Origin of the sequence: Hominilimicola fabiformis, from assembly GCF_020687385.1 — a bacterium.
Taxonomy (GTDB): domain Bacteria; phylum Bacillota; class Clostridia; order UBA1381; family UBA1381; genus Hominilimicola; species Hominilimicola fabiformis.
In genome coordinates, this window is record NZ_JAJEQM010000001.1 from 115,343 (window position 1) to 171,529 (window position 56,187).

The 56,187-nt window shown below is 42.6% G+C and carries 62 protein-coding genes and 3 pseudogenes (2 of these 65 only partly in view); 9 read left to right on the plus strand and 56 right to left on the minus strand.

Features of this window, described 5'->3' with window-relative positions; translation table 11 throughout:
- The 5 genes from LKE05_RS00530 to LKE05_RS00550 all read right to left on the minus strand — a co-directional run.
- Positions 1–741 carry the 5' portion of a helix-turn-helix transcriptional regulator gene (locus tag LKE05_RS00530; RefSeq protein ID WP_161209626.1) on the minus strand. The gene continues 243 nt to the left of window position 1, outside the view, so the window shows 741 of its 984 coding nt (coding positions 1–741); its start codon is at positions 739–741; the stop codon falls past the left edge of the window.
- A 60-nt stretch (positions 742–801) separates the two neighbouring features.
- Positions 802–1,920, minus strand: a complete 1,119-nt coding sequence (locus LKE05_RS00535; protein ID WP_161209628.1) for a DUF3800 domain-containing protein — start codon at positions 1,918–1,920, stop codon at positions 802–804.
- A 142-nt stretch (positions 1,921–2,062) separates the two neighbouring features.
- Complete coding sequence (locus LKE05_RS00540; protein WP_226799429.1) at positions 2,063–2,494, minus strand: type I restriction endonuclease; 432 nt, start codon at positions 2,492–2,494, stop codon at positions 2,063–2,065.
- A gap of 17 nt (positions 2,495–2,511) precedes the next feature.
- Complete coding sequence (locus LKE05_RS00545) at positions 2,512–2,718, minus strand: helix-turn-helix domain-containing protein (RefSeq protein ID WP_008789334.1); 207 nt, start codon at positions 2,716–2,718, stop codon at positions 2,512–2,514.
- 187 nt (positions 2,719–2,905) lie between these two features.
- Entirely contained in the window at positions 2,906–3,031 is a 126-nt protein-coding gene (locus LKE05_RS00550; RefSeq protein ID WP_308455658.1) for a hypothetical protein, read from the minus strand.
- Positions 3,032–3,577: 546 nt separating this feature from the next.
- On the opposite strand from LKE05_RS00550, the gene LKE05_RS00555 reads away from it, so the two are divergent.
- Both LKE05_RS00555 and LKE05_RS00560 read left to right on the plus strand, forming a co-directional pair.
- On the plus strand, positions 3,578–4,654 hold the full coding sequence (locus tag LKE05_RS00555; RefSeq protein ID WP_161209633.1) for a M28 family metallopeptidase: 1,077 nt from the start codon (positions 3,578–3,580) through the stop codon (positions 4,652–4,654).
- Positions 4,655–5,097: 443 nt separating this feature from the next.
- Positions 5,098–5,280 carry a helix-turn-helix transcriptional regulator gene (locus tag LKE05_RS00560; RefSeq protein ID WP_373367860.1) on the plus strand — a complete coding sequence of 61 codons (183 nt, stop codon included), beginning with the start codon at positions 5,098–5,100 and terminating at the stop codon, positions 5,278–5,280.
- Positions 5,281–5,800: 520 nt separating this feature from the next.
- On the opposite strand, the gene LKE05_RS00570 is transcribed toward LKE05_RS00560, so the two are convergent.
- From LKE05_RS00570 to LKE05_RS00625, 12 genes are all read right to left on the minus strand, one after another.
- On the minus strand, positions 5,801–6,994 hold the full coding sequence (locus tag LKE05_RS00570) for a site-specific integrase (RefSeq protein ID WP_044477098.1): 1,194 nt from the start codon (positions 6,992–6,994) through the stop codon (positions 5,801–5,803).
- A 79-nt stretch (positions 6,995–7,073) separates the two neighbouring features.
- On the minus strand, positions 7,074–7,277 hold the full coding sequence (locus tag LKE05_RS00575) for an excisionase (protein ID WP_009905235.1): 204 nt from the start codon (positions 7,275–7,277) through the stop codon (positions 7,074–7,076).
- 420 nt (positions 7,278–7,697) lie between these two features.
- Positions 7,698–7,955, minus strand: a complete 258-nt coding sequence (locus LKE05_RS00580; RefSeq protein WP_009905237.1) for a helix-turn-helix domain-containing protein — start codon at positions 7,953–7,955, stop codon at positions 7,698–7,700.
- Entirely contained in the window at positions 7,936–8,376 is a 441-nt protein-coding gene (locus LKE05_RS00585) for an RNA polymerase sigma factor (protein WP_018112814.1), read from the minus strand. The genes LKE05_RS00580 and LKE05_RS00585 overlap by 20 nt, the downstream gene beginning before the upstream one ends.
- A gap of 542 nt (positions 8,377–8,918) precedes the next feature.
- Positions 8,919–9,176 (minus strand): hypothetical protein, encoded by a 258-nt coding sequence (locus LKE05_RS00590; protein ID WP_022621582.1) that lies wholly within the window; start codon positions 9,174–9,176, stop codon positions 8,919–8,921.
- A gap of 58 nt (positions 9,177–9,234) precedes the next feature.
- Positions 9,235–9,411 carry a hypothetical protein gene (locus LKE05_RS00595; RefSeq protein WP_166460160.1) on the minus strand — a complete coding sequence of 59 codons (177 nt, stop codon included), beginning with the start codon at positions 9,409–9,411 and terminating at the stop codon, positions 9,235–9,237.
- 61 nt (positions 9,412–9,472) lie between these two features.
- Positions 9,473–10,264, minus strand: coding sequence for an ABC transporter permease (locus LKE05_RS00600; protein WP_231303324.1), 792 nt, complete (start codon positions 10,262–10,264; stop codon positions 9,473–9,475).
- The gene (locus tag LKE05_RS00605; RefSeq protein ID WP_069432110.1) at positions 10,252–11,061 is read right to left on the minus strand and encodes an ABC transporter permease; all 810 of its coding nucleotides are present in this window, start codon (positions 11,059–11,061) and stop codon (positions 10,252–10,254) included. Before LKE05_RS00605 ends, LKE05_RS00600 begins: the two co-directional genes overlap by 13 nt.
- A complete protein-coding gene (locus LKE05_RS00610) occupies positions 11,054–11,980 on the minus strand; it encodes an ABC transporter ATP-binding protein (protein WP_016728878.1) in 927 nt (308 codons plus the stop codon). The genes LKE05_RS00605 and LKE05_RS00610 overlap by 8 nt, the downstream gene beginning before the upstream one ends.
- 136 nt (positions 11,981–12,116) lie before the next feature.
- Positions 12,117–13,034 carry a sensor histidine kinase gene (locus LKE05_RS00615; protein ID WP_069432109.1) on the minus strand — a complete coding sequence of 306 codons (918 nt, stop codon included), beginning with the start codon at positions 13,032–13,034 and terminating at the stop codon, positions 12,117–12,119.
- A gap of 6 nt (positions 13,035–13,040) precedes the next feature.
- Positions 13,041–13,733 carry a response regulator transcription factor gene (locus LKE05_RS00620; RefSeq protein WP_021360404.1) on the minus strand — a complete coding sequence of 231 codons (693 nt, stop codon included), beginning with the start codon at positions 13,731–13,733 and terminating at the stop codon, positions 13,041–13,043.
- Positions 13,726–13,914, minus strand: a complete 189-nt coding sequence (locus tag LKE05_RS00625) for a helix-turn-helix domain-containing protein (protein ID WP_009905249.1) — start codon at positions 13,912–13,914, stop codon at positions 13,726–13,728. Before LKE05_RS00625 ends, LKE05_RS00620 begins: the two co-directional genes overlap by 8 nt.
- A gap of 161 nt (positions 13,915–14,075) precedes the next feature.
- On the opposite strand from LKE05_RS00625, the gene LKE05_RS00630 reads away from it, so the two are divergent.
- The 6 genes and pseudogenes from LKE05_RS00630 to LKE05_RS00655 all read left to right on the plus strand — a co-directional run bounded on the left by LKE05_RS00630 (position 14,076) and on the right by LKE05_RS00655 (position 17,443).
- A complete protein-coding gene (locus tag LKE05_RS00630) occupies positions 14,076–14,429 on the plus strand; it encodes a helix-turn-helix domain-containing protein (RefSeq protein WP_016728880.1) in 354 nt (117 codons plus the stop codon).
- Positions 14,430–14,677: 248 nt separating this feature from the next.
- The gene (locus LKE05_RS00635) at positions 14,678–15,007 is read left to right on the plus strand and encodes a plasmid mobilization protein (RefSeq protein ID WP_009905253.1); all 330 of its coding nucleotides are present in this window, start codon (positions 14,678–14,680) and stop codon (positions 15,005–15,007) included.
- The gene (locus LKE05_RS00640) at positions 14,968–16,317 is read left to right on the plus strand and encodes a relaxase/mobilization nuclease domain-containing protein (protein ID WP_069432108.1); all 1,350 of its coding nucleotides are present in this window, start codon (positions 14,968–14,970) and stop codon (positions 16,315–16,317) included. Before LKE05_RS00635 ends, LKE05_RS00640 begins: the two co-directional genes overlap by 40 nt.
- 92 nt (positions 16,318–16,409) lie before the next feature.
- Positions 16,410–16,640 carry a helix-turn-helix domain-containing protein gene (locus LKE05_RS00645; protein WP_011861102.1) on the plus strand — a complete coding sequence of 77 codons (231 nt, stop codon included), beginning with the start codon at positions 16,410–16,412 and terminating at the stop codon, positions 16,638–16,640.
- A 4-nt stretch (positions 16,641–16,644) separates the two neighbouring features.
- A pseudogene (locus LKE05_RS00650) lies at positions 16,645–17,031 on the plus strand (DUF6050 family protein).
- On the plus strand, positions 17,024–17,443 hold the full coding sequence (locus tag LKE05_RS00655; protein ID WP_011861104.1) for a nuclear transport factor 2 family protein: 420 nt from the start codon (positions 17,024–17,026) through the stop codon (positions 17,441–17,443). Before LKE05_RS00650 ends, LKE05_RS00655 begins: the two are co-directional and overlap by 8 nt.
- Positions 17,444–17,620: 177 nt before the next feature.
- On the opposite strand, the gene LKE05_RS14130 is transcribed toward LKE05_RS00655, so the two are convergent.
- From LKE05_RS14130 to LKE05_RS00780, 24 genes are all read right to left on the minus strand, one after another.
- On the minus strand, positions 17,621–17,986 hold the full coding sequence (locus LKE05_RS14130; protein WP_069432107.1) for a cysteine-rich VLP domain-containing protein: 366 nt from the start codon (positions 17,984–17,986) through the stop codon (positions 17,621–17,623).
- Positions 17,983–18,189, minus strand: a complete 207-nt coding sequence (locus LKE05_RS00665; RefSeq protein WP_069432106.1) for a transposon-transfer assisting family protein — start codon at positions 18,187–18,189, stop codon at positions 17,983–17,985. Before LKE05_RS00665 ends, LKE05_RS14130 begins: the two co-directional genes overlap by 4 nt.
- Positions 18,190–18,191: 2 nt before the next feature.
- Entirely contained in the window at positions 18,192–22,205 is a 4,014-nt protein-coding gene (locus LKE05_RS00670; protein ID WP_069432105.1) for an antirestriction protein ArdA, read from the minus strand.
- 130 nt (positions 22,206–22,335) lie between these two features.
- Positions 22,336–24,426: a DNA topoisomerase 3 gene (locus LKE05_RS00675; protein ID WP_069432104.1), complete on the minus strand. Its 2,091-nt coding sequence runs from the start codon at positions 24,424–24,426 to the stop codon at positions 22,336–22,338.
- A gap of 117 nt (positions 24,427–24,543) precedes the next feature.
- On the minus strand, positions 24,544–25,248 hold the full coding sequence (locus tag LKE05_RS00680) for a VanZ family protein (RefSeq protein WP_308451236.1): 705 nt from the start codon (positions 25,246–25,248) through the stop codon (positions 24,544–24,546).
- 17 nt (positions 25,249–25,265) lie between these two features.
- Positions 25,266–25,448, minus strand: coding sequence for a hypothetical protein (locus LKE05_RS00685; RefSeq protein ID WP_005933783.1), 183 nt, complete (start codon positions 25,446–25,448; stop codon positions 25,266–25,268).
- A complete protein-coding gene (locus tag LKE05_RS00690; RefSeq protein ID WP_035394374.1) occupies positions 25,445–26,173 on the minus strand; it encodes a DUF4366 domain-containing protein in 729 nt (242 codons plus the stop codon). Before LKE05_RS00690 ends, LKE05_RS00685 begins: the two co-directional genes overlap by 4 nt.
- On the minus strand, positions 26,163–26,432 hold the full coding sequence (locus LKE05_RS00695) for a DUF4315 family protein (RefSeq protein WP_069432103.1): 270 nt from the start codon (positions 26,430–26,432) through the stop codon (positions 26,163–26,165). The genes LKE05_RS00690 and LKE05_RS00695 overlap by 11 nt, the downstream gene beginning before the upstream one ends.
- A 31-nt stretch (positions 26,433–26,463) precedes the next feature.
- Positions 26,464–28,368 carry a CHAP domain-containing protein gene (locus LKE05_RS00700; protein WP_069432102.1) on the minus strand — a complete coding sequence of 635 codons (1,905 nt, stop codon included), beginning with the start codon at positions 28,366–28,368 and terminating at the stop codon, positions 26,464–26,466.
- Positions 28,369–28,394: 26 nt separating this feature from the next.
- Complete coding sequence (locus tag LKE05_RS00705) at positions 28,395–29,354, minus strand: DNA-methyltransferase (RefSeq protein ID WP_015529209.1); 960 nt, start codon at positions 29,352–29,354, stop codon at positions 28,395–28,397.
- Positions 29,351–31,780 carry a VirB4-like conjugal transfer ATPase, CD1110 family gene (locus LKE05_RS00710; RefSeq protein WP_069432101.1) on the minus strand — a complete coding sequence of 810 codons (2,430 nt, stop codon included), beginning with the start codon at positions 31,778–31,780 and terminating at the stop codon, positions 29,351–29,353. The genes LKE05_RS00705 and LKE05_RS00710 overlap by 4 nt, the downstream gene beginning before the upstream one ends.
- Positions 31,728–32,132, minus strand: a complete 405-nt coding sequence (locus LKE05_RS00715; protein WP_044477104.1) for a PrgI family protein — start codon at positions 32,130–32,132, stop codon at positions 31,728–31,730. The genes LKE05_RS00710 and LKE05_RS00715 overlap by 53 nt, the downstream gene beginning before the upstream one ends.
- A 21-nt stretch (positions 32,133–32,153) precedes the next feature.
- Positions 32,154–33,023, minus strand: a complete 870-nt coding sequence (locus LKE05_RS00720; protein ID WP_032513415.1) for a VirB6/TrbL-like conjugal transfer protein, CD1112 family — start codon at positions 33,021–33,023, stop codon at positions 32,154–32,156.
- An 18-nt stretch (positions 33,024–33,041) separates the two neighbouring features.
- Positions 33,042–33,257 carry a Maff2 family mobile element protein gene (locus LKE05_RS00725; protein WP_308451646.1) on the minus strand — a complete coding sequence of 72 codons (216 nt, stop codon included), beginning with the start codon at positions 33,255–33,257 and terminating at the stop codon, positions 33,042–33,044.
- A 241-nt stretch (positions 33,258–33,498) separates the two neighbouring features.
- On the minus strand, positions 33,499–33,666 hold the full coding sequence (locus tag LKE05_RS00730) for a hypothetical protein (RefSeq protein WP_162858247.1): 168 nt from the start codon (positions 33,664–33,666) through the stop codon (positions 33,499–33,501).
- A gap of 19 nt (positions 33,667–33,685) precedes the next feature.
- Complete coding sequence (locus tag LKE05_RS00735; protein WP_018112834.1) at positions 33,686–33,853, minus strand: hypothetical protein; 168 nt, start codon at positions 33,851–33,853, stop codon at positions 33,686–33,688.
- Positions 33,846–35,633 (minus strand): VirD4-like conjugal transfer protein, CD1115 family, encoded by a 1,788-nt coding sequence (locus LKE05_RS00740; protein WP_072848542.1) that lies wholly within the window; start codon positions 35,631–35,633, stop codon positions 33,846–33,848. The genes LKE05_RS00735 and LKE05_RS00740 overlap by 8 nt, the downstream gene beginning before the upstream one ends.
- Complete coding sequence (locus LKE05_RS00745; protein ID WP_069432335.1) at positions 35,630–36,112, minus strand: PcfB family protein; 483 nt, start codon at positions 36,110–36,112, stop codon at positions 35,630–35,632. Before LKE05_RS00745 ends, LKE05_RS00740 begins: the two co-directional genes overlap by 4 nt.
- Positions 36,113–36,205: 93 nt before the next feature.
- Complete coding sequence (locus LKE05_RS00750; protein ID WP_004611927.1) at positions 36,206–36,424, minus strand: DUF5348 domain-containing protein; 219 nt, start codon at positions 36,422–36,424, stop codon at positions 36,206–36,208.
- Between the two features lie 24 nt (positions 36,425–36,448).
- Entirely contained in the window at positions 36,449–37,423 is a 975-nt protein-coding gene (locus LKE05_RS00755; RefSeq protein WP_018112837.1) for a DUF6017 domain-containing protein, read from the minus strand.
- Between the two features lie 574 nt (positions 37,424–37,997).
- A complete protein-coding gene (locus LKE05_RS00760) occupies positions 37,998–39,215 on the minus strand; it encodes a tyrosine-type recombinase/integrase (RefSeq protein WP_001291561.1) in 1,218 nt (405 codons plus the stop codon).
- Positions 39,216–39,296: 81 nt separating this feature from the next.
- Positions 39,297–39,500 (minus strand): excisionase, encoded by a 204-nt coding sequence (locus tag LKE05_RS00765; protein WP_000814511.1) that lies wholly within the window; start codon positions 39,498–39,500, stop codon positions 39,297–39,299.
- A 460-nt stretch (positions 39,501–39,960) separates the two neighbouring features.
- Positions 39,961–40,173: a helix-turn-helix domain-containing protein gene (locus LKE05_RS00775; RefSeq protein WP_050212332.1), complete on the minus strand. Its 213-nt coding sequence runs from the start codon at positions 40,171–40,173 to the stop codon at positions 39,961–39,963.
- A 14-nt stretch (positions 40,174–40,187) separates the two neighbouring features.
- On the minus strand, positions 40,188–40,610 hold the full coding sequence (locus LKE05_RS00780) for a sigma-70 family RNA polymerase sigma factor (protein WP_000804885.1): 423 nt from the start codon (positions 40,608–40,610) through the stop codon (positions 40,188–40,190).
- Between the two features lie 504 nt (positions 40,611–41,114).
- Between LKE05_RS00780 and LKE05_RS00785 the strand changes: the two genes are divergently transcribed.
- A complete protein-coding gene (locus LKE05_RS00785; protein ID WP_001227347.1) occupies positions 41,115–41,468 on the plus strand; it encodes a helix-turn-helix transcriptional regulator in 354 nt (117 codons plus the stop codon).
- 59 nt (positions 41,469–41,527) lie between these two features.
- Here LKE05_RS00785 and LKE05_RS00790 read toward each other — a convergent pair whose 3' ends face one another.
- The 15 genes and pseudogenes from LKE05_RS00790 to LKE05_RS00865 form a co-directional block, all read right to left on the minus strand.
- Positions 41,528–41,716, minus strand: coding sequence for a cysteine-rich KTR domain-containing protein (locus LKE05_RS00790; RefSeq protein WP_012962334.1), 189 nt, complete (start codon positions 41,714–41,716; stop codon positions 41,528–41,530).
- A 97-nt stretch (positions 41,717–41,813) separates the two neighbouring features.
- On the minus strand, positions 41,814–43,733 hold the full coding sequence (gene tet(M) / locus LKE05_RS00795) for a tetracycline resistance ribosomal protection protein Tet(M) (protein WP_021414738.1): 1,920 nt from the start codon (positions 43,731–43,733) through the stop codon (positions 41,814–41,816).
- A gap of 15 nt (positions 43,734–43,748) precedes the next feature.
- Positions 43,749–43,796 (minus strand): annotated as a pseudogene (locus LKE05_RS14120) (hypothetical protein); the annotation flags it as partial.
- Positions 43,797–44,109: 313 nt separating this feature from the next.
- Complete coding sequence (locus LKE05_RS00805; protein ID WP_001224318.1) at positions 44,110–45,042, minus strand: conjugal transfer protein; 933 nt, start codon at positions 45,040–45,042, stop codon at positions 44,110–44,112.
- Positions 45,039–46,040: pseudogene (locus LKE05_RS00810) on the minus strand (bifunctional lytic transglycosylase/C40 family peptidase). Before LKE05_RS00810 ends, LKE05_RS00805 begins: the two are co-directional and overlap by 4 nt.
- A complete protein-coding gene (locus tag LKE05_RS00815; protein ID WP_430516984.1) occupies positions 46,037–48,202 on the minus strand; it encodes a CD3337/EF1877 family mobilome membrane protein in 2,166 nt (721 codons plus the stop codon). Before LKE05_RS00815 ends, LKE05_RS00810 begins: the two are co-directional and overlap by 4 nt.
- A gap of 14 nt (positions 48,203–48,216) precedes the next feature.
- Positions 48,217–50,664, minus strand: coding sequence for a conjugal transfer ATPase TcpF (tcpF, locus tag LKE05_RS00820; RefSeq protein ID WP_000331160.1), 2,448 nt, complete (start codon positions 50,662–50,664; stop codon positions 48,217–48,219).
- On the minus strand, positions 50,648–51,154 hold the full coding sequence (locus LKE05_RS00825; RefSeq protein ID WP_000506270.1) for a conjugal transfer protein: 507 nt from the start codon (positions 51,152–51,154) through the stop codon (positions 50,648–50,650). The genes tcpF and LKE05_RS00825 overlap by 17 nt, the downstream gene beginning before the upstream one ends.
- On the minus strand, positions 51,129–51,626 hold the full coding sequence (locus LKE05_RS00830; protein ID WP_000342539.1) for an antirestriction protein ArdA: 498 nt from the start codon (positions 51,624–51,626) through the stop codon (positions 51,129–51,131). The genes LKE05_RS00825 and LKE05_RS00830 overlap by 26 nt, the downstream gene beginning before the upstream one ends.
- Positions 51,627–51,742: 116 nt before the next feature.
- On the minus strand, positions 51,743–51,964 hold the full coding sequence (locus LKE05_RS00835) for a hypothetical protein (RefSeq protein WP_001009056.1): 222 nt from the start codon (positions 51,962–51,964) through the stop codon (positions 51,743–51,745).
- Between the two features lie 42 nt (positions 51,965–52,006).
- A complete protein-coding gene (mobT, locus tag LKE05_RS00840) occupies positions 52,007–53,197 on the minus strand; it encodes a MobT family relaxase (protein ID WP_191619837.1) in 1,191 nt (396 codons plus the stop codon).
- A gap of 193 nt (positions 53,198–53,390) precedes the next feature.
- A complete protein-coding gene (locus LKE05_RS00850; protein WP_000813488.1) occupies positions 53,391–54,776 on the minus strand; it encodes an FtsK/SpoIIIE domain-containing protein in 1,386 nt (461 codons plus the stop codon).
- 28 nt (positions 54,777–54,804) lie between these two features.
- Positions 54,805–55,188 (minus strand): YdcP family protein, encoded by a 384-nt coding sequence (locus LKE05_RS00855; RefSeq protein WP_001234286.1) that lies wholly within the window; start codon positions 55,186–55,188, stop codon positions 54,805–54,807.
- Positions 55,189–55,206: 18 nt separating this feature from the next.
- Positions 55,207–55,521, minus strand: a complete 315-nt coding sequence (locus tag LKE05_RS00860) for a YdcP family protein (protein ID WP_000420682.1) — start codon at positions 55,519–55,521, stop codon at positions 55,207–55,209.
- Positions 55,522–55,903: 382 nt separating this feature from the next.
- Positions 55,904–56,187, minus strand: the 3' portion of a protein-coding gene (locus tag LKE05_RS00865) for a helix-turn-helix domain-containing protein (RefSeq protein ID WP_002594686.1). The gene runs 52 nt beyond the window's last position; 284 of the gene's 336 nt are visible here — the last part of the coding sequence; the start codon falls outside the window, past its right edge — the gene reads right to left on this strand; its stop codon occupies positions 55,904–55,906.

The window sequence follows — 56,187 nt, forward strand, 5'->3', positions numbered from 1 at the left end:
CACAAGAACTTTCTCGCCTGAGAACATAAAAAACACTTCCTTTGTGTAATTCTCAATATCAAAATCATCAGGCATAGGAATAATATCTTTATCCAATATTTCCGGCTTGGAAGCAATACGGTCTACCCTGAAATTGATAACCTTGCTTTTCTTCTCAGAATATCCGAGAACATAATAATAGTCCCCACACCAGAGAAGTTTATACGGACTGAACTTATACACTTCGCCCTTATTCTTCAGAACCTTTTTCTTTAATCCGGTATAATCATAATACTGAAAAGAAATCTGCTTACCTGCATTGATGGCGTCATTTATAGCGTCAATGATATAATATATCTGTTCATTATCCGGCTTAATACGATTGACCACATAGTTATTACGCTTCAGCTTCGATGCCTGCCCTGGACTGGTCATCGTATGTATCTTCTCAATCAAAGTTTCGCTTTTCTTCTTTGTAATGAACTTTGATGACTCTACTGCGTCTATCAGCAATTTCAGTTCCGGCAATTCAAACTTACGACTGGCTACAAAGTATTTGCTCTGAGTAGAATGGATAGTAACAATATCCATTCCAAACTCCTGAAGTGCAGCAATATCTTTCGTAACAGTAGTTCTATGTGCAGATATTCCGTATTCATCATTCAATATATTGATTAACTGTGTTGTGGAAAGAGGATTTTCTTCATCGGTTCTTTCCAGTAAAATCTTTTGTAAATATAAAATTCTTGGCTTTGTTTCCATAGCCCGTCCTTTCTAAATTTTCACAATACTTTATATGAAATATAACCATTCTCATTTTAATCAAAGTGGTAAATCCACTTTCATTGCATCTATATCTTCCATAATTTTTTCTTTGTAGAAATAAAATAGTCCCCAAAATTTTTCCTTGTTTTTCTCAAATTGTCCATATTCATTTCCAAAAATATCACGAATTACAAAAGGTAACACATAATCTGAAATCTGGGTATCCATCTTTATATGTTCCATTCCAATAGTATTTATAATTCTCGAATAATTTTCAGTAAACCAAATATTCTCTGTCCATTGCTTATTGCATCTAAATGCTTCAAACGACTTTTCAAAACACTTACGATAAATACTGCTTATATTATCTGCTAACTGAACCAATTCATTTTCTTTGCTATCAACAAAATTGATATGTATTTTATTATCTTCAAACGACTGATTATATTCTTCTTCGTACCCCATTAAGTTATCGTGATATATTTCTGTCTTGCTCATATCAACTCCGTGTAGATGTTTTAAGCTCAAAAGCGTTTCTCCTAATGCCGTCATATTCACAAAATTTACAGTATTTTTGCAGCTATACGCTTCGTAAGTCAACGGGAATTCTCCATAATCCTTATTTTCTAACATAAGCTTAGCAAATGCTATATACAAATTATAATCATTTCTATCCAGTTTTTCATAAGGAAAGGAAATAAGATATTCCAAAAATTCTTTTTTAGAATTATCGGTGTTTTCACATACTGCGGAACAATAATGTAAAAACAGTTCTTCTTTTTCTCCCGCCAAAGCACTTGCCATCATATAAAAAGTTAATGTTTCTTGCTGTTGAAATGGCACTCCAAAAATATATACTGAAATCAATGTTGCCAAGTAAAATATCTTATCATAATTACAAATAAAGAAATGCTTATCATCAAGCACATTTGTTATAAAATATTTTAGGGCTTCATTATTACGCTGAGTCATAAGCTCAGAACCTTTTATTTCTCCTATAAATCCGAAACGATTCTTAAACTGTCTATACTTGTTCAGTATCTCTATTTCATCTTCTTTATCAGCAACAAAAACACTTCCCAATACAAAATGTCGTTGTCCATCATTAAACAATTGTCCATTTTTGTTTGGCATAATACAACCGGAATATCCAGACTCATCAAAAAATAATTTCAATATATTTCTCCTTATGCTAAACGATAATTTAGAGCAGCAAGCTAAGCTTATTTACGACTACTGGTTCACATAATTTGATTTTCCAGACGAAAACGGAAAGCCATACTGCTCATCTGGCGGTAAGATGGTTTGGAACGAACAACTAAAACGTAATATTCCAGAGAACTGGAATGTTGTTCCACTGCTCAAATTGGTAAGTTGGGACACGCTTACAAGTGAACTCGGCGGTAAAATGATATGTATTATTCTTTGGATTTTCAAAATCCACCAATCTAACAGGCGAAACAGACGATAAACGCTCGTAAAAACTGCGTCCTATATCATCATTATCTAATTCCTGCCTAATAGTTTTCAATGTCTGTTCCGCTTCTCCTGCGTGGGTAGGATTAAGCCGTGCGAACTGCTCCTTGAAAACGTTAATTAAGATATTGGTGTCAGGGTCATATACTGTGCCTGCCATATCTTCAGTTATCTTCCCGAAATAGGTATAACCAAGGCGTGTCAAATGAACCATTGCTGGCATTTGAACACGGGTAGCTTCGTTAAACATATTTTTCTTACCACTTGCCGCCATCTTCAGACCTCCTCATATCATTCGTCTAATATGACTTCACATACATCGCCAATATCACAATGAAATACTTTGCAAATTCTCATAAGCACATCAAGGGATACTGTTTCATTCTTATTTAATTTTGTTGCAACAGACGATGAAATCTCCGCAGCACGCATTAAATCTTGTCTTTTCATTTGATTATCAATCATAAGTTTTTGAAGTTTGTTGTAGCTTATTCTCATCTGTAACGCTCCTTCGTATTCTCCGTTCCTTTTGGTTACAGTTACTCGTTTGACATTATACTATGAATAATCTATTTTTTCAAGATATATGGATTCATTCGCAACTCCTATCCGATAAGGTGTCACTTTTTACAAACACCTAATACAACTCTTTTAAAGAATAATAGAAAAGAGATGCCGAAACACCTCAATTATACATTCTATTATTAACATTCAATGCAATCATTGCTATGACCTTTTCTATCGGCGGTTCTTTTCCGTCCGGTGCAACTGCTTTCCAAAAAGTGATTGCTTCCGGTTCAGCACTTTTCATTGCTTCCCAAATGGCAAACTGCATTTCCTCTTTTCATAGACTGATAAGTAATTTTTCAAAAGCAGAAAAGAAGTGACAATGCCAAGATAAACATGATATAATTTGCACAAAGATAACAGAGAATTATGAGGTATGAATATGAAAAGCTGGATAGTATCTATTTTAGCGTTAGTTTGTATATTGGGATTGGTAGGCTGTAATAATCGAACTATGGACTATATTATAGAAAATGAGCCAAGTATTATCGGAATTGTGGAAGAAATGCATGATAACCTTATTACCGTCTATATCAATACAGAAGATTATCCAAATGAGGAAAATTGTTAAGTTTCATTAGATGCAGAAAACAAAGACAGTTATACAGACGTTTCTGTTGACGATGAAGTTGTCATATACTATAATGGAGAAATAGCAGAAAGTGACCCTTTACAAATAAATACTGTATATGCCATTACATTAAAAAAACCAGCAAATCAAAGTGTTGAATGAAATAAAAAAGAGGATTACAACGTAGATATTTTTTGTAAATTAAGGAGCAATTAGGTTATGAAAAAAATCTTTTCTTGTATTTTGGCTATTATTATTTTAGGAGCGATGTTATCTGGCTGTAGTAATAATGACAGTAAAGAAATGATAAAAAAAGCGAAAAATTTTTCTATTCCTCATGAGGTATCAATCAATCCAACAAAAGAGGATTATGGAATACTCGCATACAATTTTTTGCATTATATTCAAGACAATTATCCGGGACGTATCGCTGGTACGGAAAAAGAAAAAGAAATGGCTGTGTTTATCCTTTCTGCCCTACTGAATGGCGGATATTCTGAAAAAGATATATCGATACAATCTTTCAATATAACGGAAGCCGTTCCTATGATGGATGAGTCGATAAAAAACAAGTTCGAGGGTGGCAAGCAAAGCAATTCAAGCCAAAATATTAAAGTAGTAAAAAAGGGGGAAAGTGAAAAGACGATTGTTGTTGGAGCACATTATGACAGTGCTGGAACGCATGGTGTAGATGACAATGGTTCTGGTATAGCTGTTGCATTGGAAAATGCCTTGCGAATGGCTGATACTCAGACGCACTATACTATTTGTTATATATTTTTTGGTTCGGAAGAAAACGGAATGTGTGGTTCAAGAGAATATGTTGAAACTCTTTCCGAAAAGGAAAGAGAAGATATTGTATTGATGATAAATATTGACAGTGTTCTTGCAGGAGATTATCATTACCTGTATGGTGGAAATGTAAATGAGCATGGAAAAGTAGATAGAGCTGAAGCAGTAGTTAAAGCGTATGACATTGCAAAAAAGCTTGGATTGGCAATACAATTACCGCCAGAGGGGAATATCGATTATCCATACCCGACAGGGCAAAAAAGAAGCGACCATGCCCCTTTCAATGATATAGGTATTCCGTACATTTATTTTGAAGCGAATAATTGGGAAAACGGTTCTCCTATTGAAACGGAAAAACATGGTTTAATAATGCACACAGATAAAGACGATTTAGATTTTATAGAAAACGAGTATGGCGAACGTGCTAAAAATACTCTTACTGATTATTCAACGTTACTTTATTCTTTGCTTCAAGAAAATGATTGGGAACAAGAGTATAAGTGAAATTTTTAGTTTCAACAAAATGAATAGAGCATGGAAAGGACAGGGACAAAGGTTTCTGTCCTTTTCTTCTGCCCTGCTTTAGAAACGTGCTTTCAAGGACGCAAACGACAACCGACGGAGTGATCCAGCCACGGTGGCGGGAAAATCTCCCAAAGATTTTTCCGCCATGCTTGCAAGGGCCTGGTTCGCTTCGGCGGTTTGGCGAGCGTAGCGAACCGTTCAAAGCACCCGTTATCTAACAGGGGGGGGGTACTATTACAAGAAACAAGGCACAAAACAATTACAAAAATCCCGATATGAAACGATGTACGAAGTTATAAGAACTTACTGTACTTGCGACATTGCTTTTTCTACCCGACAGGTCGAAAACAGCATATCAGAAGTACAAACTACATGGTGTATGCTCCTATGGGCGTATGCCTTTTTTGATTGGAGGAATGAACATGAATGACATGGATTTTATCGAAGTATTGAAAACCAAACGGAACGCCTGCGGTTATTCCCAAAGCAGACTGGCAAAGGAACTGCATATCAGCAGACAGAACCTAAATGAGATTGAGAACGGGAAAACCAGAGCCAGCAAGGAAATGAAGCATACGCTCCTGCATTATCTGGACTACTGCTAATGCACACAGCCTTTTACTGCACACAGCTTGCACAGAAGAACATGAACCCGAAGAATTTACAGTATATCATGGGACACGCAAGCATAACGATAACGCTGGACTTGTACGCCCATGCGTCAGAGGCAGGAGCAAACAGAGAATTGAGAAGCCTTGTAGCATGATTTACAACGATTTGTACAACGTTTTCGAGTGAATATATAAGGGATTACGTGCAGTTCTGCGGTAGACCTGCGACAAGAAAAAAACCGTCAAACCCTTATAAACAGGGATATATTGACGGTTCGTGATAGTTATAACGTGATAGTTATAAAAAGATACTGAAAAATCTATGCTGTTTTTTATTCAAATCACAAAGTAATTTTTGACTATCTTTTCAAAAGTTCTTATATGCCGGTATAGCCTATTGTTACAGGCTTTTCCGGCATTTTTCATTGTGGAAGATACTCTCAAATCTTCTTATATCCCCGTATGTTTTTGTGTTCAAAAGTAGTATGTGGAGTAGTAAATTCTCCATTTACTACTATGCAATCAGCCGCTTCATTTCGGTTATTGACGTTTCGGAAGTTGTGTGTGCGTAATAGTTCAGCGTCATATTGATGTTGGAATGTCCCATGATGTATTGCAATGCTTTAGGGTTCATTCCCGCATTTGCTAACGTGGTGCAGAATGTGTGGCGTAAGGTGTGCGGTGTCATTACCTTTGGCAATGCGACCTTTTGCGTTTTGTTGTATTTCCTTACAAGCCCCCGGAACATACTTTCATAGTTGACTGCCACTTTTGGCAAGCCGTTCCGGTTAAGGAACAGAAACTTTGTGTAGCCCTCTAAAATAACAGGCTGTACATATTTCCGTTTATTTAGCACCCGTTGAAATGCTTCCAACACTTTTTCACTCATAGGAATAACCCGGTTGCCGCTTTTCGTCTTAGGCGTTTCCACATAGTAGCCCACATCTGCAATCTTCAAAAGTTGGTGGTCTACATTGATAAGCTGTTTGTCTAAGTCAATGTCAGCTTCCGTCAGTCCGCAGAGTTCCGAAATGCGAAGCCCTGTCCCTAACAGTATGATAATCTCGTCGTAGTATTTCTGATAGACTTTATCATGCTGTACAAAGGACAGAAAAGCCGCTTCCTGCGTAGGGGATAGAGGTTCCTTTGGTTCCGTATCATCTTCAAGGACTGTGTTCAACTGGAAGTCAAATGGATTTTTACGAATACAATCGTCCTGTATGGCTGTGTAAAAGGCAGCCTTTAAGGAACGCTTGTGGTTGTTGATAGTCTTGAAGCCGTAACCTTTTTCTTTCATGCGTAACGCCCATTCCTTTGCGTCGGAGAGCTTCACATTTTCAATCCGGCAGGCTCCAAGTTTATCCTCCTGCAAAATCCGCATGAGCTGTTTTCGCCCCTGCTTTGTACCATGCCGCACATTTGCCCGGTGGCGTATCTGCTTTGCGTAGAGTTGGCAGACCGTCATTTTCTTTCCGATATGGTCGATACCGTCGTCAAGGTCTTTTTGGATTTCTTTCTCTTTTTCCCTCAACGCTATATCGTCGCGCTTTCCTGCCGGGGTTTTGTCCGTAGGCACTAACTTCCAAGAATAAACAAACTGCGGTTTCCCAAAGGTATCTATATATTTGTAGGCATATCTCCCGTCTTTTCTCTGGCTCTCTCCGGTGCGGAGAATACGATTTTTATTATCCCGTCTTTTTTCCGACATCGTTATGCTCCTTTCCATAATGGAAAGAGCCTTGATATGCTTGACTACATTGTACCACATTCAAGGCTCGATTTCACTATTAGATTGCGTCCACCGTATCAATCATTTTTTCAAACTGCTTACGCTTAATCTGAATACGGTTTCCGTTCATCATTACCCAGTCCGGGACGGGATTTTCTTCTGCCAGTTTCCGCAGCTTGCTTTCTCCGATACGGAAATATTTTGCTGCTTCTTCTATGGTAAGAGTGTACTTTTCCCAAATCGGCACGTCGTTATTGTTCAATTTGTCGTCCCCCTTTCTTAATGGGTCAAAAATCAATCTGTAACATAGGCTTTAATCGGACGGCTATTAGCGTAACCTCATGGGACTTGCACCCCTCCGGCGGTCTGCCGAAGCCCTACCCATTGCCTGCGACGCTTCTAACGCTCGGACTATGGCTGTAAGGAAGTATCATTATGTATTCTGTGCGTTATCGCCCGCAGGCTGCTATCCCTGCTTTACGGTGTGGTATTTCTCGCTCGCTTTTCTGTTAAGAGAAAGGTCATGGCGTACCCGCCGCATGGCTCGGCACAAAAGGAACGTATCCGATTTGCCTTATGCTGCGTCGCCGTTCTATTGCGCCGCTTTCTTTATCAAAGAGCAGGGGGCTGTCTTGCGGTATGGAACGGAAAAGGGGAAAGAAGCGTTCCAATATCGCGTAGGTTATTCAGCCCGAAAAGTGAGGATAGCCCTCATCAGTCTTGCTTGCAGCCGTTCCCGAATATCCTCGTCAACGCCATAATAGACATTGCCGCGCTCGTCGTAGAGCTTCCGCATGGAAAGACTTGCTATGTAGCCGCTGAAATGCTGCAAGACCATTTTCATAGCGTCCGGGTCGCCTTTGCTCGCCGCCAAAATAACGGGATAGGGAACAAGGGCATTTTCCGGGTAGTCGTTTTGATTACCATTCGTTCCATTCATCAGCGTGTTCCTCCAAATATTTCTTTAACAGTTCAAAAGAGCTTGTCCGTCTGTACTGTATCGTGCTGCGCGACGTATTGAACATTTTTCCGATTTCCACGTCAGTCATGCCCTCGAAATAGTACAGAAGTATAGCAGTTCTCTTTTCTTCCGGCAGGGTGCGTATTGCTTCAAGCAATAACTTCGGGGTTATTTCTTTTCCTGCCATTTGATAAGTCGGCTCGGCTGTTTCAGCTTGAAAATATTTATCCGTAGTGTAAAGCTGCCGTTCCTCATGCAAGGCAAGGTCACAAAAAGAAACTTCCCGTTTCCTGCGTCGCCGGATTTCATCATGGGCGTTACAGGCTTCGTTGTGTAGCACCCGTTTACAGAAACTTTGAAAGACACATTGCTTCTGAAATTCTCTGCGATTAGGTTCCATGTAATCACCTCCTTTCTGCCGAAAGGCGGTAGTACCTCCCCTTTTCGCGGGATAATACAGACGACTTTTTTAAACGCCGGACGAAAGCGAAAATTTCTTTGAAAAATCTTCTGTAAAATGCAAAATGCGCCCATCTGCAAGGCGCAGACCGACGCATAGGAAATAACAGCAGTATTTAATTGATTTGATAGTTCATCTGTATAGTCGGACTTGTCCGGTGGGGGAGCTATACTTTTTTTAATGAATGTAACCTATGTATGCTGTATAGCAACAAAGAAATCCCCATAGCGGCAGCCCTCCTAAATGCCGCTAATTTATGTTAGCAGTAGACAAAAAGAAGCGGCGGCTCTAAAAATTAAAGCCACCGCTTCAAATGCGCGTGAAAATATGTCTGCGCTACGACGGCTTTTTTTCTTTTGCTGTCGTAGCGTAGAATTAGGAAGTGTGCATAAAAGACACTATTTTTTCAGTAGTGAGGAATCCAAATTACCAAAACTTGTTACTCCACACCGAATAAAACCTACCATATCAAGCTATTTGAATCAGAGTTCAATTCTTGCTTTTGATGGTTTATCTTCACAATAGATAACTTTAATCGTTGTTCCCTTGTCAGGAATTTTGTTTCCTGCGCCAATCCATTTTTGGCAGGTGTAATCTTTGACGCCTATCGTGTATTTGACCTTGATAATATGTGGAAAAGCTGCACCATCCATAGCATGGGTACGGACAGGTTTACGATTTACTTTTAACCACCATTGTTTTGTAACTGAAATTACAGTTCCTGTTGTTTCCTTTTCCATAAGTTATACCTCCGATGTTAATTTAGAATGAGTAATTTTCTATTTAGATAGCTACATATTAAAGCAAACTGCCCTTTAATCCTTTTTTGAAAACCAATACAGCCCTTTCGGTTCCCCAAAATGACATTGTGACAAGGCGATAGCTTTCCTTTTCCATTTCCTCTATTTTGGCATTGATTTTCACTGTCGCATTTTCAATAGTAATTTCTTCTAATAATTCTGTCCTATACATCATATCTTTACCTCCATAATTATTAAATAGATGATACATATTTTCGGTTCAATCTTTTTGGTATTTACCAACCTTTTTTTCTAACTGCTTTTTTCTTCTTACCAACAGTCAATGTACCGGGTTCTTTCTTTTTATTTGCAAGAATAATCATAGAAATCAAGAAAGTCAAAACTATTGTAATGAAAGCGGGGAAAATGTGATAAGTATAACCATATTCCGCACCACAAGTAGGGTCTACTAAAATCATGCTTGCTTTAATCGGATAATAATTTAACAGTGTTCCTTCAAAAGTTCCAAAATATCCATACACAAAAGCTAGTGCAACTCCACCCAAAAAATTATTTGCCGAACAACAGAATATCAGAATAATCGGCAAGACTGAAATATAAATTCCTATATTCGCCCCAGTAACACGAATAAACATATTGAGTAGATTGCCAAAATGAACTCCCGGAAATCCGACAATAATATTGATTACTAATGCTATCACACAACCTATAAGACTAAAGCTGATTGTCAACAGCAATAGAATAAGTAATTTTCCAGAAAGTAACTGTTTATATGGAATAGGAATTGTTAATATATTCTTCATAGTATCGTCTGTATATTCCCTTGTTATGATATAACCTGCAATCAGTGCAATAATAATCGGAAAAAATAAGGTACAATTACTAATCATAACCTGTTGCATAAAATAGTCAAACGTCCATGTCGGTCCACCGTTGGCTGTGGAATAAAACAGTGACAGCAACGGAGAAAGTGTTGTCATAATAATTCCGGCTTTTATTACAGAATATCGTTTTAATTTTAAAAATTCAGTTTTTATTATATTTCTCATATCTTTTACCTCGTCCATTTTTTATAAAAGCGAATTATCAGCCACAAAGAAAGTACAACTGTAATTGCCATAATAAAAATTGTATGGAAAGTAGTTGGTACAATCGCATAGGCTTCCGGCAAAAGATTATCTTTTTGCAAATTATCCATCATTAAGCCGCTTGTCCAGTTCATAACACATATAACCGGAAAAGAATTTAAGAAAGCAATTTTGGCAGCACTTATAGATGTCCCAATCGTTCCCAGTATGCCCCAGTTAAAAATGGAATAAAAAAAAGCAAGCAGGATAGAAAGTAAAAAACTTTTGTTAAAGTAAATAATTAAAAATACAATCGGTAAAGAAGCTGCTACGATAAGAACTCCAAAAATAAGGCTCATAAATATCTTATAAGTCATACCGTAAACCATTCCTACATGAAACAATTTACAAAACAACGCAACAGACAATGTGCTTATCAGACAAAATGCAACGCTGAAAATAAAGAGCATAGAAATTTTTGCCATAATGAGTTGTGTATTTGTAACTGGAATTGTTCTAAGGTTTTTGGAAGTATCACAATCTCTTTCTATAAAAAACAAAATAGCGGCAATGATACCAATTAGACATGGAAGCAAAAAAACTAAACCATATCCCAACATCATTGTATAGACATAATCAAATCGGGTTTGAAGATAGTGTTCTGTTGTATCTGCACCAGTTCCCGCCTTTGCCATATATGCCAAAATCAACGGAAAAAATAACGACAATGACATCAGTGCATACAACAGTCTTTTTCGCTTTAATTTCCAAAATTCGCACTTAATCAGTTTAAGCAATTCCTTCGCCTCCTGTCACACGCTTGAAGTAATCTTCAAGACTTTCTTCACAAGTATGGGCTTCTGATACCTCCAATCCATTTTCTACAAAAGCAGTCACGATTTTTCCTACGGACAAATCAAGATTATGCAAGCGTAAATTGTGGTCGTCCTGTATAGAGAAATGACTCTCATGGAAAGTACGCTCTAAAATTCTTGCTGCCTGTGCGGTATCAGAAAGAGTAAATCGGATATGTTTGCTGCTTTTTTGTTCCAGTTCCGCAAGACTTTCTTCTTCCAATAGTGCGCCATGGTCGATAATTCCAATATCATCTGCTAGCAAAGAAATCTCCGAAAGGATATGACTGGAAATTAAAATTGTTTTTCCCTTTGTATCGCAAAGCTCGCGAATAAAAGAACGTACTTCTGCAATTCCAATCGGGTCAAGCCCATTGATAGGTTCATCTAAAATCAGAAGTTCAGGGTCGTGCATAACTGCAAGTGCAATCGCAAGCCGTTGTTTCATACCAAGAGAATACTGGGAAAACAGTTTTTTGTCTTTATAAGGCAATCCTACCAAATCCAATGTGTTTTTAATTGAATGACGGTTGGGTATGCCCCGTAAGGTAGCAAAAATTTGTAAGTTTTCCGTAGCAGTCAAATTAGGGTAAAAACCGGGTGACTCAATCAGACTACCGATACGGGGCAACAATTTCTTTTCATTCCCCTGCAAAGACTTTCCCCATATTTTAACTTCGCCGGAAGTTGGCTTTGTCAATCCAAGTAGCATTTTCATAGTGGTCGTTTTTCCGGCTCCGTTTCTTCCAAGCAGTCCGTAAATTCTCCCTTTCTGCACATGAATATTTAAGTCAGCGACACTCTTTTGTGAGCCGTACTGTTTGGTAAGATTTTTTGTTTCAATGATATAATTTTTGTCCATATTCAAACCTCCTGTTCTGTAAACTATTCTATCATACCAACCTTGCATTAACCTTGCCGCAACCTTGCATTAACCTTGCAATTTGAAATATTGTCCCAAAAATAATTAAGGCTCCCGTCAAAAGAACGGGAGAACCTTAATTTGCTAAGGGAAAAAGCAAAGTAAATTCCGTTCCTGTTCCCTGTGTGCTATTTGCTGTTATTGTGCCGTTCATTTTTTCTACAAGTTGGTGTGCGATAGAAAGCCCAAGACCGCTGCCTTTTTCAGACCGTCCCTTATCGCATTTATAGAGCCGTTCAAAAATATGCTTCAAATCTTCTTTTTCAATCCCTATTCCATTATCTGCTAATCGGATTTGCATATTTTTTTCCTGCTTTGATAGGATTATTTCTATTTTATCCGCATGACTGTGAGAAATTACATTCTGAATAAGATTGTTCAATATCCGCATATAGCCGTCCGTATCAAGTTTTACCCGGAAAGGCTGTTCGGGAATATCAATATTGTAATCTATCTGCTTATCTTCAAATATGGGTATCCAGTCAATCAAGATATTTCGTGTCAGCTCCGCAGCTTCAACAATATTTATATCCATAGCAAACTCATTAGAATTTAATTTGAACCAGTCAAAAAGAACATCAATATATTCTTTCAAATCGTGAGCTTTGCGGCGGGCTGTTTCGATATAGTCGTCCCTGTCTTTTCCTGTAACAATTCCTTTATGTGCAGCGTCAAGATACCCAATAAGCGTTGTAAGCGGTGTCCGAACATCATGGGAAAGACTTGTCATAAGCTGTCGGTTTGTTTCTTCTGTCTGCCGGACAGTAGAAAGCCTGCTCTCATAAGACACAACAATCTCATTTATTTCATAGGCAAGAGGGGCTACCAGTTCATTTGTTGCAGATAAAATACGTCTGTTTCCATTTCCGTTTTTTACATCAATCAATGCGTCTGTTATCTCGGCTATCTGTTTTTTAACACGTCGAATAGCAAAGCAGGAAACAAGAATAGAGAAAAGTGCAATTATTATGGATAGAAAAATGACTGCTTCCATAGAAAATCAAACCTCCTTGTTAAAACGATAACCGATACCTTTAATCGTTTGAATATATTTTGGACTTCCGGGATTTACCTCTAATTTCTTGCGAAGTCGGCTGATAATCGCCATAATGTTGCTGTCATCATAGAAATATTCCTCTCTCCACACTTCTTCATAAATCTGTTGCTTTGTCAGAATTTTCCCTTGATTTTTCGCGCAGTATAAGAGTAAGTCAAATTCTTTTGGAGGCAATTCAAAAGTTCCATTTTCCGTAGTAACAGAACGATTTTCAATATCAATTTTCAACCCGTCAAATTCAAGTTGCTGTGATATTCCGTCCTGTTGATTGAAACGGGTATAACGGCGTATAAGGGAAACGATACGGGCTATCAGTTCGTCCATGTCAAAAGGTTTTGTCAAATAATCATCAGCTCCTGCCCTTAAACCGCGTACTTTAGAAGCACTGTCATTTTTTGATGTAAACATCAAAATCGGCAGGCTGCTTTCTTTTCTAATTTCTTCCAATGTTTCAAATCCGTCCATACCAGGCATCATAACGTCCAGTATCACAAGTTGATATTCTCTCTCTTTTAATTTTTGTAATCCCTCTTTTCCCGTATTACAAAAATCAGCTTCTATATCTTCTGATAGCACGCTGCGTTTAATCAGCGCACAAAGTTCCTTATCATCATCTATAATCAAAACTTTATTCATGGTATAGCTCCTTTCCTTGTTTGGTTCTACCGTCAATCGGTTTTTCCGCGTCTTTTGGTATCAACCACATATACCCAAGTTTTGAAACACCCTGTATGCGTTTCTCCCTGCAAAGTATCTGTACCCGCCTTTCAGAAATTCCCCACTTCTTTGCTGCTTCGGGGCAAGACATATATTCCATAACAACACCCGTCCTTTCTGAAAATCTTATCATAATAATTATAGTCGGACACACGAACAATAGCAAGTATATAAATATGAATTATTATGGCTATTTAGTGGAACTGTATAGACATATCCAAAGAGAAAGGGGAACAGTAAAATGTAACTGGGTGAATAAATATGGCAAAAAGACCGGTAGAAAAATATGACTTCAAGGCATTTGGAGAAGCTATAAAAGCTGCGCGGACGGGGCGCAAAGAAAGCCGCAAACAGGTAAGTGATGAAATGTATATTTCTCCTCGCTATCTTGCAAATATCGAAAACAAAGGACAGCACCCCAGTCTGCAAATCTTTTTTGAGCTTATGCTTCGTTACAATATATCCGTAGACCAGTTTCTTTTAGATACGCCCACCCAAAAAGATACAAAGCGGCGGCAGCTCGACGCTCTCCTTGATGATATGAGCGATAATGGCATACGGATTGTAACGGCAACTGCAAAAGAAATTTCAGAAGTCGAAAAAGAGGACAAATAAATGTGTCCGGCAAATTGAATATGATTTAGGAAGCGTTGTAATCTTTACAGATTGCAGCGTTTTTCTTTTGCTCTTTTTTGGCATATAGAGCATTGCGTTGTAGTAACCAGTGAGGAAAAAACTTTCGTAGCAAGCATAGGAAAAGAGTACCCTTTTCCGTATTTTCTCCCTCCCGTCCTGCGGTGCGTCGGTTGAAAATTGCTTGTTGGGAAGTGTCCCAAACCCTCGGAACGGAAAGGAGTGATTGCATGAATGGACGCAAAAGAAAAGTACAAATCAAATTCTATGTAACAGAGGAAGAACGGGCATTGATTGAGCAGAAAATGAAGCTCGTCCCCACCCGGAACATGGCGGCGTATCTTCGCAAGATTGCCATTGACGGGTATATCATTCAGACAGACCATAGCGACATAAAAGCCATGACAGCGGAGATACAGAAAATCGGGGTCAATATCAATCAGATTGCAAAGCGTGTCAACGCGACAGGCAGCGTCTACCAAGAGGACATAGAGGAAATAAAGGGGGTGCTTGCGGAGATATGGCGGTTACAAAGATTAAGCCTATTAAAAGCACGTTGAGCAAAGCCCTTGACTATATCCAAAACCCGGATAAAACAGACGGGAAAACGCTTGTGTCCTCCTTTGGGTGCAGCTATGAAACGGCAGATATTGAGTTTGGATTTACGCTTGCACAAGCCATAGAGAAAGGGAACAATCTCGCCCACCATTTGATACAGTCCTTTGAGCCGGGGGAAGTGGATTATGAGAAAGCCCACGAAATCGGGAAACAGCTTGCCGACGCGGTAACAAAGGGACAGCATGAATACGTCTTAACTACCCACATAGACAAAGGGCATATCCATAACCATATCATTTTTTGTGCGGTCAATTTTGTTGACTACCACAAATACAATTCCAATAAACGCAGCTACTATGGCATACGGAACATGAGCGATAAGCTGTGCCGGGAAAACGGGCTGTCCGTTGTCGTTCCGGGTAAGGGCAGCAAGGGAAAAAGCTATGCAGAATATCAAGCGGAAAAGGTCGGTGCAAGTTGGAAAGGCAAGCTGAAAATTACCGTTGATACGCTTATCCCCCAAGTGGCAAGTTTTGAAGAATTGTTGCAGCGGTTACAGGCAGCGGGCTATGAGATAAAGCCGGGAAAATATATCTCCTGCCGCGCTCCGGGACAGGAACGGTTTACCCGCTTAAAAACCCTCGGTGCAGATTATACAGAGGAAGCAATCAAAGAACGGATAGAGGGCAAGCGCACAAAGGCGGCGAAAGCTCCCAAAGAGCAGCGCGGCGTATCGCTGCTTATTGACATTGAAAACAGTATCAAGGCAGCGCAGAGCCGGGGCTATGAACAGTGGGCGAAAATCCATAATCTGAAACTGGCTGCAAAGACTATGAATTTCTTGACAGAACATAAGATTGAGCAGTACGCAGATTTAGTCAGCCGGATTGAGGAAGTAAATGCGGAAAATGAAAAGACAGCAGACGCATTAAAGAGCGTGGAGAAACGTCTTGCAAACATGGCGGTGCTGATGAAGCACGTTACCACCTACCAAAAGACAAAACCTGTCTATGAAGCATACCGCAGGGCAAAGGATAAGGACGCATACCGGGCAAAGCAGGAAAGCAGTCTGATACTCCATGAAGCAGCGGCAAAGGCACTAAAAACGGCGGGCGTTTCCAAGCTCCCGAATGTCGCCGCGCTACAAGTAGACTATGAAAAGCTCCGGGAACAGAAAGAAGCCCTTTACGCGGACTATGGCAAACTGAAAAAACAGGTCAAAGAGTACGACGTTATCAAACAGAACATAGACAGCATTTTACGGCAGCCAAGAGAGCCGGAACGGGAAAAAGGGAAAGAACGCGGGGAGTAGTTTTGTTCATACTTGTGTGATATAATAGTTCCTATCAAAGACAGTAGCCACATACTAAAGTGATACATTTTCAGCAAAGGAAGTGTCAGAAAATGGAACAGGAAATGCCGGACTATGAAACGATATGCGCTGCCGTTGTGGGCGAAAAATGGGCGTTGGAAAAGGTGCTTGATTGTTACGGCGACGAAATCAACCGCCTTGCAATGGTAAAAAAGTGTCAGCCGGACGGGACTATCAAAGAGGAAATCGACGAAGATTTACGGCAAACACTCATAATGAAACTGTTAGAAGCTATCCCACAATTTCCAATGGAAAAGGAGTGATACCATGACACGCGGAGAAATTTGGAAAGACTTTTTCAAGAGAAACGTTTTGCCCGCCGTTATTGCATTGTTTTTATTCTTCATGTTCAAGAACATCTTTACAGAGGACGGGTAGACCAATTACTTTTATGTATGGCTGTGCTGCGGTATCCCCTTTGGCATTCGCCGTATGTTCGTATGGCTTGTACCGCATGGATATGACATAGCTGGAACGGTGGGTATCGTTGCCATTAACTTCATTTTGGACGGCATTATCGGCGGGGGCATTTTAATATGGCGGCTTGTCGTTGCTACGTGGTATATCCCCCTTACGATATACCGTTTACTTACCGCAGATAAGAGTGCAACCCCTCAAATCAATATAGAGAAAGGATTTAAAAGTTATGAATGAAAGAGAAAGAATTATTCATTTATGGTTTGATATGTGGCTAAAACAACAAGATTTAGGGATTGATAGTATTTTTACAGAAGATGTGATTTACACTGAAAGTTGGAGTCCTAAGTATGAAAGTCGAAAAACAGTAAAACATTGGTTTGATGAATGGAATACTCGTGGAAAAGTCTTAGTGTGGGATATTAAACAATTTTTTCATAAGGAAAATCAAACTATTGTAGAATGGTATTTCAAAAACAAAATGAATAATGGTAATATTGAAGAATTTGACGGAATTTCTTTAATAGTATGGACGGAAAATAACAAAATAATGGAGTTGAAAGAATTTGGTTGTAATCTCAATACCTATAATCCATACGCCCAAAATGATATGCCACAATTCAGAGATGAAAAAACAAAGTGGTTTTGAAGTTTTAAAAGCCGGGACGCAGACAGTCGGTAAAGACTATCCGCGCCCCGGCTTTCTTATGGGTACAGCGATAAAATGTTACGCAGTAGAACGCCATTTTTGAGGGAAAAGGTATAAAACCCTTGCCGCGTCATTTTCACACCCGGAAAGCCCTGTAAATCAAGGCTTTTTTTGCCCCTACTGCGTAACAAGGGCGCGTCGTTTCCTCATGCGCTCCGCTGCCTGTCTGCGGGTAATACGCTTCCGGCAGTCCGGGCAGTATTTGACGCTGTTAGAGGTGGACGCAAAAGAAGCTCCGCACTCGGTACAACGCTTTTTATCCTCGGTCTTGAAAAGCTCTGCATACAGCAGCTTATCAAAGGGAAGTACGGCGGTCTGAAACCATTTGCATAGAAGAGAATAGGAAATAAGCTGCGGGCAGACACATTCCTCCCCGTCGTCCAGTAAAATACAGTGTCCGTTATCGCAGTTGCAGCACTCCTTTTTTACAAGGCTGTTGACTTTCCGGCTTTGGGGCGGCGTAAGCCGCTTTAGCCCGGTCATACCTCATCAGCGGCGAAAATGGCAAGCTCCGTATACTCATTTTCTGTCAGAGGTGCAATTTTCGCAAGGGTGCGCTTCGCCAGTTCCCGCATATCCTCGTCCATAAACGGCAGCGCAGCGTTGATGTTCTCCATAAGCCCGCGCTTACCGCCCTCATTGTAAATGCTCAACAGGTTTGTTTCTTCAACGGTCAGTCTAATCATGCTCATACCTCCAATTCGTGATTTTTTGATTTTGCCGCTTTTTTCTGTGCGGTTTTTTCTTTGTCTGCTCTAAGCTGCGCCCGGATAGAGGGCTTCTTTTCCGTTTTTGCTGCCTTGCCGCGTTCCTTGTCAGCCTTGACAGCTTCCGCAAGGTCAACAAGGGAAATGGTTTCTCCTGCCTTTACCTTTGCTTCCAGTTCTGCGGTAGTCGGGGTGTTGTTTATCTGCCCGTCAATCATGTTGTAGTTTTGCTCTGTGGTCTGCTCGGCAGCTTTCAGATAGTTCTCTGGCTGAACGGGAACAGCAAAAGCCCTAGTGCCGTTCCCCATAATCAGATATTTTCCGTCGTCGGACTGGTGGTGCAATCCATATCCGGCAGCTTCCATTTGCTCGCGGCTCATGGCGGTTACATAGAAAGTCCCTCTCGGTGTTTTGATTGTTTCGCCCGTTTCCAAGTCGGCGGGAATGAGGGCATTTTCCTGCTCCTTGAAAAACTCCGGCACTTCCTTATAACCGAAGCTGTCTACATAGTGGGCGGTGTCCTGCCCGTTCTGATGAAGCACCACCACGTCGGAAACGGAAAGGCTGTGTCCCTTAAAATCTTTCGGGTGGTCGATATTAAAGCGGGTGTAAATATCTTCAAGGGAAGTCCCCGGCGTAAGCTCTGCGGAATAGACAAGTGTATAGTTTTTCGCGTCTACCCGGTGTCCTGTGGCAGTCAGACGGTCGTAAGGTTCAAAGCGCAAATCTCTTGTTTCGTCCCCGCCTTTTATCTGATAAATGGAAAAGGTGTCTTTGTCCTGTGGGGCTTCCTGTTCCGGCTGCTCCTGTGCATCTACCTTTTGCGCCCGGATATGCGCCCGTTGTAACTCGGTAGGCTTTTCCCCCGTAAGGGGTACAATCGCCTTGACATAATCAGCCGCATAATAGGCGTTACTGGTAAGCTGCCGCTGCCATGCCCCTGCTTTGGGCGACCAACGGAAGCCATTACTTTTTAGGGCTTCCCGCGTGGCTTCGTCCGGCTTATCCTCAAAGAAGATTTGCAGTCGGTTCGCTTCGGTGTTTGCTTCCACCTTGCCGCCGTCAAATTTCCAACCCACAAAACCGATTTCTTTTTGCTGTGAAAGAGATTTGATACGGTCTTTCACGCGCCGGATTTCTGCACTGTTGTTGGATAACGCCCAAGTCGCAAATGGCTTGTCCTCCAAATGCCAACTGCTCGCCATGTCTGCTTTCAGTTTTTCCAGTTCCTCCGGCGGTAAATGCGGGCAGCCGTCAAGGGTCTTATGCTTACGGTAATAGGCGTTTACGGCTTTCATGGTTTCCTGTGATTTTTCAAGGCTTTCCAGTTTCTTTTCTAACTTCTGTACTGCCTGCGGGTCGTCTGCGCTGATACCGCCCATGCCGGTACTGCGGATTTTATCAAGAAGCCCTTGTATGTCCTGCCATTCCCGGTAATTGCTGTCGCGGGCTGCGTTCTGCTTTTCTTTCTTCCTTGTGGGGAAGTTAGAGCCGCCCGCAATCAGGATAGAGGGAACACGCGCGTCAATCTCATAGCCTTTATTCATGTTCGCCGCCAGTTTCCGGGCATAGGTGTCAAGCAGGCTGTCGATTTTCTCATGGTACATCGGGTCTACCCGCTGTTTTTGCCTTTCTGCGATTTGTACGGCTTCATCTACATAATGCCTGTATTCAGCCGTCGCGCTGCCTTGCTTATAATCGGAAAAGCTGTTCATATCCTTTGCACGTTTGGCGGCAGCTTCATTGATAGGATAATAAGGGGCGGCGGGTGCAGCCTGTTCCGGCTGTGTTTCTTTTTCCTGTACCGGGGCTGTTTCTTCGGGAAGCTCCGGCGTGGCGGCTTCTGCTTCGGGCTGTTTGGTAGCTTCCTGTGCGGGCTGCGCCTGTTCGGTGGTCTGTTCCTTATCCTGTGCCTTTTGGATTGCTGCAAAATGTCCGTCTATGGTATCAATCAGATTTGCGGCGGTGCTGCGGATTGTTTCAAGAGAGCCTTTCAGTTCTGCAAGTTCTTTTCCGCTGCTCCACCCGGCGATATATCCAAAAGAATAGTCCGACGTATCAAGCCCGTAATGTTGGCAGACAGCATAGGCGACGCTTTCCGCCTGTACCTCGCGGGTACGGCGGTCGGGGCGTTCCGGCATAGCAAGGGCAGTATCATGCAGCGTGGCGTGGGCGATTTCATGGATTGCGGTCTTGATATTCTGCAATTCGTCCATGCCCTCGTTGATGATGATACGCTTTTCCTCATAATTGCAGCGTCCTTTTACGCCGCCGCTTAGTGCTTCAAATCCCATAGCAAAGGGAGAAGTCTTTTCAAGGGCAGCGAAAAAATCCTTGTATTGTTCCACGTTGCCCGTCAGCTCATAGGTAAGGGCAGGAAGCTCCTTTCCCTCGGTCTGTGAAATATCAAAGACAGATACCACACGAAAGGCGGGTATCTTGATTTCCTTTTCCTCGGTAACAGGTTTCCCGTCCTTATCGAAAACAGGCTTTTGGGTGTCCGGGTCGATTTTTTCCACCTGTTTCTTAACGGTAAACGGGGACGGCGCAAGTATCTTGATAGCTTTTTCTCCCGGCTTTACATGGCGGTCAAATTCCTTTTCCCATTGTTTATAGCCTTTCACAAGATTGCCGCCCTGCATGGCGATAAGGATTGTATTGTTAAGGCTGTAATCATGGAATTTTGACATAGTACGCAGATAGTCGGCGTAACGGTCGCTTTCATACAGTCCTAAAATCCCCTGTTCCAGTCGGTCGGTAATCTCTTTCATCTTGTCAGCGGGCTTTTCAGAAGATAGGATAATCGGGAGAACCGGGGGCTGCTCTGTGGCGGTGGTCGGTATAGCTGCGGAAGCGTCAAGGTCTGCCTGTTCCTTTTCCTGTACTGGCGGCTGCGGCGTTACCCGGTATTCCTCCGGCACGTCGCGCCCGTCATACCATTCTGTAAAGGTATTACGGTTATTGTAGATATAGCCCTGCTCGGTAAATCTGCCCCCGTCATTGATAGCAGCGTCCCGCCCGTATTCCTCATACATGAAATATTTTTTTGCTTCTTCGGGCAGCTCCAACTCGTCCAGTTCTTCAATCAGATAATGCCCGTAATCTTCCTCACTCTGTACGGACGGATAAAGCCAGTAACAATCAAGGTTTTGTGCAAGGTTGATAATGTCCTGCAAGTCCCTTGTATGGTCGCCGTATGCCATAGCTGCAACAAATTTTTCCCTGTCGTCGTCAAACTGCATTTTCAAAAGTTCGCTCAAATAGTTCAGCTCGTCAAGGCTTTCAAGCTCGGTCAATTTTCCTGCCAGTCCCGCAATAGAGGACTGGTATTCTGTGATATGCAGCTCCCCGTAGTTTTTGCCGTCTATGCCGATACGGTCAAAGACTTCTTTCAAATGCTCGGCAGTCGTGGGGAATGATACCCATTCGCCCGCAGGTCTGCCCTCGGTGTACTTTCCAAGATTAGAAAGATACCCGCTTAAAATCGGTTGTTCCATGTGTTCGCTCCTTTCTTTCTCAATCATGCGGTGCATAAGCTCGTAGTCCTCCATGCTCATGCTCCCGTCAAATAGATAGGGGTCGGGTTCTTCGCCGTCCCGGTAGGCTTTTTCAGAGAAAGGCAGCCCCGCAGCGTGGGCGGCGGCTCTTGCTTCCTCGATAAGCTCCGGCGGCAGCCTGTCGTCGTGGGCTTCGATAAATTCCCCGATATTGCTATATCCGTTTTCGTAGTGGCGGCGCACCCCGGCGGTCAGCTCGTCAAGGTTCCTATCCTCGCCAAGATAGCCGGAGTAATAGCCGTTTACCACAACGGCGGCAGGGTCAGCCTGTTTGATTTCTTCCATGCGGCTTCTGTCCTCCGGGTAGAGAATATCGCTCATTTCAAGGTGGAAATATTCTGCGTTCCAAGAGCGTCCCGTTTTCCAAAACGCCACCCAAGCGATACCGTCCCTTAATTCTTCTTGATAGTCCTTTACGGTGTCCCGTAAACTTGCCATGTGTAACCTCCTTTCTTCGGTTTCAGAGGGTTTGGGAAACTTCCCAACAAGCAAAAATCCCCGCCGTTCTCGGTAGAGAAAGCAGGGATTTTACGGAAAAGGGTACTCTTTTCCTATGCTTGCTATTCAGTTATTTTTTCTTCGGCAGTTCAATGCGGTAGTTGACATATCTCCCGCCCGTATCAGCCAATACGATAGTTCCGTTGTAGGTTTTGCCTGTCTTTGGGGAATAGAGCTTTTTCACATTTACCTTGCCGGATTTTAAGAGTGCAGCGGCAATCTTCGGGGTAAAGGTTACTTTTCGTTCTTCAAAGAAACGGTCATTTTTCCACATGGTAAAGATACATTCTTTGTTGCTGCAATAGTAGTTTTTCTTTCCCTCATAGACAGGAGAACCGCAGCGGGGGCAGCTTCCCAACGCTTCCCGTTCCGGCTTGAACATCTGCGCTTTATCATCAGAAAGAAACGGATAGGTCTTTACCAGTTCCCGCGCCATATTCTCGATACCCTCCATAAATGCGGCGGGGTCTGCCTTGCCTTTTGCAATCTGCGTCAGATTGTTTTCCCATTCTGCGGTAAGCTGCGGGCTTGTCAAGGTGTCCGGCAGGACGCACACAAGGTTGATACCGTCTTTTGTGGGAAGTAGCTGCTTGCCTTTTCGTTCCACAAAGCCGCCCTTTACCAGTTTTTCAATGACAGCGGCGCGGGTGGCGGGAGTTCCAAGCCCTTTGCGTTCTGCGTCCGGGTCGGTGTCCTCACTTCCGGCGCGTTCCATAGCAGAAAGGAGCGACGCTTCGTTGTGGGGCTTTGGCGGTGTTGTGTCATGCTCCGTTACCGTTGCAGCCGGATTGTCAAAGGTTTGTCCCTCGGTAAACGGCGGCAGGGTCTTTTCTGTGTCGCTGTCTGCGTCGTCCGTTTCGGGCTTGTTCTTTAAGGCTGCCCTGTATCTTCGGTCAATCTCTTTCCACCCGTCGGACAGCACCGTTTTTCCCCTTGCGGTAAAGGACTGTCCGGCACATTCAAAGACTGCCGTAACCGCTTCAAAGGTATGCGGTGCAGCGGTCGCCATAAGTAGACGCGCCCCGGAAAGGGTAAGGATATTCCTTTCGCTTTCCGGCAGCGCGGCAAGGTCGGTCTTTGCAAGCTCCATAGTTGGGATAATGGCATGGTGGTCTGATACCTTTTTACTGTTCAGCACCTTTCCAAGTTCCGGCGTGAAGTCTTTTCCCGCCATAAAGGAAAACTTCCCACAAAGCAGCTTGATAATGCCCGCCGCTGTGTCGCCCATGTCGTCGGTCAGAAATGCGCTGTCTGTTCTCGGATAAGTAAGCAAACGCTTTTCATACAAGGCTTGTGCAAGGTCAAGGGTCTGTTTTGCCGTATATCCGAACAGGCGGTTTGCTTCCCTCTGTAAAGAAGTAAGGTCAAAGAGCTTCGGCGGAGCTGCGGTCTTTTTCTCTTTCACAAGGGAAGTACATACTGCCCGCGACGCTTCGCAAGTCGTTTTTAATGCGTCGGCTTCTGCCTTATTTGAAATTCGTTCACTTGCAGCTTCCGCGCCGGATAATGCAAGGCGTACATGGTAGTATTTTTCTTTCTTGAAAGTGGTAATCGCTGCGTCCCGGTCAACAAGCATTTTTAAGGTCGGGGTCTGTACGCGCCCCACGTTCAAGGTATGATTGTAAAGGACAGAAAAAAGGCGGGTGGCATTGATACCGATTAGCCAGTCTGCTTTTGCCCTGCATAATGCGGAAGCAAAGAGAGGGTCATAATCCCTGCCGTTCTTCAGACAGGAAAAGCCCTCTTTGATTGCGCTGTCCTCCATAGAAGAAATCCAAAGGCGGCGCATAGGTTTCTTGCAGCCTGCCATTTCATAGACAAAACGGAAAATGAGTTCTCCCTCGCGCCCTGCGTCGCAGGCATTGACGACTTCGGAAACGTCTGCCCGGTGCATAAGCTCCTTTAAGGTTTTGAATTGCTTTTCCTTGTCAGCGGAAACGGTGTATTTCCATTCCTGCGGCAAAATCGGTAAGCTGTCATAGCTCCACTTTTTATACTGCTCCCCGTAAGCGGCAGCTTCCGCAAGCCCTACCAAATGTCCCACACACCAAGAAACGATATAGCCGCTTCCTGTGAGAAATCCGTCTTTCTTTTCCTTTGCCCCAAGTACGGCAGCGATTGTCTGCGCCACACTGGGCTTTTCTGCGATAACTAAAATCAAATAAAAATCCTCCTTTCGGGTAAAAGAAAAGAGCAACCGATTTTTCGATTGCTCCTACAAGTGATTGTATAAAATTGTGCGATATGAAATAGTAAAATGATTTGACAAAACTAAAATTTATCCAATATTGAGTAAACTATGGATTACCCAAGGTTGAACTGTAACCATGATTATAAATGTGTAAATTGCAAACAAAGGCACTTCGACCATATCATTGACATTCTCAGATTGAAATTGTTTTCTTAAATTATTAGGCAAGACTTTTGATAGCAAATAATAAACCAAATATCCTAAACAGACTCCAACTGTATTTGTAATAAGGTCATTTATATCTGTTGAACCCCAACCAAACATCTGAACAATTTCAACAGATAAAGAGAACAGAAAACCAGTTAATACAACAGTCTTTATGTGATGATATTTCTTATACAGCAACGGCAGAAAAAATCCAAAAGGAACAAATAAAACAACATTCAGTATGGTATCTATTGGTCCACTTATCATACCGAGAAACGGAATCAGAGAAATCCTCGGACGAAATGATATTGTGCTTGTATAACCAATACCTGTTACGGTCAAAATCCCGAAAAGATAATAATAGAATAAAAATACAGCAGTAATATGGAGAAGGCTTTGCTTTCTTCCTGATTTTTTAAGGTATAAGAAATACAATATAAAAACTGGAACTATAAACACATATCCACTTATTGAGCGAATAAGAATATCAGAAAGGGGTAACATATTTTTATCTCCTTTGCTTACTCTAAAAATTTGTTTAACTCTATCATTTCCTATGGTTGGAACAATTATATCATATTCCATATCGAAAGTACATCTTTTTATCGTTCCGGCTGTCGTTTTGCTTCAATCTTTCTAATGCAATACCCAACACAAGGGGACTGTCCCTTGTAAGGGCAGGAAGCGCAAGCCGGGGGATAAGGAACAGGCGGAGCATTATCACGCCGCCCGTTCGGTTTCTGTATCATCATCTTTTCAAAGGGATTGTCGGTAAACAGGGTCATAGGGTTTCTTCCTCCGTTTCTTCATCTTCGGGAGTTTCCCCGGTATCTGCTTCCGGCTCGTCCTCGTCGTAGTCCTCAAATTCAAAATCTTCAAGGTCGGTATCGCCCTTTACATTCTGCTTCGGCTTTAGAAACTTAAAGTAGTAGAACGCTGCGCCGCCACCAAGCAGGGCAAAGAGGACTAAGGCAAGCACCACACCGGGATTGCCGCCTTTTCCTTTCGGTTCTTCCGGCTGCTCGGTTGGTGTTGGGGTAGGTTCTTTGCCTGTGCAGCCTGTCATACTGGTAACACATACCGGGCAGGACGTGTTTACCTTTCCGGCTTCGCATTTCTCCGTACAGTTACAGATTTCCGGCTTTTTGGCAGCTTCGCCGTTTTCGGTCAGTGCCATAAGGTCGGCTTCGTCCACTTGATTTAGGAAATGTACGGTCTGTTCGCCCTCGGCGGCGCGGTCAATGAGGATATAGAAATAGTTGCCGCCTTTGGTGGTAACAGTGATAAGCTGCTTATTGCCGCCGTAATCGTCAACCAGTGTTGCGTTTCCCTTTGGGGTAAGGGGCGGCGTTTCCTCTTTTTCCTCCACAACTACGTTGCTGTCGTTGGTCGCGTCCCCTGCGGGCGGCTCTGTGGCTGCGCCCTGTGCATAGGCAGGGACAGAAAAACCGCCCATAAGGATAAGGGCGGCACAAAGGGCAGTCATGGTCTTTTTCAGTTTATTCTTCATCTGCATTTTCCTCCTGTTCTTCGTAGTCTGCCGCTTCGGTAGCGTGTGCGGCGTTCATGCCGGGAATACCGCTGCCGGACAGCATAGCGTTCAGTTCCTGCGGGGTCAGACGCATAGCTCGTACAAGCTGCACGATTTCAAGGTTTTCCGCTTCGGTTTTCTGCGCTTCCAGTCCTTTTAACTTGTTCTGATACTCTGTGATTTTCTCGCGGGTCTTTGCGATTTCCTTATTGATACGGTCGATTTTATTGTTTGCCATAGGTCATTTCTCCTTTCTTTTTGGGGCTGCTTTACCAGTTCATCAGCCCATAGCCTTTGATACATTGATAGTTAAGGTCATAGCTCTTTATCTTGCAGGCGTCGCCGGAATTGCCCTCAACGGTATAGACGCGGCTTCCGTCCCTGCCAAGCACAAGCCCCACATGGTCTGCAACACCGTCTAAATCCCAATCGAAAAAGATAGCGTCGCCCGGTGCGATATTCTCATAGCCCCGCGCGCCCCATTGTCCCCTTGACTGGAACCAAGGAACGCCCTGCCATTCGCAGCCTGCAAAGCGGGGTTCGCTTTTTCCGGCTTGATTGTAGCACCATGACACAAAGCAGGCGCACCATTCCACGCGGCTGTTAAAGCCATACCAACTCCAATAGGGATAACCGCCCACGTTTCCGACTTGCTGTTTTGCAAGCTCCATAAACTCCGGGTTTCCGGGACGTGTGCCGTTTACAAACTCCACGCCGCTTAAATCCTCGGAGGGGCTGCCGTCGGGAGAGCCGCCGCCAAAAATCAACGGTTTGTTGCCCTGTGTCTGTAAGTACACTTTGAACATTTCAAACTGCTGTGGGTTCAGCAGTTCTTCCGCAAGGGAAGCAATCGGCTTGTTTGTCAGCTTCACGTTCAAGATACGGTATTCGTATTCTTCCTCGTTGCCCTCCTCGTCGGTGGTGGTGCGTATCTCGATTTCTTCCGTCAGCGTCAAGGTGTACTGTAAGCCGAACAGCCGTTTTAGCTCTGCCTGTGCGCTCTGTGGGGTGTAGCTCTGTAAAAGGGCGGTCAGATAAGACGCAAGTTCGTGTGGGTTATGCCCGATAGTGTCAAGGTCATAGCGGTATTCATCATAGCCGCTGTGGGTGGTTTCGATATTGTCAATCTCACTTTGCAGTTCGTTTTCCATTGCAGCATAGCTCTGTTCCGTTGCCACAAGGTCGCTGTCCTCGGACGTGTAGGAAGTCCCTAACACGCTGTTCATGCTGCCGGAAAACATTGCCCCACAAGAGGAAAGCCCTACTGATACCATGATGAACAGAAGCAGCGCGGCGATAGCGATTATCACGCCCGCCGGGTGTCGCCCTACAAAGGCAGCCGCTTTCTTTGCTGCTGTCTGTGACGCTCCGGCGGTTGCTTTGGCGGTGGCTGCACCGCCTTTCTTTACAGTTTTTGCATACTGGCGTTTGATTTTTTGTTTCTGCATAAACCGGGAAAAGGGATTGCTTGTAAGCTGAGGATTTTCCTGCAAGACTTTGTGATACTGGAAGTTCACATTTGCCTTGAACGCTGCCTTTTCTGCCTTTGCTGCTTCCCGGTAGGGTTTCAGCTTATGGCTGCGGTAGCCCTGTTTGAATTTCCTTGTCCCGTACCTTGCGCCGCGCTCGGCAAGTTCCTCCGATTTGTGCGCGCCCTCCGCGCCGGAATTGTCTTTCTCGACGCTGTGGATTTTGTTGTGAACAAAAATACCCGCTTCCTGCGCGGGGCGGGATAACGGGTTGCTGTGGGCTTTGCCGCCGGGTATCGGCTTTTCCTGTTCCTCAAAGTGCAGGCGGGTCTTTGCCTTTCCTGCGGCTTCGTCAAAGGTGCGCTCCTTAACCAGTTTCTTTTGCTTTGGGATAGCTGCCTTTGCTGCGTCCAGTCGGTCAGCGGCTTTTTCCGATTTTTTGATGTAAGTTTCCAGTTCCGGCGTTGCCCGTTCTTCCTCGGTAAACTGTAAGCGGGAAGTGGAAGTACGCAAAGCAGTAGCTTCCTGCTCTTTTTTGACTTCCTTTTTGTTTGCTTTTCGGGTATGTGCTGCGTCAAGATGTTCTATGACGCGTTCCGCTGCGGCACTGTCCGGCTGTGAAAAGTCGCTGTCTGCTTCCCGGCTGCTGATACGCTCGGCGGTCTGCTGTGTTTCGTTTACCTCGATAAGCCCGTCGCGGGTCATTTTCTGTGTGATTTTATCGCGTGGTTTTAATTGCTTGATAGTCCTGCACCTCCAATCCGCGCCCTCGCAAGGGCGCAATATTCTGCATTTAATTCAATCCCGATATAATGGCGGTCAAGGCTTTTTGCTGCAAATCCTGTGGTTCCGCTTCCGAAAAACGGGTCTATGACAATCCCACCTTTGGGACAGCCCGCCAAGATACAGGTTTCCGCTAATTTCGGGGGAAAAGCTGCAAAATGCGCCCCTTTATATGGGACAGTGTTAATCAGCCACACGTCCCGCTTGTTCCGCGTGGTCGGCATGAGCGCGTCGTCATAGTAGCCACCGTCCCGCGGTCGGTTTAGTCCCTGCACCTTTCCTTGTCCGGGTATTTCCTGTGTGTATTTGCTGTTGGTGCTGCGCGCTCTGCGATACCGTTCTGCGGTAGTAGGTGCTAAGGGTTCTGCAATGGCGGCAGCGTCATAGTAATATTTCTTTTCCTTTGAAAGCAGGAAGATATGTTCATAGCAGCGGGTCGGGCGGTCTTTGCAGCTTTCCGGCATAGGATTTTGTTTTTGCCATATAATATCGCTCCGTAGATACCACCCCTGTTCCCGTAGGGAAAACGCCAAGAGCCAGGGAATACCGATTAAGTCCTTTTGTTTGCAGCCGGTAACGCGGCTGTTCCTTGCAATCCGCTGTCCGGTGCGTCCCTTTGGGTTTTTTGGGTCAGCATAGCCGCCTTTATTTCCTGTGCCGCAATAGGTGTCTGCGATATTCAGCCATAACGTACCGTCCTTTCTAAGCACCCGGTAAAGCTCGCGAAAAACAGAGGTCAGCCTGTCAATATACTGTTCCGGCGTATCCTCCTGTCCGATTTGTGCGTCAAGCCCATAGTCCCGCAGCGCAAAGTACGGCGGGCTTGTAACGCAGCAATGGACGCTTTCACTGGGTAATTCCTGCAAAGCACAAAGCGCGTCCCGGTTGATAATCACGTCTGTTTTCATAGGCTGCTCACTTCCTCCGGCTTCGTCGTCATAATGCGGTAAAGCTCGGTATCTTTCGGGAAATGGTCTACAAAGGGCAGCACCACATTTCCATAAAAGATAAGTCCCTCGCCTGCTTCGGTATGGGTTACATACTTCATCTGTTGCGGGGAGATATTAAGCTGCTTTGCAAGGATAGCCCGGTCGCCCTGCGCCTGATTGAGCATGAGGACAAAATCAGAGTTTTCAAAGATATTTTCCACCTCGCGTGAAGCAAGCAAGTCCTTAATATTCTGTGTGATAGCTGTCGGTATGCCGCCCCATTTACGGAAACGCTTCCAAATCTCCACACTGTAAGCTGCGGTCTGTTCCTCTTTTAAGAGCAAGTGAAATTCGTCCATATAGTAGCGGGTGGACTTTTTCTCTGCCCGGTTAATGGTAACGCGGTTCCATATCTGGTCTTGCACAATGAGCATACCTAACTTTTTGAGCTGCTTTCCAAGCTGCTTTATATCAAAGCAGACAAGGCGGTTAGAAAGCTCCACGTTGGTTCTGTGGTTGAATACGTTAAGGCTGCCGGAAACATACAGCTCCAATGCTGCGGCAATGCGGGCAGCTTCCGGCTCCGGCTGCTTTAACAGCTCGTCGTAAAGGTCGCCCAAGATAGGCATTTTCTCCGGGTCGGGGTCAGCAAGGTAGTCCCTATACACATTTCTTACAGCGCGGTCAATGACGGTCTTATCAACAGGCTGTAAGCCCTCCTTGCCGCCAATGACAAGCTCGCAGAGAGAAAGGATAAAATCGCTTTTCAGTGCAAGGGGGCTGTCGTCCTCGGAATAGTTGAGGTTCATATCCATAGGGTTCACATACTGGGGCGTACCGTCCATACCTTTGCCTGTCGGGGATAACCGTATCACTTGCCCGCCAAGCCGTTTTACAAGGGCAAAATACTCCGCTTCCGGGTCGCAGATAAAAATATCGTCGTCGGTAATGAGAAAAGCATTTGTGATTTCCCGCTTTGCCGCAAAGGATTTTCCGCTGCCCGGTGTTCCCAAGATAAGCCCGTTTGGATTTTTAAGCTGCTTGCGGTCGCAGAGTATCATGTTGTTTGACAGGGCATTTAAGCCATAATACAGGGCAGCCCCAGTCTGAAATAGTTCCTGTGTGATGAACGGGATAAAAATAGCGGTGCTGCTCGTCGTCAACCCTCTCTGAATAGGGATAAGGTTCTCCCCCAAAGGGATAGAGGACATCAGCCCCGCTTCCTGCTGATAGTCAAGACGGGTCAAGGCGCAGTTGTATTTCTGTGCAATGCCCGCCGCCGCGAAAATGTCATTTTCCAGTTTCCGCTTCGTGTCTGCCATGTTTACCACAAGGAACGTCAGCAGAAACATTCGCTCGTTGCGGCTCTGTAAATCCTGCAACAAATTCTTTGCTTCATTCCCAAAAGTGGCAAGGTCGGACGGGAGTATGTCAATATCGTAACCGCTTCTAACTGCTTTTTTCTGTTCCTCAATCTTCATCTTGTCAAGGTCAGTGATTTTGCGCTTAATGGTCTTGATTGCTTCCGACTGGTCGATACTTTTAATATGGAGATTGACAATAACCCCTGTTTCCAAGTCCAACATATCCGCTAAAATACGGTCGTTTAACTCCGGGGCAAGGATTTCAAGGAACGATACCGCCCCCGTTTTTTTCCCCATAGCAAAGTAGCGTCCCTCCCCGAACTTGAAAGAGGACGGGGCGATAAAGTCCTTTGTGGTAAGCCCTGTCGGGGTCAGCCAGTCATAGGAGAATGAGAACGGCTCGCCTGCCGGGTGGAATACCCCATGCAGCACCTTTAAGCGTTCATAGCCGGATAAGGGGTGCGCCGATACGCCAAGCACCTTGAAATTGTTGAGTACGTCCGTTTCGATACGGGAAAGCCGCGCCCTTGCCGCCGCCGGATTGTCCGCTTCAATGGAAAACGTGATGTACTTGTGCTTTACAAGCCCGTTGTTCCCTTTGGCAAGCTGCATTTTCAGCATATCGGAATATTCGGTGCGGATAGAGTTAAAATCATCATTTTGCGGCGGGATATGGATTGCCCGCGCTGCCTGTTCCTGCTGTGAACCTTGATTGATAAACGAAAGCTGCACATTTACGCTTGCGTCAAAGTAATTGAGAAAATCGCACCAGTTTTCAAAAATGGCGGTCTTGTCGTCTGCCTGTGCAAGCTGATAGTTAATGTCCTCAAAGGCAATGCTCTTTGAATATTTCCGCTGTGCCACTTTGCAGATACCGTCCGGGTACATGGCAAGGTAGGGAATGGTCTGCTGTGCGGTGTGGGCTTTGCCGTCCCCCTTTGCCTGCCGGATAACCGCCGCTATCTGTTTCTTTTCCGCGCGGGTCAGCTTACGCCTGTTTCCTGCGGCTTCCCGCGTCTTTTTTGTCTGTCCTTTTGACAATCGCTGATACCTCCTTTTCTAATGCCCGCTGTTTCTCCAAGAGTGCATATAGGTTTTCTGTCTGATATGGTCGCACTTTGGGGCGGGTAAATTTTGTCTGAATGATGTTCTTTATTACCACTTCAAGGGGCTGCCCATGCTTTTCATACATGGCAACCAAGAAGCAGGGAAGCATGACGACAATCATTACCATTGCCGCAAGGCTCGTCCCTGCGCTGTCTTTGAGCAAAAAGAAAAGCGGCAGTCCTATAAGAAGTGCCACTGAAAAACAAAGGATTTGCCGCTTTGTTAGATTGAAAGCGACTTTTGTTTTGACTTTGGATAGGTCTTTGGGTACAGGTACATACGCCAAGAAAAAACCTCCTTTCTGCCCTTAGTGGGCGTTGAATATGGATTTTGCCAGTGCGCCGGATTTGAACAGGGAGAAACAGAGGATAACGGTATAGGCTGCAAGGGAAAAAATCGCGCTGTGCAGATTGTCCGCTAAGACCATTTCGCCTACTAAAACCGCATAAATGCCGACGCATATCATAATGAGGAAGCCTTGAAAGCCCAGTGCAAACAGCCCCTTTAGGTAGTTGTTCCCAATCTGTCCCCATTCCCGGTTTGTCATGGTAGCAAAAGGGATAGGGGAAACAGAACAGTAGGCGTATATCTCAATCATTCTGCCGTAGAGGATAACGGTTATCAGTACGGACATGATTTTCATACAAAGGCTTACAAGGCTCGTTTCCATGACAAGTAACAGTAGTTCGGGGATTTCCATATCTTTTAGTCCCTCCTGCATGGCGGCAAGGGCTTCGGTTACGTCGATATTCGTATCGCCGCCGATTACCCCCGCCGCGCCGGATACAATATGCTGCGCCATATCAAACACCGCCATAGTAATATCAAAGGTATGTGTTACCAAGAAAACGGCAACAAAGGCTTTGAAAAACCACTTGAAAAACATAAATGTTTCTATGTCGTGCATATTGTTTTTTTCCGTTACCATGCTGATAAGCTCATAACAGAGGACATAGGTAATGACAAGCCCCGCAATGGGTACAATCACATTTTCCGACAGGTTTTGTATCATGCTGAAAATGTTTGCGTTCCACCCCTGCGGGGTCTTGCCTACCTCCGCTGCAATGGTGCCTACTTTTTCGTTTACGTCCCCGAACATAGTGGAAAGGTTGCCGTTAATGGCTCCGATAAGGATTTCTTTTATCCATTCGTTAATCGCTTCCAGTATGCTCTCCATAGGCTACCCTCCGTAATCTTATCCGAACAGACCGGAAAGAAGCGGTACAAGGATAGTGCCGATAAGGGCAACGCCGCCGCCCGCCATAAGCTGCTTAATGCCTTGTGATTTTGCACCCGGATTGTCGTTTCCATATCCCTCCAAGAGATTGATAACGCCCCAAATGCCTAAGCCTGCGCCCAGTGCGATAACAAGGGTCTGTAATATGTCGATAGCAGAGTTAAAAAATTCCATAAAGCTCCTTTCTGCCGCAAATGCGGCTTGCCCTATAAAAGGGCATAAAAAACGGCGGTCAGTTTTCAAACTGCCGCGGTCATAAGTCCCCGCGCTGCCTAAAGTTCTGCCGCGCGGCGGTATTCAGTTGTCAGTGTGGGCGATAGGAATTTTTGTAGGGGCGCGTATCATGCAAGTTGTCTTTTTCTTTGTTACTGCGTCAATTCCTCCTTTCTTTTCAGCCGGGAACACACATTTTTCGTCATTCCAAAAGATAGCTCCTACGCTGCATATACTCGGTAACGTAAAGGGTCTGTTCCCCTCCGCGTTCCTGCAAATACTCCCGCAGAGCGTTTTCTGCATTTTCTATCATCTTTGTAAAATAATGTTCACGACGTATATCATCAGTTTTTGTTTTCTGTCTGCTCATAGTATAACCTCCCGTAAAATCAAAGTTCCCGCCGCACCCGTTTCTGCTCATACAGGGCTTCACACCGTTTCACAAACTGCTGGATAGCTGCCTGCCGTTGCTGTTCCCGTCGCTCGGCAATGAAAACAAGCCCGTTTATGGCTTCTGTGATTTTCTTATCTTTTTTCTTCTGCATACGTCTATTCATGGTCGGTGTCCTCCTGCAAATCTGCTTCGCTGATTTCGTAATAGTCAAAGGGTTCGTCCGGCTTTACAAGGGCGGGTCTGCGCCTTAAATGCTTTTCCATATCAAAGGTATTTTTCTTGTCATAGTCGGAAAGATATTTATAGTTGGGGTGCTTTGTAATGTCATACTTATCAGAGAAGAACGGGCGTACCCCTCGTAGTTGTAAGATACATTTCCCGCCGTCCATGACTGCAATTTCATCTTCGGTCATAAGCTGCTTGCCTAACTTCTGATAGTTCAGCCCATGTGATACCTCACGCCCCCGGTTCTCGGAAGTGTTGAAGCTGTCAATGGTTTCTTTCCCCAAGATTTCCGACATTTCTTTGAGGGTGGTTTTCTCCTTGCCGCCCAAGAAAAGGGTGGTGTCGCAGTTGCCGGCTATGGTATCGGCGTTATCTTTGTATATCGCCTTTAGCTGCGACTGGCTTTGCAGAATGATTGAAGCAGAGATTTCCCGGCTTCGGATAGTGGCTATGAGCTTTTCAAACTTCGGTATCTGCCCGATATTTGCAAACTCGTCTAACAGACAGCGTACATGGACGGGCAGCCTGCCGCCGTATTCATCATCTGCCTTGTCGCAAAGAAGATTGAAAAGCTGCGTGTAAAGAATACTCACAACAAAGTTAAAAGTGTCGTCGGTGTCGCTGATAATGACAAACAGGGCGGTCTTACGGTCGCCTATGGTATCAAGTTCCATTTCGTCGGTTTCCATAAGGTCGCGCAGCTCTTTAATGTCAAAAGGGGCAAGCCGCGCCCCGCAGGAAATGAGGATAGAGCTTCTTGTCTTTCCCGCAGATAACAGGAATTTCTTATACTGCCGGACAGCAAAGTGTTCCGGGTCTTTTTCCTCCAACCGTTCAAACATAAGGTCAACGGGGGACTGAAATTCCGGGTCGTCCTCGCGGGCTTCACTGGCATTTATCATTTCAAGCAGCGTCGTAAAATTCTTTTCTTCCTCCGGGGCTTCGTACCAAATGTAGCCGATAAGGGCGCAGTAAAAGAGCCGTTCCGATTTTATCCAAAAATCTTCCCCTGCTTTTTCCCCGTCCCCTTTGGTGTTGGCAATCAAAGTATTTACCAGTTTCAAAATGTCTTTTTCGCTGCGGAGATAGGCAAAGGGATTGTATTTCATGCTTTTTTTGAAGTTTATCGTGTTCAGCACCTTTATCCGATACCCGCCCCGCTGTAAGAGCTTCCCGCACTCGACTAAAACCGTTCCTTTCGGGTCGGTTACAACGTAGCTTGAGTGCATTTGCATAAGGTTGGGCTTTACGAAAAATCTCGTCTTGCCGCTGCCGCTTCCCCCGATAACAAGGATATTTTTATTCCTTGCATACTTTGGCTGCTTTGGGCGGCTGTTCATGGTAAGCCGTTCCGTCTGTGTGAGCAGCACGTTATTTTGAAATACCGGGTCGGTGTAGGGCTTTATATCTTCGGCGTTGCCCCAACGGGCAGAGCCGTATTCGATACCTTTCCGGTATTTCTTCGCATTCTTGCCTTTTACATAGACAATCAGCCGGATAAGGACAGCCCCTACAATACCGATAAGCAAATCCATAGGTGCAAGGCTCGGAAGCGGGTTTGCAAAGGCAGCGGAAAAGCCGTCTGCAAGGGAAAGCACCTTGCCGGACAGGTCAGCCCCCGGAGAGAGCCGCACCGCCTGTCCGATTTTGTCAAAGAGATAGACAAAGAGCAGATAGGGGGCATTTAGGATAAGCAGCTTTTTAAGTTCCGGCTTCATAGCGATACCTCCCTGTCCTTTTTCTTCACTTTTTCCCTCTGTGCGTTCAGAGCCGCCGCCTTTTCTTTGAGGGAAACAATCAGCTTGCGGATAGAGGGCTTTTGTTCCTGCGTCAGCTTCTTTGCGGAAAACTCCTTGAAAGCTGCGGTCAGTGCGTCCGCGTCCCGTCCCTTAAAAAACACAAGATAGCGGGGCGGGGTTTCGGTGCTGTCTTTCTTTAAGGCAAAGTCAATCCCGTATTTTTTCGCCGTACTCTCAAAGGCTTTGATATTGTCCTTTGTGATTTCAATGTTGGAAACGCCCGCGTTCTGCTTCATAAGCTGCTTTAGGGTCTGCTTGCCATGCGGGATTTTCTGTTTGTCATGCTGCTTTTTCATCTGTGCAAGCAGGGCTTTCATAGCCTTTTGGAGCTGCTGCGCGGTCAGCTTTCCGGTCTTGATGTAAAGGGCTATGGTCTTTTCGTTGGTTTCCTCCTGCAATGGGTGTCCTCCTTTCGTGTTCTATGGTGGTATGCCCGCCGCCGGGAAACGGGACGGGCATGAAAAAAGAGCATCCGCTTTCACGCCGCCCTGTTAAATCCGTACCCGCAGCCCGGAAAGGTCTGCCGCCCGAATACCCACAAGATACCAGTTGTCCCCGTACTCCATACGGGTCGGCTTCCATTTGCCCCGCACAAAGACCTCCATGCAGTCGCCGCAATGCAATCCCCCGTAATAGTCGTTTACGTCAAAGCGAATGTCGTAGCGGTCAGCGGTTTCATCAAAAATCAAAGCTCCTGTTTTCTGTGTCATCATAAAATCCTCCTTTGGGTTGGTTTACAGGCTTTCGCCCTCGTTGCAGGTGTAATCGGGTATGCCCTTGCTTCTTGCCGACTGGATAGTGCGCCCGCCGTACATATCGTGAGATACAAGGGACGTGTAATAGCTGCCAATCGTAGACGGAGCATTGAAAAGGGCAGCTTTCATGTACTGCTTGATGTTGCGGATTTTGGTGGTGTTTTCCTGCATACAGTCCAGTACAAAGCGGATATGTTCGCTGTTCAGTTTCATAAATTTTGCTTTTACAAGCTCTGCCGGGTGGTCGTCCCCGGCGATACGGATTGTTCTTCGTTTGGTGCAGACGGTTTCAAGAATAAGGGCAAGGATTTCCTCTATCCTGTCCCGGTCAAGGTATCTGTCCTGTATCAGATAGTCGTACTCGATATTGTCCTTGATGATTTCCTCATACACGCTGTATGCGTCTGTCGCTTCCTTTCGCTTCCGTTCCGGCAGCTGTGCCGCGTCCTCTAAGGGAGAGGGATTTAGGGAATGGAAAGGAATGGAATGGGTACTTGATATATCTGTATTTAATTTTTCTTTTTTTGGTAAGTTAGTTTTTTGTATCTCTTTATTTAATTGCGTTGGATTTTCCGACGTCGGGTTATCCGGTGTCGGATTTTCCAATATCGGCTTATCCGCTGTTGGATTTTCCAATACCGGACAATCCAATGCCGGGGGCTGTGGCTGTTCGTAAATGGTGTACTCAATAGCGGTCATTTTGCCTTTCTCGTCGCGTCCCTGCCGCCTTGTGATATATCCGGCTTTTTCAAGCTCCCATACAGCGGTGCGGATAGCGTCGATACTTTCCCGGTTGATAAGGGACAGCCCTGCAAGGGTGTAGTCCCAATCTTCGGGAAGTGAGAGCATTTGCGACAACAAGCCCTTTGCCTTTAGGGAAAGTTCCTTGTTGCGTAAATGGTGGTTGCTCATAACCGTATAACCTTTGTTCTTTTCCACGCGGAAAACTGCCATAGCTTCATCACTCCTTTGGTTGGATTTGTTACGCAGTAGAAACGCGGTTTTGAGGGAAAAGGTATCAACCCTTGCCTTTCTCATTTCCGCGCTCTAAGAGCCGCATAAATCAAGGCTTTATTTGCCCTTACTGCGTAACATGAGGGCATAAAAAAAGCAGCGTTCCTGTTCTCCTGTGTGGGAGTGAGAAACGCCGCCTTATAGGTGGTGCTTATTTTATTTTTTCTTTTCGACGTGCCGCGTAAGGTGGTGTAGTGGTTTATCCGGCAGCTTCGCAGGTGCTTTTGCATATCAAGGCTCAATTCGTTAAAAGTAGTAAATGAGTAGTAAAATCAATCTGCAAACCTGCGAATATGCCCGTAAATCAAGCATTTTTCAAGACAATCAACTAATTTAAATTAAACAAAGTATAAATTTCTAATTATCTTTTTATATTTTCTTAAATGCTCGTAAAGCCTTATTCTATGTGCTTTCGAGTATTTTTACTGTAGGAAGATACTTCACGTTTCTTTGCATATTTCCTCATGTCTTAGCTGTCAGAAGTGGTAAATAAGTAGTAAATTCATTTGTACTACTAAGCAACAAGACGCTCCTGTTGCTTCTCTTTATTCAAGCGTTTCATTTCTGCCATTGCAGAATCGAATGTTGCATGTGCGTAATAGTTCAGCGTCATGGCTATATTAGCATGTCCCATAATGTACTGTAATGCCTTTGGATTCATTCCTGCATTTGCATAGTTGGTACAGAATGTATGTCGCAAACTATGTGGAGTGATGTGTGGCAATTTATCCTCGTTATACTTATTGTATTTCTTAACAAGACCTTTCATCATGCCGTTGTAATCACTTGCCACTTTTGGATAGTTCTTTCTATTAAGAAAGAGGAAATCACTATATCCATCAATCTCAACACGCTTATCATTCTTTCGATTCGCTAACACTCGCTTAAATGCTTGATAGGCTTCTTCAACCATAGGAACTTGACGTTCGCCACTTTTGGTCTTTGGTGTTTCAATGTAGTACCCAATTTCAGTATCTCTCAATAGCTGATGGTCTATATTGACAAGACGATTCTCAAAATCTAAATCTGGAAGTGTCAAACCACCAAACTCTGAAATACGAAGACCTGTTTTTAAGAGTATCAGAATTTCATCATAATTTTTGCTGTAGGTTTTATCAGCTTTTGCAAAGGCTAACAGTTTTTCTTCCTGTTCTTCTGTTAGTACGGTCTTAGGGACAGTATCATCATCAAGAACTGCTTTCAGTTGAAAGTCAAATGGATTCTTCCGAACACAATCATCTTGTATAGCAATATAGAATGAAGCCTTTAAAGAACGTTTGTAGTTATTGATGGTTTGATAAGCATAACCATTTTCACTCATTCTAATAGCCCATTCTTTAGCGTCTGATGGCTTAATACTGTCAATACTTCTTACACCTAACTTGTCTTTCTTCAAAATATCCATAAGATATTTGCGTCCAGTTTCAGTGTTTTTTCTAACCTTTGGTCTTTGAGCGTTCTGTTTTGCGTAAAGCTGGCAGAGTGTCATTTTCTTTCCTACAACATCAATACCATCATGAATGTCTTTCTGTAACTCTGCGATTTTCTCTCTAAGTGAGATACAATCACGCTTTCCTGCTGGTACTCGGTCTGTAGCCACAAGTTTCCACGAGTAAACAAATTGCGGTTCTCCAAATGAATCTATATATTTGTATAAGTATCTTCCGTCTTTTCGTTGGCTCTCTCCAGTCTTTAAGATTCGACCTTTATTGTCACGTCTTTTTTCTGACATGGCATTTGCTCCTTTCCTTTATGGAAAGAGCCTTGATACGACTTAATACTATTTTATCATATACAAGACCCTTTGGCGACGCTAGATTGCGTCCAATGTATCTATAATTTTTTCAAATTGTTTTCGTTTAATCTGAATACGATTGCCATTCATAATCAGCCAATTTGCATTTTTATTTTCCTCTGCCAAGCGTCGTAGCTTGTTTTCGCCAATACGAAAATATTTTGACGCTTCTTCAATGGTTAGGGTATAACGTTCCCAAATAGGAATGTCAGTCTGCTTCATAAAATCCTCCTTTCCAAATCACTTATTTGGATTTCATAAAAGTTGTTTTACCAGCAATCGAACAGCTTTAGCAAAGCTCACGGGAGTTCCACCCCTGCATGGTTCTCATGTAGCCATACTCATTGCCTGCGACGGTTTTATCACGCTCGGACTATTGACTGTATGGGAGTATCATTATCACGATAAGAATGTCGTTGCAGGCAATCCTGCTAAAGATTGCTTCTCGGATCACTAACATGAATCGCTCGCTATCTTTATAAGATAGGTCATGGCGGTTAGTTCCGTTGGCTCTTTTCTTATCGAAACGTATTCGATTACTTTTATTCAGTTTTCAAAGAACAATGGCTCGTTAGCCTATCAAAACACATTGAAAGCTCAATATGCTTTGGTGGAATAACAAACCTCCCTGTTCGGGAAGCGTGGAATGGTTTAGCACGCTTCCACGAAAGGAGAGAGGATATTACTTAATTTCAAATGACAAAATCTTTGTAATCAGTCTGGTTTCCATTCTTCCACGTAAGACTTCATCAACGACCATACTTTGATTGCCATATTCATCTTTCATAAGTCGTAGGGAACGCTTCGTTATGTACCCTCTGTAATGATGTAGAATCTGGTTAATCGCTTCGGTATCGCCATCTGTTGCCTTTACAATGAGAGGAAAGGGAATCATAGGATATTGTGTTTTCATTCTTCAAATTCCTCCATAAACTTTTTAATTAAGGCTAGTCCACTGGTTCTATGCCGATAGACAGTAGAACGGTTCAATTTCAACAGGTCTGCAATTTCTGAATCGCTCATGTCCATAAAGTAAAACAGCAGTAGAATTTCACGTTTCTTGTCTGGCAACTCACGTAATGCTTCACTCAACAAATCATTTTCAACGCCTACTGATAACCCATTGAGTGTAAAAATCTGAAAGTCAGTTGAATAGTTATCTGTTGTCGCAAACTGGCTAACAAGATAATCGCCAACATCCGAAAAGGACACCTCACGCTTTGCAATCCTTGAAAGATAAAGCATATAATTCTTTCGCTCGTCTTCCATAGCACGTTTACAGATATAGTCAAACTGATTTTCTATTGTGGTCTGAAAAGAAGATGGTTTCATGTTTCTCACCCCCTTTCTGTCTAGGAAAGGAAGTGAGCCTTGCTCGTTTATCTCCTTTCACTCTTAGTCCCAATGTGAAAGGGGGATTTGTTGCATTACTGATAAATAAACTTTGTAAAAAAGTTCTGAATAGCCAAAAAAGCATATAAACAGATTTATTTCTCTGTTTACATGCTTCTGTTATTCTATCTATATGATTTATAAAACCACATTGGTGGACGTACTTATCTATTGCAGATAGACGACTTTTTTTGACAAGAACCCAATGTAAGGAAATTTATTGTATATGATGTACTTCATGGCGACGTTGACCTCCAACAAACCGCCATTTGGAAGTAATATACAATATTTTAACAGCGTAAATAGCACTACCATATAACGGTTTTTTTTATTGGCGTTTAGTAGTGCTTTTTATTAAATATAAACCTATAAACCATATAACACGTTTTTCTATACCTGTTTTTAATTCAGTAGGAACAATAAAATGTATAGAGGTGGTCTACTATGCGTAAAAAAGAAGATAAATATGATTTTAGAGCCTTTGGTTTAGCCATTAAAGAAGCTCGATTGAAACGAGGTTTAACTCGTGAACAAGTGGGAGCATTGATTGAAATTGACCCACGGTACTTAACTAATATTGAAAATAAAGGGCAACACCCCAGCATACAAGTTCTTTATGACCTTGTATCGTTACTTCATGTTTCCGTTGATGAATTTTTCTTACCTGCTAATAACTTGGTAAAAAGCACCCGACGATTACAGATAGAGAAATACATGGATAGCTTTACAGACAAAGAACTATCCTTAATGGAATCTTTAGCCAGCGGTATCAACGAAGCAAGAAACATCGAAGACTAATTAAAAGAATCCATACATAACGGAAAGAGCCGATAAAATGAGATTGTATTAATCTCATTTTATCGGCTCTGCGTCTTTGCGTCTGGCTCTGTAATCACAGTTACTTTGAACTGCTTTATTTCAATTAAATTTTCTTGTCTGCATTTCGGACAATAGAGGGGGAATTTTTTTAATTCAGTATCTTCCCTTATCTTTAATCGTGTTTTATTTCCACATACAGGACACAATATCCACTTGTAGTTTATAATAACTATCTCCTCCTTTACACTTTAATTCAAATCTTTATTAAAAAATATTTCATCTTATTTAACAAGAAACCATATTTATATAACAACATAAAATACACTAAGTTATTTTATTGAACATATATCGTACTTTATCTATCCGACTATTTGGACGACGGGGCTGGCAAACAGGTTCACCGGTAGTAACATGGTACCCTTTTAACTCTGTTAAACAAACACTACGTCCATTTGTAAAGAAAGTTAAATCACTACGATATTCTTGAATACACCGAGCAGGGATTTCTCCACTAAGAATGACCTCATTATTTTTCAATTGAGTGTCTACGATGTTCGCACAATATTTAGGAGCATCGTTGTATGCTCGTGAAAGATATTCCTGTGGTGCATAAACTTTAAAACTAAGATATGGCTCTAACAATTCTGTTCCAGCTTTTTTTAAGGCTTGCTCCAGTACAATAGGAGTAAGCATCCGAAAATCTGCTGGAGTACTAACAGGGCTATAGTATAAACCGTACTTAAAACAGATTTTACAATCCGTCACATTCCAACCATATAATCCTTGTTCGCAACCATAGCGTATCCCTTCCATAACTGCATTTTGAAATGATTGATTTAAGTATCCAAGAGAAACCGAGCTCTCATACTGCATTCCACTTCCCAACGGAAGCGGTGATACAGATAAACCAATGGAAGCCCAGAAAGGATTTGGCGGCACTTCGATGTGAATGGTATATTCTGCATTTTTTAACGGTCTCTCCATATAAATGACTGTAGGCTCTTTTAGTTCTATCTCCACATGATACTTTTCTTGCAACAGTGCACTAATCACTTCCATTTGTACTTTCCCTAAGAAAGAAAGTATAATTTCATGTGTCGTAGAATCCACGTAATATCGTAGAAGCGGATCACTATCTGAGATTTCCAAAAGGGCATCAAGCAACATTTCTCTCTGTTCAGGTTTACTCGGTTCAACAGTTGTTTGTAGTAGAGGGTGCGGATTTTCAATCTTTTTTCTCTGTGGCAATAGTTTTGTATCTCCAAGAACACTATTTAACTTCAAAAACTCATTCTGCAAAATAACAATTTCTCCGGAATAAGCCTTATCGATTTTACATAATTCACCATTTATTGAAGTATACATTTCTGTAATTTTTATTTTTTCCTTTTCCGATATTCTAACCGAATCTCGCAAATGCAGTACGCCACTATAAAGACGTATATATGCAAGACGCTGTCTTTTTTCCGAATACTCAATTTTGAAAACTTTTCCGCAAAGTTCAGACTGACCTCGATGTGTTGATGAATAAAATTTATTCGTAATCACTTCTATAAGGTTATCAATCCCTATATTGTTTTTTGCACTTCCGTGATAAACAGGGAACAGGGAACAATTCTGAAATCTTATGCTTTCCTCTTGTTCGAGTTCCAATGCTTCTAATGATTTACCGGACATATATTTCTCTAAAAGGTCATCGTTTCCCTCTATTACCGTATCCCATTGTTCAGATTCGGTAAAGTTCGTCACACACATATTAGGATACAGTTCTACCTTCTGTTTGATTACAATTTCGGCAGAAAGTTTCTCTTTAATATCCTGATAAACCGTTGATAAATCAATTCCATTTTGGTCAATCTTATTGATAAAAAAGATTGTGGGAATACCTATTTTCCTAAGTGCATGAAATAATATACGAGTTTGTGCTTGTACGCCATCTTTTGCAGAAATCAGTAGAATTGCCCCATCTAAAACTGATAATGAACGATATACTTCTGCTAAGAAATCCATATGTCCTGGCGTGTCTATGATGTTCACCTTCGTATTTTCCCACTGAAAAGAGGTTATTCCTGTCTGAATTGTAATTCCTCTCTGACGTTCTAAAAGCGTATTATCCGTCCTCGTTGTACCTTTGTCCACGCTTCCTAATTCTGTAATCGCTCCACTGTTATATAATAAGCTTTCTGTTAAGGTAGTTTTTCCTGCATCAACATGAGCTAAAACTCCAATATTAATAATTTTCATGTGATTTTCCTCCATTCAAAAACCCAAAAGGGCATAAAAATCCCAGTGATAAATACTTTTATCACTGGGATTTTTATGCATAACCATAGGTATACAAAGCATACAGATATTCTCTGGATACTTTAGAATCACATGATAAAGGTATTCTTAAACTGGGTACAAAAAACTAAGCCCTCCTAAAAAAGGACATCCAATTATTTGTTCCCACTATCAAATTGACAGTTTATTTAAGAATACCTTGCCGCATATTTATTAACTCCTTTTAAATAGATACTTAAATAATAGCACGTAAGAGCATATTTGTCAAGGAATCTCCAATTTTTTATCAAAGAGAGTACGTGATTACAAAATAGCTGTAATAATGTACCAATATTTGTTATTCTATAATCTTCCAATTACTCCCGTTCTTTTCAAGTACCAAATCAAATTGAGATACCTGCGTTGCTTTGGTCTGCTGGTCGATATACTCCACTGTCAGCGATACCGTGACTTGATTATCCTTACGATTGTGAATAGGATTTACCAGTTCTTGAAAGATGTACTCTTTTCCGATTGGTTTTAATATCCCGTCATTCACATAGTAGGAAAGTTCACTGGCTGTCGCTGTAGGATAGAGCTTGAAGAACGTCGTTAAAAACTCATTGATTTCATTGGTTGTAATGGAATCAACCGTCCCCTCACTTTCAATGGCTTTTGGTTTATAACTTGATTTCTTAGGTATGTTGGTAATGGTCGGATTCTTAACCAGTACCATATTTCCAGAACCATCTACATAGACACTCACAATATAAGCAGAGTGGACGGTCTTTGTATTTTCTCCCTCTGTAATGAGCTGGTCTACACTGTAGGTTACATTAAACTCATTGTCGCCAGTTGGCTCTACCGTCCATATCTGAAATCCTCTTACAGAAGACGATACAGGAATATCTTTGCGTACTGTATCAACATTGAGAGCTTGAAGTTCATCTGTCAGATAGCCTTTTAGACTTTCCATTCGATTATCAATGGACTTATCGGATTGCTCCCATGAATAGTAGACTTTCGCAAAGTTCTCTACAAAATTTTCTACATGATGAGTATCAACGTATTCCTTTTCTATGATAGTTGTTTCGTGAATAGTATGAGTATCTATAGCTGTAAAGTGCTTGAATATCGCAAAGCTGAAACTAAGCCCTAAAAGTACCCACAAGGCAATCACAACCTTTTTATGAGGATTGACCTTATAGACACGAGGTTTCTTTTCCTTTGGTATCTGTTTTTCTTTATTCTGATTTTTTCTAAATTTCATCATTAAATCTTCCTTTCTCATTGTTTGATTCGTCCTGCTCCCACTAAATGCTGTTGCCAGTAGGGGCTTGTTAAGTCGGCATAACCGATTGGGTCGCCTGCATGAAACATACGGTTATTGCCAAGGTATATCCCAACATGAGTAATATAAGAGCCAGCGTTATAGGTAGAATGAAAGAAAACCAAATCGCCAGCTTGTGCTTCCGATAGTGGGATATGCTGGGTCACATCATATTGCTGTTGTGCGGTTCGTGGTAAGTTAATTCCAGCTTTTCCATACGTCCATTGTGTCAGTCCGCTACAATCAAAAGAAGTAGTCGGGGAAGCTCCACCGTAAACGTATCGTCAGCCCTCATATTTCAGTGCTTCGTCCATGATGGCTTGTACCGTATCATCATCAAACTCTGTTGTGACAAGATACTGCGTTACCAGTTGCACATAAAACATATTGCCATAGTTGTATCGCCAGCCCCCATTGATAGGTATGGCTATGGGATTGGGGTAAGACACTTTTTCGCCACCTGAATACTCTTTTGAGAAACTTTGAGCCAGTTCAAAGGTATATTTATTTCCACGATTAGCCACATACCCTAAGAAACCACCACCATAATTGTAGGACTGGATAACCGATTCTAAATCTACACTGAGCCTTTCGCTACTGGCTAATAATTCACTGAAATACTTCACACCTTGCTTAATGGATTCTTCTGTACTCAATGAATTAGGTGGAAGACCGAGGGATTCCGAGGACTGCATAACATCTTCCGCAGTACCGCCCGATTCCACCTGTATAATCGCAAGAAGTATGTTGACATATTCTTCAACGCCATATTCTTTGGCATATTTTTCTACCATAGGCTTATGAGCCAGCACTTCTGCGGAAACATTCACACCTCCATAATGAATATTGGAAATTCCGCTGTCCTGTTCATCTGAAAATAAAATGGCAACAAACAGAAGCAGTGAGAAGACCATCAAGAATAATCCAGAACCACCAATCACTAAAGTTTTCAACTTCATGGTTTCTTACCGACTTTCTTAATGGTGGCGGTTTTGATTGGTGGTCTACTTCTTGTATTTTGTAGTGGTACTCTTTGAACAGTAGACGGACGTTCTTTTGTGATTGGACGTTGTGAAGTTCTATCTGCTGTAGTGGTTGAAGTTGCTGGCTTTTGAACGGTTTTTTCTTGAACGGTATTGCCTTGGCGTTCCACTTTTGGACTTGAAAAATCGGACTTAACTGCTGGACGCTCTTGTTTGGCTTGTTGAGATTCCTTATATGAAGTCTGAATATTAGACTGTTTTGAGGTCTGTTCATCATGATATTGTTCTTGTCTTGTAGTCGGTCTTTCATGAACAGAAGAAGCAGGCTGTTTTTTCTGTTTGACCTGTTCCATTTCAGAGCGACGCTTCGCAATGGTTTTTCGCCTTTGTTCCTGCTGTTCCTTGCGTCCACTGGCTCTGTCCGCTTTGGTTTGAGAAATACTACTGGTTAAATCACGGACATTCTCTTTTACTTTGGATTTTCCTTGATATACTGCATATCTTGCATTGGTCGGCAAATCTTTAACCTGTTCTTTCAAACCACTAGCAGTGTCTACCATTCTGTCTTTGGTATCAGCTACTGTACCGATGGTTTGACCGATACGTTTTCCAAGTGTTGATTTTTCCTTTCCGTCTGGTCGGGAGTGATCTGCTTGTGTCCTTGCAGAACTCCCCGAACCCGACTGTCCTTTTTTACCTGTAACAATGGCAGACCCAGCCCCTAGAGTAGTCATGGAACGTCCAAGTTTCCGCTGTAGACGGTGCATGTGAGCGTGCATAAGCATACGAGGTTTTCTCATCACACGACTTCCCACACTTTGAGAATCGTTACTCTGTAGAGAAAACATACTCATTAAATCGCCCAGCTTGAAGTAGATTCCTGCAAAGGTCACAATCTGTAGAAAAGCAATCAAAAAGAACGGATAACCAGCCGATAAGGTATAGAGCATGGTTGAAATACTAAATGCTGTCGTAATAATCAATGTGATTCCAGCTCGTGTCAAAATGGTATTAAAGAGCTTTGTTATGGCTCGTTTTGACATACCATCAAATGATGGAATCATGCTTAAAATAAAGCTCACAGGCAGAAACATAGCATAGATGATAAAAAGTACCTGCGAGAAAATCATGATTCCTGTTAATAGGAATACAAATATGGAAATCCCAATATTGAAGACAAATAGGAAGAAGACTGTACCTAAACGGTTAATGGTCTTTGTAATGGTTAGATTGGTATTGCTTCTGTCTTCAATTTCTTCCGCAACAATTTTTTCTCTGTCTTCGCCATTGTTGGAATCTGGGCTGGTGGAGAGCAGGCTTTCCACACGGTCAATACCGATACTTTCAATGTCTGAACTGTTGTATTGAAGCAGTAGCCACGGTTGCTGAACCTGTATGGAAAACAGGCTATCTCTGATTAAGTCCACGCTGTCCTTGCCTTGACTATCGGAATGGGGCATGACAATCTTCGTGCCAAGTGATAAACTGGCATTACTGATGTCTGATGAAAAGTCATTGATTTTTTTAATGTAGTCGGGAGCGTAGGCAATAAAGGAAGCCGATAGGATAAACACCAGCACAAAATTCATAATGGCATGAATTGCCTTTGTGGTTTCTCTCTTTATCAGTCCCGTATAGGCAACATAAACCCCAAGAACCAAAATCAAGAGTAAGAGGAATCCAACATAGAAACCCTCTGTTGAAAATCCGTTTGCACTCACACCAGCTAAGGTCTGCATATTCTTACCAATGGAATCTGCTGTAGCGGAAATGAAGTCTAAGGAATAGGCTTCCTGTACTAAGTAACCTGTCGCATTGGAAACATACAAACTGATTGTCCAAATAAAATTGGTAATGGCATATAGTCCATACATGACCTGTTTTCCAATCCCGTCCGACCAGTTCCACGGAAGCCAGCCCCAGCTATTATCCACATAAAAATCCAGTTGATAGTTTTCAAGTGGGTATCGGCTGTATTCATTTGCCACATTGACCGTATCATCTACCAAGCCCGCAGCTTGAACCACCGTTCCCAGCATGGCTAAAAGAAAAATGGCAATCACAAGTGTGAAAGCCACTGTCATTGCCACTTTACCTAGACGTTTCAGCGTCCAGTTTGATTTTATTCTGTTTACTATTGATGGTTTCACATTTACACCTCTTTTCGCACAGGTGGTCTGGTATCAAAGGCATGGAGCAGTTCTTCAAATACAGGGTGGAACTGTATCACACCGACACGACCATATAAATCACTGATAAGGCATTGCCCGTTTTCCAAATCACGCAATCGCTTCTGATTGTTTTCGTCCTCTGGGTCTACACCAAAAAAGGCTAAGGTCTTTTTAATCTCGTTAAGGTCAGTGGAACGAAATGCAAATTTTAAGCCGAGGTTATTTTTCAGTTTTTCATCTAAGAGGTCGTCTGTATTTTGGGTCACGAAATATACCCCAGCGTTCATAGCACGACCAGCCCGAACCAGCTTCATAGATAGTGTTTTTCCTTGTGCTACCTGTAAAAAGCTCCATGCTTCGTCTAAATCTACAATCTTGAAAATGCTTCGGTCTGTATGGATAAAGTCTAAAGCAAAGGTACTAATGACAATCAGCATAGCAACGGATAAAAGCTCCATAGTGGTATATTCCTCAAAGGAAGTTTCCTTGTCGGGAAGTACCAAGTCCGCAACCTGTATAATGTTCAGTTGTTTTTCTAAGCTGATAGACTGCTCCACATAACCATTACTGAATAATAAATGTGCAAAGTCATAGTCTGTAAAACTTTCGATATGGTCGGCTATACTGGTACTTAGTGGCGTATTCTCAACCCGTAATTCCTCAATCACTTTCATCAACCCTCGTACTTCACTATTGGTTACTGCACGAATGGCTTTTCTAAGGATTGGGAAGCGTTCCCCATCACGAGAGGAAATCCCCGTAAGGAATGTCAGAATATCAATAGCCAGTGATTCAGAATCTTTGGGATTTTTCATAATCACATAAGGGTCAAGTAAGCCTTTGTTTTTCTCATCAGAAGTCAGAGTGACGATATTGATTTCATGGGAAATCTCTGGCAAGGTTTCTTTCCATCTGCCACGTTCTGCTTTTGGGTCTACAATCACTGCTTGTGCCCCATAAAGCACCGCATAATAGACGATAAGGTTATTCGCAAAGGATTTACCACCACCCAGCGAACCAACAAAAGCCGACGCTAACGCATTGGTTACTGAACCCTTAACCCCTTGACTGGCAAGAGCAGGTTTCAGATAGACATTGCGTCCAGTATCTAAGCTGTAGCCAACATAAATCCCCTCATTTTCCCCCAGCATTTGAGTAGCACCAAAACCTAAACCAGCGAGGAAATCAGAGGTCACGTATTGAATATAATCATTCATATAACGCTTGCTGGCAGGTAAAAATTCTTCATGTAAGCCGAGCATATCCCCAAATGGTCGTACCAGTTTTACGCTTAAATCGTCATAAAAATCTTTCACTTCATTACAACGACGTTTGAGTTCGTCAAGATCATTTGCTGATACCCTTACCACATAAGACAGCTTGTACATAGATTCCTTGCTTTGGTCTAAATTGGTTTCCAGCTCATTCACACTTTCCAGAGCTTCCGCCACATTGGAGCTGGTTTCATTATCACTTTGCCAAGCGTGGTTATCCAAGTCTTTCAGTTCTTTCTTTTTATTGCGGACAGTAGATAGGGCTTTACGATTCGCTACAATTTCCACATTCATTGACGTATCAATCGGGAATGTAAATTGCTGTTGCTGGTAGTAGAAGATTTCAGAGGACGGGAAGTCCAGTTCTCCGACAATGCTGTTAATGGTAAAGTAAGCTACATAGACGGTTTCATCTTCCTGCTGGATTTTCAAATATCGCTGTTTTTCTTCCACCAAACAGCGAGTAGGCTTAATCAAGTCATAGTATTTAATCAGCGTTTCATTATCCAGCTTTTTCTTTGATAGATGGTACTCATACTCTTCATAGGCAGTGCCTGTCTGTCCGTAAAGGTGTTCAATCAGATAGCCGAAGTCGTCCTTATCTAACCTGCGGATTTTGAAACGACGAGAGATTTTATTTTCTAAGAGCTTTTCCATCTTCTGAAAACGCAGGATTTCATCATTACTCATACTAACAAAATCGCCCATCAGCTTATGGTTCACATCATAGACAAAATCAGACAAAGCATTTTTTGCTTCAACGGTAAGACTTTTCATAGAAAACTCCTGATCGTTGAGAAGCAACTTAAAGCCGATAAAGAAACGGTAGTTCACTTGATTTTCGCCAATCATGGATATTAAAGCGTCTGTCTGTTGGTCGATTTTGTCATAGGCAACCGCTTTGAGCTTGCCAGTGACTTCATTTTTGGAACGCTCTTGTGCAGAACGTATGCTGGATTCTGTACTGATTTGTAAAGCATGAATTTTGCCATCACGATTTTGTGCGATAAGCTGTCTGAAAGAATCATGCACTTGTATTTTCTGTTCTGGACTTAGAAATGAGTAATTGTAAGGAACAAGCTCATAGTAAGCATAACATTCCCCGTCTTTATTCCAGACGAGATTGTTTTCAATGTATTTAATTGGATATGCCATAAAATTCACTCCTAACTGCTGTAATGGCTTCTTGTGGCTGGTTTCTGCCAAGCGTTACTTTTTTTCCTGCATAGGTCAGCTTTGGTCGCAGTGCATAAGCAATGACAGACTTCAAAAATCCATAAGGCTTTTTACCATCAAAAGTTTTTGTAGACATAAACCATGTGAAAGCCACAGGAATCCCAAAGTATTTGAGAAATGCTCCCTCTATCATGGAAAGAGGGGGCAAGTTGCCAAGTATCATCACTGCAAAGAGTGACACGACAAACCATGTCATTTGCGTAAAGGTTATGGGAAACGGAAGTCTAAAATCATTGATAGAATACAGTACCTTTTCCACAGACCAGATACTGGTATAGCTTCGTATTTTCTTCATGTAATCAATCCTTTCATAAAAAATAGGGGTAGCTGATTGAGCCACCCCGTAAAATAGAAAATCTGCCAGTAGTAATGTACCGACAGATTTAATAGACGATTTCAAAAATCCCATGATTGGTTGAGATAAACGTTCCTGAAAGGTCTAAATCCCGACCATAGGCTTGATAATCAATATAGTTTTGAAGACTAGCTGGTACTTCGCCTAAAGCACCCGTTTCTTCAATGTAGTAGCGTGCCACGTCATACATATCATCACAATCGGAATGAATGATAATATCCTCTTGATGTTCGCTTAGTTCTTCAATGCTTGAAAAATGAGTGAGCAGAGCAGATAGCTCCGATTGTAATTCTTCGGGTAATTCCGATACCATTTCCCATAGTCGATTGAGTTCGCCAATGGAAGTGTATTCGTCAACCGTAAAGGGTAACTCGTAGTCATGAATGGCGTATTCCTCATATTCATCATTCAAGCCGATTTTCTCTTTGACTTCCTCAAAGTCAATGGGAAAGGTAAACCACGCACCGACCAATTCGCCCTCATTGTATTTGCCTAAATTCGCAATATAGACTTGCATATCGTCCATATATTCACGTCCTTTCTTTGTAGAGATTCAAAAATCCCTACCGCACTTCGTTTGGTGTACCATTCCTTTGCGGAACATAAGAAAACCACTTATATTCCACAAAAGAACGGTTTTATTTAAGCACCAATAATGCGATTGAATAGCTCTAGTAAAATGTCTTTTACTCCAGCAGCGTTGAAGACTAAGCCAACCGCAATAATCGCAATAATTAAAAAGCCAATCAGTTTGCTAAACTCACGCTTGAAGCCAAGATACAAGCCAATCACAACGATTGCTAAAAGCACCAGTGATTGAGCGTTTGATAGAAACCAGTTATAAAGGTTTTGTCCAAAATTCATAAAAATGTTCTCCTCTCTATATTCAATGAATTTGTATTTGAGTTATTTTTTTGTTGTTATCACGTCCTGTTCTTTTACTGACTGTTGCTTCAAAATCTGCTTGTGTCGGTCTGTCAGTTTCGCATGGTCGAGAATGTCTTTTACAACCTGCGTCTGGTTGATTTCATCAAGTTTAATCGCAACCTTTAAGGTCGGGGCAACTTGATGAGATAGCCAGTTCAGCGTCCTTTGGAAGGAGTAAGGCTCTGGTTTTGTGGTTAGTTTTAATCGTTCACGATTGTTCCCAATAAACCAAGCCCATTCTTCATTCAGTTTCCAATCAGAACGAGGTTTGGAATCGTCTTTATCTACAAAACGGATATACCGATTGATAATTTTAAAGGCGGTATGCTCTGGATTGTCATAGACGAGTAAATCACGGACTGCATAATAGGCACGCTCATTTTTCAATCGAATCTCAAAACGGTTTTTTACTTCTGCGTCTTCAATGGGAATATCATTTTTCTTGTACTGCTCGTAGTCCTTTTCATAGATACAGAAATAAACTTCACTTTGTAATGAACCGATATAGAGGGTGTTTCCCATACATTCCTTTTCCTCTTTGCGTACCAGTTCGCCACTGCGATAGCTTTTAAAACTGCGGAAGACGGAGATACATTCTTCCTGTTGGCACTTTTCAGTGAGTACAGGGATATTTAAAATCCCTGTCTTATCGTTAATGGCAAGGTCAAGGCGTTTCATCACACCGCCAGCCACCAAAACGTCCATAAAGAACTCATACCAGCTTCTTTGTTGTGCCAGAAGATAGCTTTCAAATTGTCTGCACCCACGACCTTTCAATTCCACCAGAACTCCTTTGTCCAGTTCATGGGAGCAAAGGACGAATATGTCGCCTAAAGCATAATGCTCTGAATAAGAATAGAAACCATAGTCCTCATGAAGAAAATAGGACAGTTTCAGTTGTAAGATGTTTTCGACCACCTGCTGTACGTCTGTTGTCGGAAAGCGAATTCTTACATAATCAAACAGCATTTCAAGGGGAGCGTCGGGATTGAAGCGTTCCAGAGCTTCCCAAAGGGACTGCTGTAAATCCTCTGATGGCTTGACTTTTCCTGTTTCAATATCGCTTAGATACTGCCTTGTAATACCAGTCGCAACAGCTAAACGGTTTTGAGATAGTCCATAAGCCAAGCGTTTTTCTTTTAAATGCTGTAACCAAGTTTGTTCATTCAGTAAAAATCCCTCCAATCAAAAAGGCGTATGTCAACTTTTAAAGCCCATTTGACATACGCTGAAATTTTGTAAATCCCTTGTAACCAAAGGATTTTCTAATGTTTTTTTGACTGTTTCCTGTCGATTTGTACCCCCCCTGTTAGATACGGGGGGTTAAGTGCTGGCGTGGCTATTGCCACACCAGCCAGCAAGATCAGTCCACACCTGCGACTTCCGCTTCGCACGTCGCCTGCGTGGACTGTCTGCTGTTGGATAACTTTTTAATTTCCTCCAAGAAATCATATCCTTTTGGTACAAGGGGAGTATAAAACTCTGATATGACACTTGTTCCTACATCAACATAGCCACGACCTTTGATTCGCTTTAAGAAGAAATCCTTTTGTACGTCACTGCCAAACATCATGCCATAGCCCATTTCAGACATACGACCTAAAGCCACTCTGAAATTAAACTGATCACGGATTCCGTCGCCTAAATATTTTGCGTCTGGACGTTGACAAGCCAGTATTAGAAAGAAGCCAGCTTGACGACCTAACATGACAATCTGTTTCAGCTTATTCATAACTGCGGTGTTTTCTTTTGTTCCCAGCATTTCCATGAAAGCGACGTATTCATCAAAGATTAAGAAGTGTGCCGGGAGACCTAAGTAAGCATAATTTTTGCCAGTCTTATAGTTCTTCATCTGCTTCATTTCCTCACTACGTTTCATCATTTCTTCATAGAATGTTTCAATGCAAGAAAGCAAGTCTTCTTTTCTATAGTAGACATTTGCCATCACAGAACCTAAGTCCGCAAGATCAGCATTTTTCGGGTCAAGAATATACAGTTTTGAATCTGTATGAAGCAAGGCTTCAATCAGTGTCAGTATAAAGTAAGTTTTACCGCCACCTGTACCACCAGCAATCAACATATGAGGGAGCTTATCATATTCCCACCATACGTTTTTCATTAAGCGAAGTTTACCATCTTTAGCTTCTACTTCATCAATAGAAATACGACTGGCTATGGTGTCATAGAGCAAAGTATATTCCACATAGGAATCCTTTAACTCTTTATCCGTCAGCTCACAGTACAAGCCACTCTCTAATTTCTTTTCCAAGTGTAAGAGTTGGTCTTGATATTTTCCCAGCGTGATTTCCACCCGTATCTGTATCAAGCCATTTTTAAGTCGATAATACATTTTAGGGAAGTAGGTTATCTTTTCCTTTGTACGACCAGCACTATCTTTAAAGAAACCCTCTGTTTTGACCTGTTCAGATTCATACCACTTGTTTTCAAGTATCATCTTTGCCAGTTTTTGACGGTGGTAAAGTTGTTTAACCGTATCATAGCGAACCCGTTTGAATACAAACGCTACCAGCAAGCAGATAAGAATTGCGACACTGAAACTGATAATTAAATAGGGAATGTCAATCTTATCTGCTTGTGATAGGTTAAAATCCTGCCAGTTGATCTGCTGGATTGTCTTCACATGAAACAGTCCGACAACCAGCAGGAAAACAGGCAGGAGTGACGCTATCGTAAAATGAAAGACTAAATCTTTACCAGATGGGCGAATCCTTTTACCACGCTGTTTCATGCGAAAAAGTCTCCTTTCTACCTAGCGACTATTTGTCTTGTGTCGGTTCTTTCTTTGCTTGTGGTTGAGCTTTGAATGAACTAGAATCCTTTGTCAGCACAATATCGTCTGCCTTGATATACCAGTCAACATCTGCTCCTTGATAGGTGGCAGTAGCAACGGTGTCCGCAATGGGATTGATAAGTTCCACCCGTGCGTTATAATCAAACTCTTTCAAAGGCACGCTGGCAGGAATACTTACTTGAATCATGCGTCCTTGTCCTTTGGATTTTAAGTCATAGGTACGTTCCTTGATTTCATCTGAAACCGACCCGTCTTCATTTTGGATTCTCACTTCACGACGTAGAGCAGAGAATTTCAATTCTCCAAAAGTCGTGTCTTTATCTAATACAATGCCATTTGCTAATCTCATCATTTTTCCTCTCTTTCTTTATTCTTTTATCATGTCGTCAGCATGTAAAAGGTAATTTGTAAAACCACGAGTGCCGATTTTGTAGCCCTCTGCGGTAATACGTGGATTGACTAACTTCACACGTTCCTCAAAGCCGAAATGTTTTTCGCCAGCTTCAGCAGGAAGCACCACCACAATATCATCTGCTCTTTGAACATCAGAATAGAGATTATAGCTTCTTGATAAGACAGTTAGCCGTCCGTTGATTCTTCGCTGAACGACTTTATCCTCGCCAGCAAATTCTAAATTGCCGAATGTTTTTTCCATGTTGGGAATCACAAATTTAAGTTCCATATTTTTACCTATCCTTTCTTTTTTATTGGCTGAATGAATGTTTGATGGTCTTAAAGAGTGGGGAACGACCTTTTGATTCTTGATTTTTTGTTTTCATAAGTTCACTTCCTTTCAAAATCGGGTAAAAAAATAGACACCTCATTTTTTGAAGTGTCTACCTATTAAATATTCAAATTTTATTGGAAGTATCTTTATATCTTCACTTTTCAAGGATAAATCGTCGTATCAAAGCTCATTCATAAGTAGTAAATTAGTAGTAAATTGAGTGGTTTTGACCTTGATAAAGTGTGATAAGTCCAGTTTTTATGCGGATAACTAGATTTTTATGCTATTTTTATACTGAAAAAAAGAAAGCTCGTCGATTAGGACGAACTTCTGTGTTTTATGGAAGTATTTGCTTTGACTGCTTTACAAGTGTATCTATAACTTCATAAATTCTGTTTCTATCTTCAGGAGCAAGTTTTTCAAGCTTCTCATTCAGCATAGAGTTCTTGACTGTATATCCCGTTTCCAGAACATCTGTAAGAACCATATCCGATGATACACCTAAAGCATTTACTATCTTTATGAACGTTTCGAGTGACGGAATTTTCTCTCCACGCTCAACCATACCAATATAATTTGTTGTCAAATCTGTTTTCTCAGCCAAATCTTCTTGGCGTAATT

What these genes read in the sequence shown, in the direction of transcription:
- LKE05_RS00540 (WP_226799429.1), bottom strand. Translation starts at nt 2,494, where the DNA reads ATGGCGGCAAGTGGTAAGAAAAATATGTTTAACGAAGCTACCCGTGTT.
- LKE05_RS00545 (WP_008789334.1), bottom strand. Translation starts at nt 2,718, where the DNA reads ATGAGAATAAGCTACAACAAACTTCAAAAACTTATGATTGATAATCAA.
- LKE05_RS00550 (WP_308455658.1), bottom strand. Translation starts at nt 3,031, where the DNA reads ATGAAAAGTGCTGAACCGGAAGCAATCACTTTTTGGAAAGCAGTTGCA.
- LKE05_RS00555 (WP_161209633.1), top strand. Translation starts at nt 3,578, where the DNA reads ATGAAAAAAATCTTTTCTTGTATTTTGGCTATTATTATTTTAGGAGCG.
- LKE05_RS00560 (WP_373367860.1), top strand. Translation starts at nt 5,098, where the DNA reads ATGAATGACATGGATTTTATCGAAGTATTGAAAACCAAACGGAACGCC.
- LKE05_RS00570 (WP_044477098.1), bottom strand. Translation starts at nt 6,994, where the DNA reads ATGTCGGAAAAAAGACGGGATAATAAAAATCGTATTCTCCGCACCGGA.
- LKE05_RS00580 (WP_009905237.1), bottom strand. Translation starts at nt 7,955, where the DNA reads ATGAATGGAACGAATGGTAATCAAAACGACTACCCGGAAAATGCCCTT.
- LKE05_RS00585 (WP_018112814.1), bottom strand. Translation starts at nt 8,376, where the DNA reads ATGGAACCTAATCGCAGAGAATTTCAGAAGCAATGTGTCTTTCAAAGT.
- LKE05_RS00590 (WP_022621582.1), bottom strand. Translation starts at nt 9,176, where the DNA reads ATGGAAAAGGAAACAACAGGAACTGTAATTTCAGTTACAAAACAATGG.
- LKE05_RS00595 (WP_166460160.1), bottom strand. Translation starts at nt 9,411, where the DNA reads ATGATGTATAGGACAGAATTATTAGAAGAAATTACTATTGAAAATGCG.
- LKE05_RS00600 (WP_231303324.1), bottom strand. Translation starts at nt 10,264, where the DNA reads ATGGACGAGGTAAAAGATATGAGAAATATAATAAAAACTGAATTTTTA.
- LKE05_RS00610 (WP_016728878.1), bottom strand. Translation starts at nt 11,980, where the DNA reads ATGGACAAAAATTATATCATTGAAACAAAAAATCTTACCAAACAGTAC.
- LKE05_RS00615 (WP_069432109.1), bottom strand. Translation starts at nt 13,034, where the DNA reads ATGGAAGCAGTCATTTTTCTATCCATAATAATTGCACTTTTCTCTATT.
- LKE05_RS00620 (WP_021360404.1), bottom strand. Translation starts at nt 13,733, where the DNA reads ATGAATAAAGTTTTGATTATAGATGATGATAAGGAACTTTGTGCGCTG.
- LKE05_RS00625 (WP_009905249.1), bottom strand. Translation starts at nt 13,914, where the DNA reads ATGGAATATATGTCTTGCCCCGAAGCAGCAAAGAAGTGGGGAATTTCT.
- LKE05_RS00630 (WP_016728880.1), top strand. Translation starts at nt 14,076, where the DNA reads ATGGCAAAAAGACCGGTAGAAAAATATGACTTCAAGGCATTTGGAGAA.
- LKE05_RS00635 (WP_009905253.1), top strand. Translation starts at nt 14,678, where the DNA reads ATGAATGGACGCAAAAGAAAAGTACAAATCAAATTCTATGTAACAGAG.
- LKE05_RS00640 (WP_069432108.1), top strand. Translation starts at nt 14,968, where the DNA reads ATGGCGGTTACAAAGATTAAGCCTATTAAAAGCACGTTGAGCAAAGCC.
- LKE05_RS00645 (WP_011861102.1), top strand. Translation starts at nt 16,410, where the DNA reads ATGGAACAGGAAATGCCGGACTATGAAACGATATGCGCTGCCGTTGTG.
- LKE05_RS00655 (WP_011861104.1), top strand. Translation starts at nt 17,024, where the DNA reads ATGAATGAAAGAGAAAGAATTATTCATTTATGGTTTGATATGTGGCTA.
- LKE05_RS14130 (WP_069432107.1), bottom strand. Translation starts at nt 17,986, where the DNA reads ATGACCGGGCTAAAGCGGCTTACGCCGCCCCAAAGCCGGAAAGTCAAC.
- LKE05_RS00665 (WP_069432106.1), bottom strand. Translation starts at nt 18,189, where the DNA reads ATGATTAGACTGACCGTTGAAGAAACAAACCTGTTGAGCATTTACAAT.
- LKE05_RS00670 (WP_069432105.1), bottom strand. Translation starts at nt 22,205, where the DNA reads ATGGCAAGTTTACGGGACACCGTAAAGGACTATCAAGAAGAATTAAGG.
- LKE05_RS00680 (WP_308451236.1), bottom strand. Translation starts at nt 25,248, where the DNA reads ATGGAATATGATATAATTGTTCCAACCATAGGAAATGATAGAGTTAAA.
- LKE05_RS00685 (WP_005933783.1), bottom strand. Translation starts at nt 25,448, where the DNA reads ATGACCCTGTTTACCGACAATCCCTTTGAAAAGATGATGATACAGAAA.
- LKE05_RS00690 (WP_035394374.1), bottom strand. Translation starts at nt 26,173, where the DNA reads ATGAAGAATAAACTGAAAAAGACCATGACTGCCCTTTGTGCCGCCCTT.
- LKE05_RS00695 (WP_069432103.1), bottom strand. Translation starts at nt 26,432, where the DNA reads ATGGCAAACAATAAAATCGACCGTATCAATAAGGAAATCGCAAAGACC.
- LKE05_RS00700 (WP_069432102.1), bottom strand. Translation starts at nt 28,368, where the DNA reads ATGACCCGCGACGGGCTTATCGAGGTAAACGAAACACAGCAGACCGCC.
- LKE05_RS00705 (WP_015529209.1), bottom strand. Translation starts at nt 29,354, where the DNA reads ATGAAAACAGACGTGATTATCAACCGGGACGCGCTTTGTGCTTTGCAG.
- LKE05_RS00720 (WP_032513415.1), bottom strand. Translation starts at nt 33,023, where the DNA reads ATGGAGAGCATACTGGAAGCGATTAACGAATGGATAAAAGAAATCCTT.
- LKE05_RS00725 (WP_308451646.1), bottom strand. Translation starts at nt 33,257, where the DNA reads ATGGAATTTTTTAACTCTGCTATCGACATATTACAGACCCTTGTTATC.
- LKE05_RS00730 (WP_162858247.1), bottom strand. Translation starts at nt 33,666, where the DNA reads ATGAGCAGACAGAAAACAAAAACTGATGATATACGTCGTGAACATTAT.
- LKE05_RS00735 (WP_018112834.1), bottom strand. Translation starts at nt 33,853, where the DNA reads ATGAATAGACGTATGCAGAAGAAAAAAGATAAGAAAATCACAGAAGCC.
- LKE05_RS00740 (WP_072848542.1), bottom strand. Translation starts at nt 35,633, where the DNA reads ATGAAGCCGGAACTTAAAAAGCTGCTTATCCTAAATGCCCCCTATCTG.
- LKE05_RS00750 (WP_004611927.1), bottom strand. Translation starts at nt 36,424, where the DNA reads ATGACACAGAAAACAGGAGCTTTGATTTTTGATGAAACCGCTGACCGC.
- LKE05_RS00755 (WP_018112837.1), bottom strand. Translation starts at nt 37,423, where the DNA reads ATGGCAGTTTTCCGCGTGGAAAAGAACAAAGGTTATACGGTTATGAGC.
- LKE05_RS00760 (WP_001291561.1), bottom strand. Translation starts at nt 39,215, where the DNA reads ATGTCAGAAAAAAGACGTGACAATAAAGGTCGAATCTTAAAGACTGGA.
- LKE05_RS00765 (WP_000814511.1), bottom strand. Translation starts at nt 39,500, where the DNA reads ATGAAGCAGACTGACATTCCTATTTGGGAACGTTATACCCTAACCATT.
- LKE05_RS00775 (WP_050212332.1), bottom strand. Translation starts at nt 40,173, where the DNA reads ATGATTCCCTTTCCTCTCATTGTAAAGGCAACAGATGGCGATACCGAA.
- LKE05_RS00780 (WP_000804885.1), bottom strand. Translation starts at nt 40,610, where the DNA reads ATGAAACCATCTTCTTTTCAGACCACAATAGAAAATCAGTTTGACTAT.
- LKE05_RS00785 (WP_001227347.1), top strand. Translation starts at nt 41,115, where the DNA reads ATGCGTAAAAAAGAAGATAAATATGATTTTAGAGCCTTTGGTTTAGCC.
- LKE05_RS00805 (WP_001224318.1), bottom strand. Translation starts at nt 45,042, where the DNA reads ATGAGAAAGGAAGATTTAATGATGAAATTTAGAAAAAATCAGAATAAA.
- tcpF (WP_000331160.1), bottom strand. Translation starts at nt 50,664, where the DNA reads ATGGCATATCCAATTAAATACATTGAAAACAATCTCGTCTGGAATAAA.
- LKE05_RS00825 (WP_000506270.1), bottom strand. Translation starts at nt 51,154, where the DNA reads ATGGGATTTTTGAAATCGTCTATTAAATCTGTCGGTACATTACTACTG.
- LKE05_RS00830 (WP_000342539.1), bottom strand. Translation starts at nt 51,626, where the DNA reads ATGGACGATATGCAAGTCTATATTGCGAATTTAGGCAAATACAATGAG.
- LKE05_RS00835 (WP_001009056.1), bottom strand. Translation starts at nt 51,964, where the DNA reads ATGAATTTTGGACAAAACCTTTATAACTGGTTTCTATCAAACGCTCAA.
- LKE05_RS00850 (WP_000813488.1), bottom strand. Translation starts at nt 54,776, where the DNA reads ATGAAACAGCGTGGTAAAAGGATTCGCCCATCTGGTAAAGATTTAGTC.
- LKE05_RS00855 (WP_001234286.1), bottom strand. Translation starts at nt 55,188, where the DNA reads ATGAGATTAGCAAATGGCATTGTATTAGATAAAGACACGACTTTTGGA.
- LKE05_RS00860 (WP_000420682.1), bottom strand. Translation starts at nt 55,521, where the DNA reads ATGGAACTTAAATTTGTGATTCCCAACATGGAAAAAACATTCGGCAAT.